This is a genomic window from Desulfobacterales bacterium, assembly GCA_030066985.1.
GTDB lineage: Bacteria > Desulfobacterota > Desulfobacteria > Desulfobacterales > JAHEIW01 > JAHEIW01.
The window spans coordinates 1-57671 of the sequence record JASJAN010000015.1 but is presented as its reverse complement, the minus strand read 5'-3'; the positions used below and the strand labels follow the sequence as shown (position 1 = coordinate 57671).

The 57671-nt window shown below is 48.1% G+C and carries 56 protein-coding genes (1 of these 56 running past the window's edge); 19 read left to right on the top strand and 37 right to left on the bottom strand.

Going from position 1 to position 57671, the window contains the following annotated elements; translation table 11 throughout:
• Positions 1-261 carry the 3' end of an IS110 family transposase gene (locus QNJ26_09005; GenBank protein MDJ0985670.1) on the top strand. The gene continues 852 nt to the left of window position 1, outside the view, so the window shows 261 of its 1113 coding nt (coding positions 853-1113); its start codon lies beyond the left edge, outside the window; its stop codon occupies positions 259-261.
• 352 nt (positions 262-613) lie between these two features.
• Here QNJ26_09005 and QNJ26_09000 read toward each other — a convergent pair whose 3' ends face one another.
• The 5 genes from QNJ26_09000 to QNJ26_08980 all read right to left on the bottom strand — a co-directional run bounded on the left by QNJ26_09000 (position 614) and on the right by QNJ26_08980 (position 11969).
• Positions 614-6136 carry a response regulator gene (locus tag QNJ26_09000; GenBank protein MDJ0985669.1) on the bottom strand — a complete coding sequence of 1841 codons (5523 nt, stop codon included), beginning with the start codon at positions 6134-6136 and terminating at the stop codon, positions 614-616.
• A gap of 730 nt (positions 6137-6866) precedes the next feature.
• Positions 6867-7439: a flavodoxin family protein gene (locus QNJ26_08995; protein MDJ0985668.1), complete on the bottom strand. Its 573-nt coding sequence runs from the start codon at positions 7437-7439 to the stop codon at positions 6867-6869.
• Positions 7440-7942: 503 nt separating this feature from the next.
• Positions 7943-9514 carry a methylenetetrahydrofolate reductase C-terminal domain-containing protein gene (locus QNJ26_08990; protein MDJ0985667.1) on the bottom strand — a complete coding sequence of 524 codons (1572 nt, stop codon included), beginning with the start codon at positions 9512-9514 and terminating at the stop codon, positions 7943-7945.
• Between the two features lie 27 nt (positions 9515-9541).
• On the bottom strand, positions 9542-10360 hold the full coding sequence (locus QNJ26_08985) for an epoxyqueuosine reductase (protein MDJ0985666.1): 819 nt from the start codon (positions 10358-10360) through the stop codon (positions 9542-9544).
• Positions 10361-10388: 28 nt separating this feature from the next.
• Entirely contained in the window at positions 10389-11969 is a 1581-nt protein-coding gene (locus tag QNJ26_08980) for a BCCT family transporter (protein ID MDJ0985665.1), read from the bottom strand.
• Positions 11970-12706: 737 nt separating this feature from the next.
• On the opposite strand from QNJ26_08980, the gene QNJ26_08975 reads away from it, so the two are divergent.
• From QNJ26_08975 to QNJ26_08965, 3 genes are all read left to right on the top strand, one after another.
• On the top strand, positions 12707-13090 hold the full coding sequence (locus QNJ26_08975; GenBank protein ID MDJ0985664.1) for a hypothetical protein: 384 nt from the start codon (positions 12707-12709) through the stop codon (positions 13088-13090).
• Positions 13091-13589: 499 nt separating this feature from the next.
• Entirely contained in the window at positions 13590-14687 is a 1098-nt protein-coding gene (locus QNJ26_08970) for a radical SAM protein (GenBank protein ID MDJ0985663.1), read from the top strand.
• A 205-nt stretch (positions 14688-14892) separates the two neighbouring features.
• Positions 14893-15417: a nucleoside-triphosphatase gene (locus QNJ26_08965; GenBank protein MDJ0985662.1), complete on the top strand. Its 525-nt coding sequence runs from the start codon at positions 14893-14895 to the stop codon at positions 15415-15417.
• 128 nt (positions 15418-15545) lie between these two features.
• On the opposite strand, the gene QNJ26_08960 is transcribed toward QNJ26_08965, so the two are convergent.
• From QNJ26_08960 to QNJ26_08935, 6 genes are all read right to left on the bottom strand, one after another.
• Positions 15546-16049 carry a PaaI family thioesterase gene (locus tag QNJ26_08960; protein ID MDJ0985661.1) on the bottom strand — a complete coding sequence of 168 codons (504 nt, stop codon included), beginning with the start codon at positions 16047-16049 and terminating at the stop codon, positions 15546-15548.
• Between the two features lie 10 nt (positions 16050-16059).
• A complete protein-coding gene (locus QNJ26_08955; protein ID MDJ0985660.1) occupies positions 16060-17502 on the bottom strand; it encodes a tetratricopeptide repeat-containing serine protease family protein in 1443 nt (480 codons plus the stop codon).
• Between the two features lie 691 nt (positions 17503-18193).
• Positions 18194-18466: a hypothetical protein gene (locus tag QNJ26_08950; GenBank protein MDJ0985659.1), complete on the bottom strand. Its 273-nt coding sequence runs from the start codon at positions 18464-18466 to the stop codon at positions 18194-18196.
• 530 nt (positions 18467-18996) lie between these two features.
• Complete coding sequence (locus tag QNJ26_08945) at positions 18997-19197, bottom strand: hypothetical protein (GenBank protein MDJ0985658.1); 201 nt, start codon at positions 19195-19197, stop codon at positions 18997-18999.
• Between the two features lie 231 nt (positions 19198-19428).
• Complete coding sequence (locus QNJ26_08940; protein ID MDJ0985657.1) at positions 19429-19719, bottom strand: hypothetical protein; 291 nt, start codon at positions 19717-19719, stop codon at positions 19429-19431.
• Between the two features lie 351 nt (positions 19720-20070).
• The gene (locus tag QNJ26_08935) at positions 20071-20262 is read right to left on the bottom strand and encodes a hypothetical protein (GenBank protein MDJ0985656.1); all 192 of its coding nucleotides are present in this window, start codon (positions 20260-20262) and stop codon (positions 20071-20073) included.
• Positions 20263-20647: 385 nt separating this feature from the next.
• Here QNJ26_08935 and QNJ26_08930 point away from each other — a divergent pair, with 385 nt between their 5' ends.
• Together QNJ26_08930 and QNJ26_08925 are read left to right on the top strand one after the other, a co-directional pair.
• Positions 20648-20923 carry a hypothetical protein gene (locus tag QNJ26_08930; protein MDJ0985655.1) on the top strand — a complete coding sequence of 92 codons (276 nt, stop codon included), beginning with the start codon at positions 20648-20650 and terminating at the stop codon, positions 20921-20923.
• A gap of 507 nt (positions 20924-21430) precedes the next feature.
• Complete coding sequence (locus QNJ26_08925) at positions 21431-21784, top strand: flagellar basal body rod C-terminal domain-containing protein (GenBank protein ID MDJ0985654.1); 354 nt, start codon at positions 21431-21433, stop codon at positions 21782-21784.
• A 190-nt stretch (positions 21785-21974) separates the two neighbouring features.
• Here QNJ26_08925 and QNJ26_08920 read toward each other — a convergent pair whose 3' ends face one another.
• The gene (locus QNJ26_08920) at positions 21975-22466 is read right to left on the bottom strand and encodes a ferritin family protein (GenBank protein ID MDJ0985653.1); all 492 of its coding nucleotides are present in this window, start codon (positions 22464-22466) and stop codon (positions 21975-21977) included.
• 286 nt (positions 22467-22752) lie between these two features.
• On the opposite strand from QNJ26_08920, the gene QNJ26_08915 reads away from it, so the two are divergent.
• Entirely contained in the window at positions 22753-23637 is an 885-nt protein-coding gene (locus QNJ26_08915; protein ID MDJ0985652.1) for a TIGR00730 family Rossman fold protein, read from the top strand.
• A 53-nt stretch (positions 23638-23690) separates the two neighbouring features.
• Here QNJ26_08915 and QNJ26_08910 read toward each other — a convergent pair whose 3' ends face one another.
• The gene (locus QNJ26_08910) at positions 23691-24296 is read right to left on the bottom strand and encodes an MBL fold metallo-hydrolase (protein ID MDJ0985651.1); all 606 of its coding nucleotides are present in this window, start codon (positions 24294-24296) and stop codon (positions 23691-23693) included.
• Positions 24297-24557: 261 nt separating this feature from the next.
• Here QNJ26_08910 and QNJ26_08905 point away from each other — a divergent pair, with 261 nt between their 5' ends.
• Together QNJ26_08905 and QNJ26_08900 are read left to right on the top strand one after the other, a co-directional pair.
• Entirely contained in the window at positions 24558-26285 is a 1728-nt protein-coding gene (locus QNJ26_08905) for an acyl-CoA dehydrogenase family protein (protein ID MDJ0985650.1), read from the top strand.
• 261 nt (positions 26286-26546) lie between these two features.
• Complete coding sequence (locus QNJ26_08900; protein ID MDJ0985649.1) at positions 26547-27350, top strand: DUF4124 domain-containing protein; 804 nt, start codon at positions 26547-26549, stop codon at positions 27348-27350.
• Between the two features lie 65 nt (positions 27351-27415).
• On the opposite strand, the gene QNJ26_08895 is transcribed toward QNJ26_08900, so the two are convergent.
• Positions 27416-28282, bottom strand: coding sequence for a PAC2 family protein (locus tag QNJ26_08895; protein ID MDJ0985648.1), 867 nt, complete (start codon positions 28280-28282; stop codon positions 27416-27418).
• Positions 28283-28461: 179 nt separating this feature from the next.
• Between QNJ26_08895 and QNJ26_08890 the strand changes: the two genes are divergently transcribed.
• On the top strand, positions 28462-29136 hold the full coding sequence (locus QNJ26_08890) for an alpha/beta hydrolase (GenBank protein MDJ0985647.1): 675 nt from the start codon (positions 28462-28464) through the stop codon (positions 29134-29136).
• 82 nt (positions 29137-29218) lie between these two features.
• The gene (locus tag QNJ26_08885) at positions 29219-29674 is read left to right on the top strand and encodes an acyltransferase (protein MDJ0985646.1); all 456 of its coding nucleotides are present in this window, start codon (positions 29219-29221) and stop codon (positions 29672-29674) included.
• A 53-nt stretch (positions 29675-29727) separates the two neighbouring features.
• Here QNJ26_08885 and QNJ26_08880 read toward each other — a convergent pair whose 3' ends face one another.
• From QNJ26_08880 to QNJ26_08860, 5 genes are all read right to left on the bottom strand, one after another.
• A complete protein-coding gene (locus tag QNJ26_08880) occupies positions 29728-30897 on the bottom strand; it encodes a glycosyltransferase (protein MDJ0985645.1) in 1170 nt (389 codons plus the stop codon).
• A gap of 44 nt (positions 30898-30941) precedes the next feature.
• On the bottom strand, positions 30942-31394 hold the full coding sequence (locus QNJ26_08875; protein MDJ0985644.1) for an acyltransferase: 453 nt from the start codon (positions 31392-31394) through the stop codon (positions 30942-30944).
• A 153-nt stretch (positions 31395-31547) separates the two neighbouring features.
• A complete protein-coding gene (locus tag QNJ26_08870; protein ID MDJ0985643.1) occupies positions 31548-32162 on the bottom strand; it encodes an O-methyltransferase in 615 nt (204 codons plus the stop codon).
• Positions 32163-32231: 69 nt separating this feature from the next.
• Positions 32232-33200 (bottom strand): hypothetical protein, encoded by a 969-nt coding sequence (locus QNJ26_08865; protein ID MDJ0985642.1) that lies wholly within the window; start codon positions 33198-33200, stop codon positions 32232-32234.
• 194 nt (positions 33201-33394) lie between these two features.
• On the bottom strand, positions 33395-33886 hold the full coding sequence (locus tag QNJ26_08860; GenBank protein ID MDJ0985641.1) for a hypothetical protein: 492 nt from the start codon (positions 33884-33886) through the stop codon (positions 33395-33397).
• Positions 33887-34100: 214 nt separating this feature from the next.
• Here QNJ26_08860 and QNJ26_08855 point away from each other — a divergent pair, with 214 nt between their 5' ends.
• Entirely contained in the window at positions 34101-34688 is a 588-nt protein-coding gene (locus QNJ26_08855; GenBank protein MDJ0985640.1) for an ACP phosphodiesterase, read from the top strand.
• Positions 34689-34810: 122 nt separating this feature from the next.
• Here QNJ26_08855 and QNJ26_08850 read toward each other — a convergent pair whose 3' ends face one another.
• From QNJ26_08850 to QNJ26_08830, 5 genes are all read right to left on the bottom strand, one after another.
• Complete coding sequence (locus QNJ26_08850) at positions 34811-35401, bottom strand: GDSL-type esterase/lipase family protein (GenBank protein ID MDJ0985639.1); 591 nt, start codon at positions 35399-35401, stop codon at positions 34811-34813.
• On the bottom strand, positions 35398-36201 hold the full coding sequence (locus QNJ26_08845; GenBank protein MDJ0985638.1) for a DnaJ domain-containing protein: 804 nt from the start codon (positions 36199-36201) through the stop codon (positions 35398-35400). The genes QNJ26_08850 and QNJ26_08845 overlap by 4 nt, the downstream gene beginning before the upstream one ends.
• A gap of 58 nt (positions 36202-36259) precedes the next feature.
• Positions 36260-37171 carry a tetratricopeptide repeat protein gene (locus QNJ26_08840; protein MDJ0985637.1) on the bottom strand — a complete coding sequence of 304 codons (912 nt, stop codon included), beginning with the start codon at positions 37169-37171 and terminating at the stop codon, positions 36260-36262.
• A 332-nt stretch (positions 37172-37503) separates the two neighbouring features.
• On the bottom strand, positions 37504-38151 hold the full coding sequence (locus QNJ26_08835) for a queuosine precursor transporter (GenBank protein MDJ0985636.1): 648 nt from the start codon (positions 38149-38151) through the stop codon (positions 37504-37506).
• A gap of 31 nt (positions 38152-38182) precedes the next feature.
• A complete protein-coding gene (locus tag QNJ26_08830; protein MDJ0985635.1) occupies positions 38183-38767 on the bottom strand; it encodes an NUDIX hydrolase in 585 nt (194 codons plus the stop codon).
• 697 nt (positions 38768-39464) lie between these two features.
• On the opposite strand from QNJ26_08830, the gene QNJ26_08825 reads away from it, so the two are divergent.
• From QNJ26_08825 to QNJ26_08810, 4 genes are all read left to right on the top strand, one after another.
• Positions 39465-39965, top strand: coding sequence for a DUF5658 family protein (locus tag QNJ26_08825; GenBank protein ID MDJ0985634.1), 501 nt, complete (start codon positions 39465-39467; stop codon positions 39963-39965).
• Between the two features lie 208 nt (positions 39966-40173).
• The gene (locus QNJ26_08820; protein ID MDJ0985633.1) at positions 40174-40377 is read left to right on the top strand and encodes a zinc ribbon domain-containing protein; all 204 of its coding nucleotides are present in this window, start codon (positions 40174-40176) and stop codon (positions 40375-40377) included.
• Positions 40378-40549: 172 nt separating this feature from the next.
• Positions 40550-41089 (top strand): hypothetical protein, encoded by a 540-nt coding sequence (locus QNJ26_08815; GenBank protein MDJ0985632.1) that lies wholly within the window; start codon positions 40550-40552, stop codon positions 41087-41089.
• A 28-nt stretch (positions 41090-41117) separates the two neighbouring features.
• A complete protein-coding gene (locus QNJ26_08810) occupies positions 41118-43025 on the top strand; it encodes a radical SAM protein (GenBank protein MDJ0985631.1) in 1908 nt (635 codons plus the stop codon).
• Between the two features lie 83 nt (positions 43026-43108).
• Here QNJ26_08810 and QNJ26_08805 read toward each other — a convergent pair whose 3' ends face one another.
• A complete protein-coding gene (locus QNJ26_08805) occupies positions 43109-43480 on the bottom strand; it encodes a cupin domain-containing protein (GenBank protein ID MDJ0985630.1) in 372 nt (123 codons plus the stop codon).
• A gap of 50 nt (positions 43481-43530) precedes the next feature.
• Complete coding sequence (locus QNJ26_08800) at positions 43531-43824, bottom strand: hypothetical protein (protein ID MDJ0985629.1); 294 nt, start codon at positions 43822-43824, stop codon at positions 43531-43533.
• A 266-nt stretch (positions 43825-44090) separates the two neighbouring features.
• Here QNJ26_08800 and QNJ26_08795 point away from each other — a divergent pair, with 266 nt between their 5' ends.
• Entirely contained in the window at positions 44091-44645 is a 555-nt protein-coding gene (locus QNJ26_08795) for a TrmH family RNA methyltransferase (GenBank protein MDJ0985628.1), read from the top strand.
• A 209-nt stretch (positions 44646-44854) separates the two neighbouring features.
• On the opposite strand, the gene QNJ26_08790 is transcribed toward QNJ26_08795, so the two are convergent.
• The 3 genes from QNJ26_08790 to QNJ26_08780 all read right to left on the bottom strand — a co-directional run bounded on the left by QNJ26_08790 (position 44855) and on the right by QNJ26_08780 (position 47338).
• A complete protein-coding gene (locus tag QNJ26_08790) occupies positions 44855-45538 on the bottom strand; it encodes a metal-dependent hydrolase (protein MDJ0985627.1) in 684 nt (227 codons plus the stop codon).
• Between the two features lie 30 nt (positions 45539-45568).
• Complete coding sequence (locus tag QNJ26_08785; GenBank protein MDJ0985626.1) at positions 45569-46552, bottom strand: peptidylprolyl isomerase; 984 nt, start codon at positions 46550-46552, stop codon at positions 45569-45571.
• Positions 46553-46774: 222 nt separating this feature from the next.
• The gene (locus QNJ26_08780) at positions 46775-47338 is read right to left on the bottom strand and encodes a DUF2284 domain-containing protein (protein MDJ0985625.1); all 564 of its coding nucleotides are present in this window, start codon (positions 47336-47338) and stop codon (positions 46775-46777) included.
• Positions 47339-48205: 867 nt separating this feature from the next.
• Here QNJ26_08780 and rocD point away from each other — a divergent pair.
• Positions 48206-49411, top strand: a complete 1206-nt coding sequence (gene rocD / locus QNJ26_08775) for an ornithine--oxo-acid transaminase (protein ID MDJ0985624.1) — start codon at positions 48206-48208, stop codon at positions 49409-49411.
• Positions 49412-49757: 346 nt separating this feature from the next.
• Here rocD and QNJ26_08770 read toward each other — a convergent pair whose 3' ends face one another.
• From QNJ26_08770 to QNJ26_08745, 6 genes are all read right to left on the bottom strand, one after another.
• On the bottom strand, positions 49758-51020 hold the full coding sequence (locus QNJ26_08770; GenBank protein MDJ0985623.1) for a DUF1015 domain-containing protein: 1263 nt from the start codon (positions 51018-51020) through the stop codon (positions 49758-49760).
• A gap of 312 nt (positions 51021-51332) precedes the next feature.
• A complete protein-coding gene (locus tag QNJ26_08765) occupies positions 51333-51563 on the bottom strand; it encodes a hypothetical protein (GenBank protein ID MDJ0985622.1) in 231 nt (76 codons plus the stop codon).
• 338 nt (positions 51564-51901) lie between these two features.
• Positions 51902-52588, bottom strand: coding sequence for a lysophospholipid acyltransferase family protein (locus QNJ26_08760; protein MDJ0985621.1), 687 nt, complete (start codon positions 52586-52588; stop codon positions 51902-51904).
• Complete coding sequence (locus QNJ26_08755; protein MDJ0985620.1) at positions 52588-52758, bottom strand: hypothetical protein; 171 nt, start codon at positions 52756-52758, stop codon at positions 52588-52590. The genes QNJ26_08760 and QNJ26_08755 overlap by 1 nt, the downstream gene beginning before the upstream one ends.
• Positions 52755-53318: a DinB family protein gene (locus QNJ26_08750; GenBank protein ID MDJ0985619.1), complete on the bottom strand. Its 564-nt coding sequence runs from the start codon at positions 53316-53318 to the stop codon at positions 52755-52757. Before QNJ26_08750 ends, QNJ26_08755 begins: the two co-directional genes overlap by 4 nt.
• A gap of 138 nt (positions 53319-53456) precedes the next feature.
• Positions 53457-54749 carry an MFS transporter gene (locus QNJ26_08745; protein MDJ0985618.1) on the bottom strand — a complete coding sequence of 431 codons (1293 nt, stop codon included), beginning with the start codon at positions 54747-54749 and terminating at the stop codon, positions 53457-53459.
• A gap of 330 nt (positions 54750-55079) precedes the next feature.
• Between QNJ26_08745 and QNJ26_08740 the strand changes: the two genes are divergently transcribed.
• Positions 55080-55466, top strand: coding sequence for a hypothetical protein (locus QNJ26_08740; GenBank protein ID MDJ0985617.1), 387 nt, complete (start codon positions 55080-55082; stop codon positions 55464-55466).
• Positions 55467-55659: 193 nt separating this feature from the next.
• Here QNJ26_08740 and QNJ26_08735 read toward each other — a convergent pair whose 3' ends face one another.
• Together QNJ26_08735 and QNJ26_08730 are read right to left on the bottom strand one after the other, a co-directional pair.
• On the bottom strand, positions 55660-56079 hold the full coding sequence (locus tag QNJ26_08735) for a hypothetical protein (protein MDJ0985616.1): 420 nt from the start codon (positions 56077-56079) through the stop codon (positions 55660-55662).
• A gap of 322 nt (positions 56080-56401) precedes the next feature.
• Positions 56402-57331, bottom strand: coding sequence for a glyoxylate/hydroxypyruvate reductase A (locus tag QNJ26_08730; protein ID MDJ0985615.1), 930 nt, complete (start codon positions 57329-57331; stop codon positions 56402-56404).
• Positions 57332-57671: the final 340 nt, after the last annotated feature.

The following is a 57671-nucleotide window of genomic DNA, read 5'->3' as shown; positions in this document are numbered from 1 at the left end:
CATGTTCGCCGGGCGCTTATCGAAGCTGCCTGGACCTATAACTTGAGGGCGCGAAAAACAAAACCGATCCTGAAACGGCAACAAGGTCTTGATGATCGAATTTGTGAAATATCTTGGAAGGCTCAACTGCGCTTGTGCGGTAAGTATCGCCGCCTTTTTGCTCGGGGAAAATCAAAGCAAGCCATTACCACCGCGATTGCAAGAGAATTAAGTGCCTTTATCTGGGCCATCGATAAACAGGTGCAGCAAATAACTGCTTGAGGCAATAAAATTATTTTAAAAAATTATGGTTCTCCAGATTCCTTGTAGGGGCGCGACCACGGCAAGGAGAATCCTCGCTTCGGCTAAGGGAATGCAAAACTCCCGCACATAGACAGAGGCAGCTCCGCGACGAATACAAGTCTTGCGGTAACCAACCCGCGTATATCAGCATGATCCACCGTCGCTAATAGTCGTGCCTCTTTTAGGAATCTGGAGACCAACATCGTAAATCGCTAACCTTGATAAAAGGGGTGGATAAGTAGTTTTTTATTGACACTTTCAAACATATCAGCCGAAATCCAAAATCCGGCATAATTGTAAACTTCGGTAGGCAATCCAAAAACTCTGATATTCAACCTGCATCTAATGCATCCGCTAATTTTTGGATACCATCCAGGTCAAAGTCTTCGGCCATCTGTATAATTTTTTTGCTGAGTAGCGCGCAGGAATCTGATTGGTCCTTAATTTCCTCTGCGATGGTGTTTAACGTGGTGACATCTCCCATTTCAGCCGCATCACGGATACGTTTGGCAAAGTCTTCAGATAATTCGGTGGCGATTTCTATAAGATCATCAGCGGAAAGTTGTTCGGCGTTTTCTTCAGCGGATGCACCAAGGCTTTGGGCTGACCCCAAGGCTTGATTGAGGGCACCTTCAAGCTTTGAGAATTCTATATTTAGCTCTTTTGATGATGGGGTTATCTTTTCAACTCCTTTGACAAGTTTCTCTAAATTCACCGCGGATGCCTGAAGCTCCGTAGCCGCCAGATTACCGGCCAACCCTTTGAGATTGTGCACCAGGCTGTGGGCTTGATCAAAATCTTCGGCATCAAGCGCCCGGCGGATTTTATTTGCTACCTCGTTATAGTCTGTAGCAAAACTTAATAGCAGCTTCCGATAAAGTTTTTTGTTTCCCTGCAATCGCTTTAATCCATCTGCCAGATCAAATCCCGACAAAAATTCCGGAAGTTCATCTTCTGCAAGGGCCGCCTTGCCCGATTCAGCTTGCTTAACAGGAGCTTCCGATGCCTCGACCTGGGTTCGTTTCTCACACGGTTTTATCCATTTCTGCAGAGTTGAAAACAGCTGTTCAGGGTCAATGGGTTTGGTGACATGACCGTTCATGCCAGCCTCCAGACTTTTATTTTCATCACCGGCCATGGCATGAGCCGTCATCGCAATAATCGGTAAATCTATGAATTTTTGTTCTTTTCGGATTTCACGCGTGGCGGTTAAACCATCCATTACCGGCATTTGAATGTCCATTAAGACGACATCATATGGATTTTTTTTCGCTGCGTCGACGCCTTCCTGGCCATTATTTGCTATTGTAACGTCGAGCCCCACACCCTGCAGAATCTCCATTGCTACTTGCTGGTTAATCTGATTATCTTCTACTAACAGCACGCGAGCCCCTCGCAAATTTTCCAAAGCCTCGGCTTCCTGTTCAGGTCTTTGCGCAATCTGCGAAGTGTCAGCCACTGCTTTGCCAAATGCCTGCATTATGGTGTCAAAAAGCATAGATGGATTAATCGGTTTAAGGAGAAAGCCCTCGAGTCCAACCTTCTCGGCCTGTTGCATGACCTCTTCCCGGCCATAGGCGGTCACCAAAACGATAGCTGGAATTGTTTTCAAATCCTTATGATCTTTGATCCGTTTAGCTGCTTCGATACCGTCCATACCTGGCATTTTCCAATCCATAACAACCAACTCGAAAAGCTTATCTCCCGCAGCATTCTCGAGCTCTGTGATTCCCTCCGGTCCGGATGCAGCCACGGTGACATCGAAAGTAAAAGATTCCAGCATCTCCTGTAAAATGTCCCTTGAGGTTGCATTGTCGTCCACTACCAAAACTCTCATGCCGCGCAATTCGGATGCGGGTTTATATTGCTTTTTGGCTTTTTCTTTTCCCAGTCCGAAGGTGGCAGTAAAGCTAAAGGTACTGCCCTGGCCTTTAGCGCTCTCGACCCAAATTTGGCCACCCATCATCTCTGCCAGCCGCTTGCTGATTGTTAACCCCAGTCCGGTGCCACCATATTTGCGGGTAGTAGATGTGTCTGCCTGCATAAAAGGTTGAAACAGTTTGGCTGCCTGTTCTGCGGTCATGCCAACACCGGTGTCTTGAACCGAAAATTTCAAGGTGACCTGTGAGTTGTCTTTTTTGACCAATTCGGAGGAGACAACGATCTCCCCCGCTTCGGTAAATTTTACGGCATTATTGGATAAATTAATCAGAATTTGCCCGAGGCGAAGCGGATCACCTACAAGTGCTGCCGGCACGGCTGGGTCTATCTTAAAAAGAAGTTCCAGCCCTTTTTCCTGGGTTTTAACGCCCACCAGGGTCGATACGTTGTCAAGGGTATCCTCAAGTTGAAAGTCCACAGACTCCATGTCCAGCTTGCCGGCTTCGATCTTTGAAAAATCCAGGATGTCATTGATAATCCCAAGCAGGGACTTGGCGGAGCTATCTACTTTCTTGATATAGTCGTATTGCTTGGCAGTGAGATTGGTTTTCAGGGCCAGATGCGCCATTCCGATAATGGCGTTCATGGGGGTGCGGATTTCATGGCTCATGTTCGCCAGAAATTCACTCTTGGCTTTTGTCGCTTCAACGGCAGTTTCTTTGGCGATTCTTAGTTCATCTTCTGCCATTTTTTGTTTCGTAATGTCGTTGATCACGAATACAAAGCCACCATCTTCCGTTGGCGCACGATATACTTCCGTGGTTCGATTGCCGGGTATCTTATCTTCATATATCGTCATTTTGGGGGCCTGGGTTGCATCTTCGTACATTTCAACACGCTTTGCCAGCAAGGCTTCATGGTCCCCCGGACCATAGTCACCGCGTTCGGCACGAATGCGTAAAAAGTTAATAAACGGCATCCCTTTATTTCCCAATTCAATGGGAAAATCATACAATTCGTGAAATTGTTTGTTAGTGACCAGAAAATTAAGGTCTTTATCGATCATGAAAATCCCGTTGATCATACTATTTACGGCGGTACTCAATTGGGTTTCCTTTTCTTTTATGACCTCTTCAGCACGCTTTTGTTCGGTGATGTCCATAAATGTAACGACGACACCAACGATCTGTTCGTCTTTTTTTATCGGTGTGCTGGAGTATGCAACTGGAAAGGACGTGCCGTCCTTTCGCCAGAGTACCTCGTCGGCGATATAATGGTTGGTGCCGTCAACACGCGTTAAATACATGGGGCATTCGCTTTTCGGATAGGGCGATCCGTCTGCATATGAATGGTGAATTTTCTCGTGGATTTCCTCGCTGATAAGTTCCTCAGGCCCGTAGCCCAGCAACCGATTAGCAGCCGGATTAATAAAGGTCACTTTACCATCCAGGTCAACGCCAAAAATACCCTCGCCGACTGATTCTAAAAGCAGGCGGGATTTTTCCTCTGAAGAACTAAGTTCAGCGGTGCGGGCATCTACTTCATCCTGGAGCAAAACGCGTTGACGTTCGGAAGCCGATAGGCGCCAGCGAATAACCCCGTAAAAGAGCAAAACGCCGGCCAGCACATACAACACCAGCGCCCACAATCTCAGCCAGGGAGGTGACTTGACGCTGACCTTCAATTTTACCTCCTGCTCGGGTCTGTTCCATATGCCGTCGTTATTAGTACCATTGATCCTCAGGGTATAGGTTCCGCCCTGCAGGCCGGAGTATCGCCCGGAGCGCTTTTTGCCTGCCTCAACCCAATCTCGATCGAGACCCTCGAGTTTATAGCGGTACCGATTCTTGCTTGCGGCAGTGTAGTTGAGTGCGACGTACTCAAACTCGAAGAAGTTTTCCCGCCATCCCAGGTTAATCTCGCGCAAAAGCTCAAAGGCAGTCGGAGACTTGATCGGCTGACCACTCTGTTTGATTTCGGTGAGGTATATCTGTGGTGGATTGGGGTTTTCTTTTAAGTTTCCCGGATCGAAACGGTTTAGCCCGTTAAAGCCTCCGAACCATAGCTGCCCATCGCGAGTCTTGCCCCTTGCAGTGGGAAAGAAGTCGTGACTGTGTAGGCCGTCTTCAACGGTGTAGACTCTAATAACCTGCTGGTCGGCGATGTCGAATTCCACCAGTCCGATATTGGTCCCCATCCACAGGCGGCCCCTGCGGTCCTCCAGTATGTTATGGACAATTTTGGCATTAAATCCAACGCTCCTGTCGAACCGCTTGAAGGTTCCGGCGTGTTTGTCGAATTTGTTCAACCCTTTGTCGGTGCTAACCCAGATGTTGCCTCTGGAATCTTCCATCACATCGTAGACGGTGTTGGAGCTGATGCTCCGGGGATCATCGGGTTCGTGCTGGTGGTGTGTAAAGGTTTCCCGCCGACGATCAAACTTTTCCAGTCCACCACCCCATGTAGCAATCCAGAAAATATCGGGATCATTGCTATCACGGATGAAGCGCACTGATGTGACGGCTGAGAAACTGTCCGGATTCTGTGGATCATGACGATAGACCTTGCGCTCCCGGGTGCGAAGATTGAAGCGGTTTAGACTCTGTTCCCAGCCCACGGCCCAGATGACATCGGGGTCCTCTTTGTCTTGGATCATGGTGTAGAACCAGGTATCATCTGTGATCCTCTCTGTTACTTTGCCATTGACGGGATCAAAATACACCATGCCGGCGGCCGTTGAGACGATAAACTTACCATCGTGGGTCTCGAAGAAACCAGCAGGATAGCCATGCGGCAAACTTGCAGGGTCTTTGGAATCAGGCTTGTGGTGGGCGAAATCGTCGGTTTCGGGATTATACCGGTCCAGACCCGAGCCGAAGTGGCCCACCCAAACATGACCATGGCGGTCCTGATACACGGGTACAGCCGCATCACTGGCCAAACTACGCTCATCAAGCGGGTTGTGGCGGTAGAGGGTGAATTTCTGTCCGCGGGGATCGGCCTTATCCACCTTGCCGTTATTATGCATAATCCACAGCGTGCCGTCTCGATCCTCGAATACGCCGTGCACCGTGTTAGTGGAAAGGCTGAATGGATCGCCCGGTTTTTTCTGGTACTGGCGGTGTCTATACGTGCCAGGATCAAACAGCACCAGGCCGACGGCGGATGAATCGCTTATCAGCGCGATCTCGCCGCTTTTCAACAACACCAGATCCCAGATGCTCATTCGGGGCAGACTGGCGGGATTATTGGGGTGGTGTCTAAAATGACTGAAAAATCCACTGTTACGGTCGCGGCGAATCAGGCCGTTCTCTCGGGTGGCGAGCCAGAGGTGACCGTCCCGGTCCTGAACGATGGACTGGATTGCGTTGTCAGGCAAACTGGCGGGATCGTTTGGATCATGGCTAAATCGGGTGATTTGCCCTGTCTTCGGGTCGAGGCGATTCGCACCGTGGTTTTTGGTCGCCACCCAGATGAAGCCCTCGCTATCCTCAAACAGGCCGAATATATCGTTATCTGAGAGCGAATGCGCGTCTGCTGGATCATGTTGATAATTGTTGAAGTGGTCGGTTTTCGGGTCGTAACGGGAAAGTCCGGCCTGTGTGCCAAACCACAGATAGCCCTGACGATCTTGAATGATGGTGCGCGATGAAAGGTTGAAGACATTGCCCGCCAGGCTGGATTCCGGCTGAGCGGGGTCCTTAAAAAACCGGGTGATGGTATTGGTACGTTTGTCGTAGCGATTGAGGCCGTGATTGGTGCCCGCCCAGATATGACCGTCTCGATCTTCGAATAATTGGGTTACGAAGTCACTGGAAATGCCATCCTCGCCTTCTCGAATCATCCATTTGCTGGAGCCGTCAAAGCGTAGCATTCCATTATAAAAAGAGGTGAACCATAGAAAACCTTCGCGATCCTGAATAATAGCAAATCCGGGCTCGCCACCGATATCGAATACATACTCGAATTTCATCTGTGTTGCCGATGTTTTTGCAAAAGAAACTACAGGCAACCCGACTATTATTGCAAGCAGTGCTACTCCAAGCCGACGGTAGTATCGGCTGAAGCAGTGCTCAAGTGTAATGAGTAATTTCTTTGGGAAACTGCACGTTTTATCGCAGGATAGTATGCTCATGGATTTCTTCTTTCTTATTCCACCTAATTCTAAAAAGTATTTTATTCATTATTCCTCGTTTGAATGCGCACAGATTAACTTTTTTTTCAGTACATTTCAACTGGCTTTCAGTTCGAGATTTATGCAGACGGGATTATGAAAAAAACAATGAAGTGGACCTTTATCCGTGATAAGGGTTTCATGTTAGATACATTTCAATTGAATCAAATACCATGGTGTTTTTGCCTTACTATTCCCAATCTAAGCTACTTGGAAGGATATCAGATTGTAGATTCCGTTCCTGATGCGAATCTTTGGAACACTACAAAAATTTTTGTACATTTCATTTGCCAATCCTAAAATTTCCAGGCTGGATCTTGGATTTATAATATTTGAAAAACCGGCATCGGACAATCGAATCTAATGCTGGCCTCAACTGATATGATGGAAGTGTGGTAATATAGAAAATAAAAGAAGGAGCGAATTTCTATTTCTCTCCGCCCCTTTTTCACGAAATTGATAATGATGTGTTGTTTTTACCAGAATAATCCAATTTATATACCTGAAAATATCTGGCCCACAGACACAATTATTGAATCTGCTTTAGAAGCCAAGCCATGTTCTGTCCCAGTGTTCGCATAGTGCCCTGGGCCTCTTTGTCCTTTTCGACATCACCTTTATCGCGACCAAAGCCCATATTCCAATAATTCGAACCGGGCACGATCATCTGGCTAATGAAGAAAAAGTTGTTCAATGAGGCGAAGGTGTGGCTGGCACCACCTCGGCGTGCAACAACGACTGAGGCCCCCAGTTTGCGACGAAACATGGCATTATTAGCGATAGCTGTCATCCCGGCTCGATCGATTAAAGCTTTGATTTGAGACGTTACATTCGAAAAGTAAACCGGGGAGGCGAGAATGATCGAGTCCGCAGCAAGCATCTTTTCAATGCATTCGTTTAAATCATCTTTTTTCACTGCGCATCGCTGATCTTTATTTTCAAAACATTTGTAACAGGCGATGCAGCCGTTGATCTGCTTGCCTTTCAATTGGTAGAGCTCAGTTTCGATGCCTTCCTTTTCCAATTCATCAAAAACCCAGCGAGTCATAATGGCTGTATTGCCGTCTTTGCGAGCGCTGCCGTTGAATGCGATAGCTTTCATCTTTTTCCTTTCCTGATATATTCATATTTCCAACATTATTTTTGCCAGCTGTTCTACATAAAAACTAAATGGTTGGGCAAGAACTTTCTTTTATGTTCTCTGCATTATTCCCCGGGCATATCGTGTCCGTTTAGATTTTGAATGAAACTATGACCATAGACAAAATTTATAGTCTCAAGAAGCCTAACCGGGCGAGAAACGGGGTGATGACCTACATTGAAGCAATGAGGTGGATCGAAAATCTGTATGCCTAATAAGCACGGGGCAATGCAATTTTAACATTGCCCCACTTATCCATAATTTTCTGATTTATTATATTTCTTTTGCTAACCTGGAAAATTTCGGCTTTTTGAGATTGCACCAGCATAGCCGAAGTCCACAATTTGGCCAACGTGAGTATTGCAGCCTAATATAGAATGTAAAAATGATTCGGAATGGTGGTAAATTTTTAAGGTGTTTCTGCCCATAATCACCTCTTTAATTCAGGTAGTGAGCGCCCGGCATCAATGTTTATTGTGTGCATTATGACTGTCGGTTTCCAAACGACAGGTGACTGGGCCGTAATAAGGAGCGATCTTGCTTGAGGCTGTCTGGTGGTCTCGGCCAAGGTGAAAATTGAGCCAGGAAGAGGAATGGTTCAGTTCCCACATACGGGGCGGCACAAAATCACTGAACATTTCCTGGGTTTGTCCCGTGTTTGACCAGCGCCGATAGGCTCTTACCCACACGCATAGTTGCTCGGGGCGTACCTCGCATTTACCGTTGAGACTGCCGCCGCAGGCACCGTTGCGGGTATGTTTGGGGCAACCGGACTCGGGGCACTGGAAGGCCAGGTGCTGCAGCCCGCAGTCTCCACACCTTTGGCAGGAAAAAAGCAATATTTTAACAGGGTGTTCCATCACATGCATCAATGCTCGGCCGAAACGGTTTTTATCCAGCCCACGAGCCAACGGCCTGAGCAAGAATCTACATGCAGAATCAAAACTGAAGAATAGATCGTGCATTTTTTGCATCACACCAAACAGAAATCTTTCCGCTATTGAAATTGGTTGTTTCGTTTGAAGCGGGTTTGCCGGTTGGTCATGCTCTGTCGATTGGCGGGGATAGGCATAGTAGCCGTAGGGATTGGCATAGTTGAATTCCGGCAAAAATTCACGCCAACGATCTTCAATGGCCTCCATTCGATCTAGTATCCAGGCGACGCGGTCAAAGCTTTGGTCAAGCCCACCAATATGAACGCCGCGGTAACCAAGGCCCTTAAGGACAACCCCCAGCCGCGCTGCTCTCTCCAGGGCAGCCTGGCGGCCCTCTTCTTTGTTTTGCCATTCCGAGGTTACCTTTTGGAGAAGCTCATCCGATACCACACAGCCGGGGATCTTTCCCTGATTCATCATGCGGGCAGCCCCGGGTGTCAGCACATATAAGGATGCCAGGGTCGGCACCGAACAGCCCATCTGTTTTTGAACACGGATGAGTTCCTCAAATTTGCGCACATCAAATCCAAGCTGGGTGATGACGTAATCTGCGCCAGCAGCTAATTTTTTGCTCATTTTGGCATACTGGGCCCACACCTCAGCCTCAGTGTATTTGAACGGCGAAACAGCACAGCCGATAATCAGGTCTTTCGGATCCTTTAATTCCTGGGTTTGCTTGAGCATATTCAGCATGCAGATCAGACTCACCGAATCCAGATCAAACACTGGCGTGCCCTGTTCCCCGCCTGAGCTGGTATAGTCTCCACTGAGTGCTAAAATGTTGTGCATCCCCACCATGGCCAGTTGCAGGGCGCGGCTTTGCATACCGCCCCGATTGATGTCACGACAGGTAAAATGAACGATGGCATCCATCCCCATACCAATGATTTCAACGCCCAATGCATCCGGTGCCAAGGCCGGATTGCCGCCGGGATTGTCCGTGATGGAAAGGGCGGACACCCGTCCGTCTTTAAGGGCGTCGGCGGCAATTTTAAGAACTGTATCCAGCTTGCGGCGTGTCGGTTGAGTCCCGGGGACCAGTTCCAGGGTCACCATGAATTTTGATGGATTCTGCATATCGTCCTTGAATGTGTGCAGCATGGTCGCTTCCCGATCAAATTTTAAAGGTTAACGCTTGCCTACCGGACAGGTTAGTTCGCACTTCCGGCAATATTTTATGACTTTGACGGGCTCTTCAAAGCTCTCGACGTCCTGCTCGACGGCCTCGTCGTTATCGATGTCCATCTGAACACCACAAACGGGCCGGCTGAAATTCCCATCCCGACCCGGCAGGATATCCTGATTATAATCTTCTGCTTGATAGATCATTTCCCCAAAAGCGTTTTGGGGGCATGCTTTTCGGCATAGCCCGTCACATATGGCGCAGGGATTGAACGGACTCGGTCCCGTGGATGGAAAAGACTCGGAGAGCGTCAGCGCCCTGAGCCGTATCCGGGGGCCGTACTCGGGTGTGACAAGGATGTTGCTCTTGCCGATACACCCTAATCCGGCCATTACCGCTGCATCCTTCAAGTAGATGCCGCCTTTTTCGACATGATAGGGCAAATGAAACGTATCGATACCATATGTCTCTGTTATCCAGGGGCAAAGTGCCTTGACCGTTTTTGCCAGCACGCGGTTGCCGGGCGGATCAACCCTTCCAAACCACCAGTCCATTTCGGGTTTGTCTGCCGGATGTTCCACCGCGATGACGAGCACTGTTTCAGCATTCGACGGCCATTCAACTTCTCCCGGTTTAAGCCCCGACTTACCTTCCCGGGTGCGGGTGCCGATACCTTTGCCGGCATCAGGCATCTGGGGTGCAAAGGTAGAGGACGGGGCACGCTTAAGCTCCTCAACATTGGCAAAGCCGGCCAATGTCGCCCCGAATTCCTTGGCTTTTTTCAGGATGGCCGATGAGGCCTTCAATGTTTTGGCGTAATTCATATTTTTCTCCTTAAAATTTTTGTCTGTATCATTCTACAGGTTTTATTTTTTCATATGGTAACGCGTCGACACGCACTTTTAAAATGTCCCCGTAATCCTCTTTGATCCATTTCATCATTGAAAACATCATGAGAATAAGGACCGGGATCAAGGGCAATGCCACAGCGAGTGAACAAAGGGCAACTGCCTTTAATGCGCCGATCGAAAGAAGCCCCAGCGCAAGCAGGGCCAGTAGCAGCCCCCAGAGCGTCCTGTTCCATCTGGGCGGTTCCTGGTCACCGGCCAGCTCTGTAGTTACCTGGGAAGATAATGTATAGGCAGCAGAGTTTATCGTGGTTGCCAGAAAAATGGAGCATAAAATCGTAAATGCCGGAATAAATATATATGATGCGCCCGGCAGAGTGTCGAGAATGGCCACAATGGTCACATGATTGGACCAGTTGGATTCTTTCAGGATGGCATAGACATCGAGGCCCCCGGAAGTTTGCAGGTGGATGGAATATCCGCCCCAAACGGCAAAAAAGACCCAGCACCCCAGACTTCCCCAGATCAACTCGCCCAACACGACCTGACGGATGGTTCGGCCCCTCGATATGCGCGCAACGAAAAGTCCCATCAAGGGGGCATAGGCGACCCACCAGGCCCAGTAGATGACTGTCCAGGTTTCAGGAAAACCACCGTTTGAAATAGGATCTGTCCAGAGGCTCAGTCTAAAATACTCGCTGAGCATCAGCCCAAGGCTGTTGCACCATGTATTCAGGATAAACGTTGTCGGCCCGATGACAAATACATAAAGCAGCAAGAAAAAAGCGATATAGGTATTGATGTCGGCAAGCTTTGAGATGCCTTTTTTAAGCCCGGCCCAAACTGTAATGGTGAACAGCGTCGTCCAGATGATCAAAACCGTCACCTGCAAGGCGAAGGTTTCAGCCAGCCCTGTCATTTTGGAAACCAGTGCCGTTCCAAGCGGCACTGCAAGGCCAAGACTTGTGGCGACACCGCCGATCATGGCGAAAATAACGATTATATCGATTAATTTTCCAAACAATCCATCAGCATGCTTGCCGATGATGCCACGACAGGCTGCGCTCAGGCGCAGGGCCGGCACCTTTTTAACATGGATGGCATAGGCAATTGGAAATGTTGGAAGGGCATAAATGGCCCACGGTGTTATCCCCCAGTGGAACTGCCCATACATGCCCGCCAGCTCACCTATGAGTCCCTTTTGTTTGTCCGGGTCCGCATGGAGCATGCTGGCATTCAGGTAGTAAACTGGCTCGATAAATGCCCAGTAGACAATGGCAATCCCGATACCGGCACAAAATATCATGGCCACCCAGGAATAGGTTGAAAATTCAGGCTCGTCGTCGGGATCACCGAGTTTGATAGTGCCCCACCTCGAGGATGCAAGCCAGATAAGCACGATAACGCAAAAAATGCCGAAAAGCAGAAACAGCCATTTGAAATTGTGTGTTATGCCGGCGAATAACACATCAACAACCGCTTTCCCCGATTCGGGGAAAATGGACAGCAACAGCCCGAGTACGCCTGTGATAACAATACCGGGCCACATCAGGACATGATCTACGCGTGCAGGCTTTTCTTCCATATTAAACTCCCTTCAGTCATGATTAACAATTTTAGATCGGTTAAATTTGGAATAGACCCGTTGCATATGGCCATAATTAATTTTGTTACTTAGCTGACTGTTAATAAGTGCCTGTGAAATAATGGTTTTCTAAAAGAAACCGGTATTATTGGGTTTGACGGATTCGCAGCGCTCAAAATAGTAACACTATATTCCATGCTAACAAAAGTCAGAAAATATTTGGCCTATTTTGACATCTATCTTTAAATGATATCTTGAGGACCGTGTACTAAATTTAGGATAAACAAATGGTATTAAGGGGAAATGATTCTCACGAAATAACAGGACAAAAGCGTTTTATCCCTATACGCCATATCCATGACTTGAAATTTAATTTGAAAAACCTATAATATATCTCTTATTTAGTTAGAAATAGACATAATATATCTAATGAATATTTTCCGAAGCTCATAGTGGAGCGTTCATTAATTTGTTTTTTAAAACAGGCGTTTGCACAATCGGATTTCATGATTCAGTAAGATTGATGGAGATCATTCAGAAAGTTATATTAGCAAACATCGGGATTCCTGACACCTTCCAGACCTGCGCAGCCTTAATGGCGAAGAGGGGAACACTGATACCTGTAATGCTTAAAAGACGCATCTTCTAATATTTTAATTTAATAGTATGACCATTTTAATTTTTGCACTTTTGTGAGCTATTCAGCAGGGTGCAAGGCTCCTTCTGGAAATTTATTTATGGCGAAACAGGGCCGAGAGCTGCCCCCACCCACTAAAAACGACATCATTAGCCAGCTCGAGCACATGCTGGCCAGTCCGGATTTTCACGCCACGCCGCAGCAAACAGCCATATTAAAATATATTGTGAACCAGAACCTGGCCGGTAAAGCCCGTGAAATAAAAGATGAAGCCGTTGCGGCGAAGGTATTCGGCCGAGACGCGGACTACGACCGCAATATCGACCCTATCGTAAGCATACAGGCCGACATACTGCGGCGGGTATTGGAGCGTTATTACCGGGACGCCGGTAAAAACGACTCGGTTCGCATCGACATCCCCCCTGGCACCTACGTGCCAGTGTTCAAAAAGCGGAAGCTGAAGGGCCCTGAATCTGGGACTTGACACCCTCTTAATAATAAATTGGTATTATCGAAGACGATCGCGAGTCCGCTGCAAACTGCTTAAACTCAAACCTGATCTTGCGAACTCAAATAAATGCTGATCCGGTACTAAATCAAGTTCGAAGATATCCTTGAACGGGCCATCAAAGGACTTGATGCGATAGGTGTCGCGGGTTGGATAGATTTCGTAATCACATCTCAAAATTATACAGTTGATTCTCTTTTTAGATTTCGTGCCTGAACCACCAATTCCCTTTTATTGTGGATTTGTTACGCCTGTCTGCAAGATATTCCGTCCAAAAAAATTACAGATAATATAAACGGATCTAAACTCTGGTAGACTCCTATTAAGCTGTGATATCATTGCGCCAAACGAAGTCTTGACTCACTTTCCGATTCTGTCAATTTAAGTATAATTCAGGACAGATGATAAAAGCGCTGACATACGACTTCTGCCTTCTGTCATCTGCCTTCTGACCTCTGATTATTTGGAAAGAATGATGGCCTACTGCACCTTATGCCAACGGAAGTCGCCGGAGATATCCAAAGCCCTGGGACTCTGTCTTAACTGCATTCGCCGACGGCCAAAGGAGGCGCTGGAAATTGCCGCCGAAGTTCACCGCCAGAGCCGGCTGGAATTCGGACTGCCGCCTGCTCCCCCGGACGATCCGGAGGGTGTGCTCTGCCGGGTTTGCGCCAATTGCTGCCGCATACCTGAAAATGACATCGGATACTGCGGCTTGCGGCGCAATGAAAATGGCCATTTGGTGGGCGCCACTTCCACCAACGGCAAACTGTCCTGGTATCATGATCCCCTGCCGACCAATTGCGTGGCGGACCGGGTATGCGCCGGCGGTACCGGATGCGGCTTTCCCGACTATGCTTATCGACGCGGCCCCGAAACCGGCTATAAAAATCTGGCGGTTTTTTTCCAGGGCTGCTCATTAAACTGCCTGTTTTGCCAGAACTGGCATTTTCGCAACCAAACTTTGGCAGCGCCTTTTCAAACAGTTGAGGATTTGGTTGCAGATGTGGATGAACGGACCTCCTGTATTTGCTATTTCGGCGGCGATCCTGCTCCGCAGATGCCCTTTTCTTTGAAAGCGTCAAAGCTGGCGCGGCAAAAAGGCGCTGAGCGGATTTTGCGAATCTGCTGGGAAACCAATGGCTCCCTCAGTCCGAATCGGCTCGATCAGATGATGGAAATGGCACTGGAAACCGGCGGCTGTGTTAAGTTTGATCTTAAAGCCTGGGACCCGGTGCTGCACAGGGTGCTCACCGGTGTTTCCCAGCAGCCCACACTGGACAACTTTAGGCGCGCAGCTGAAAAAATCTCACAGCGGCCGGTTCCGCCGCTGCTGGTTGCCAGCACTCTGCTGATGCCGGGGTATATCGATCCGCAGGAGATTGCCGCAATTGCCGAGTTCATCACCGGGATCAACCCCGACATTCCCTTCAATCTGCTGGCCTTTCACCCTCAATTCCTAATGTCCGATTTGCCTATAACCTCAACAGCGCTGGCGACAGAATGTCTGCAGGCCGCCCGGGATGCCGGGTTAACCCGTGTGCGTCTTGGGAATGAGCATCTGCTGGTTTAGGCTTACAATATGAAATGCGAGAAATCCCTCTTAAGGGCTTGAAACTGATTGTCGGGTTTTATTTGCTGTTACGGGTTGCGGGTTTCGTGTTACGAGTTTAATAATTCTGAGCTGTCGACCCGAAACGCGGAACACGCAACTCGCAACGGTTTGAATATTTGCGGTGCACACATGGAGAATACGATATAAACAGGGAAAAATTAGTATGAGTAACCGACACATTCTGATAACCGGACTGCCGGGGTCGGGCAAGACAACCCTTTTTCGGCGGCTGGTGGATGAATTGCAGCACCTGAATCCGATCGGGTTCTACACAGCCGAAATCCGCAAGGGTAAATCCCGCCAGGGCTTTGGCCTTTGCAGTTTAGACGGCCGCACCGGCACACTGGCACATGTGGATTTGAACACCGGCTACCGGGTGGGAAAATATGGCGTGGATGTTAAGGGACTTGAGATTTTTCTGGATATGCTGCCATTTTCGACTTCGAAAACCAGTGTGGTGATGATCGATGAAATCGGTAAAATGGAATGTTTATCCGTGCGGTTTATCGACATCATTAAGGCCATATTAGCGTCAGACAAACACCTGGTGGCAACCATTGCACAGAAGGGCGGCGGCCTGATCGCGGAATTGAAGAGACGACCAGATGTACGGCTGTTTGAGCTGACGCGTCAGAATCAAGACCAAATTTTAACAGAAGTTTGTTCTTTTTTTCAGGGGCCAGATTAATCTCAACTAAATAAGGTTTTAGCCCTTTTTGCTCCTTGCTGCGCGCTACTTGTTTCTGGCTGACTTTCAGACAAAAGGCCAGCCGCCAGTAGCTGTGTCCGGAACCTGTGAACCCTGAACCCAGAACCTTACTTGAGCTTAAACACCTGCTCAAACCATTTCAGCGATTCGCTATCTGTAATTTGGAGTCGTTCGGCCACCGCCGGTGAAAAGATGGCAAAAGTTCCGGTGGCCCGGGCACAGCAAACATCGTCCGCGTTTAGAATGGTCCCCTCCATTAAGGCTTCGCGCCGGTCGATTTTTTTCAGTACACGACCCTCAACTTTCAGCGGGTTGCCGACAAACACCGGTTTGATAAAATCTATCGATATTGACTTGGTCATGGGGATCTGTTTGAGCAAATGGATCGTGGCCCAGCTCATGATTTCATCTAGAATCGTGCTCAGGACACCCCCATGGACCAGATTGTTCCAGCCGCACAGGTGTTGGGGAACGGTGACATTTGATGTGACGGTATTCTCATCAGCCCAAAAGGCCATTTGCAAACCGGAAGGATTGGTCTGGCTGCAACCAAAACAGTTATGATCACGATTGTTGGGCAGCTTTTTATAGGCGGTTTTTTGGGGATCCATTCAGATCAGGCTAATGGTAGATTTTTTTAAATAGTTTTTCCGCAAGTTCGTCATCCAAATTTTTTAGGATTTTATACTGATCCAGCGCAGCGGCTTTGTCTCCCTGCTGTAAATAGGCTTGCCCCATGGCAAAATGGGCGGGGGCAAAATCCGGATTAATCCGAATGACCTTTTGATAGGCCTGCATTTCGTCTCTGGCGTTGCCGAGTTCGCCATGTATAACACCCAGGTTGAATATGGCCTCCGGAAATTCAGGATGAATTTCAATGGCCTTTTGATAGGCCAGGACGGCCAACGCGTATTGGCCCTGTTTGGTATAGGTCACCCCTATATTATAATAAGCATTTTGTGCTTGTGGATTAATGATGACGACTCTCTCAAAGGCTTCGCGCCCTTCATTGTACCGGCCCATTTTGTTGTAAATAATGCCGAGATTAAAATAGGCAGCTTCGAATTTCGGATTTAATGTGACCACCTGCTGCAGGGATTCAATGGCCTCATTGTAGCGACCGATTTTGCTGTAGTAATTTCCCAGATGATAATGGGAAACCTCATTGGCCGGGTTTGTCTGAATGGCCTGCTTGTAGGCCGCGATGGCTTCTGTGTACGAATTTTTTCCGGCATAACAGTATCCGAGACCGTACCAGGCGGCGGTGCTGCCGGGATCATTTTCGGCGGCCAGTTTAAAATACTGCAAGGCCTGTTGTTCTTGCCCGTTTATCGAAAGGCTATACCCTTTGCGGCACAGTTCCGCCGCCAAGCGCGGTTTTTGTTTGCTGCGACCGAAAGTCCATTCTGACAGAGATTGCGCGGTTGTTTTAATTTTGAGGTCTTTGATCGATCTGCTCGACACAGCAAAATTAAGGTTCTGGCCCCTTAAAAATTGAAAACTGGCTACGCCCACCACCTTGCCTTGCATGTTGACCACCGGGCTGCCGCTTGAACCGGGGGATATGGGAGCCGACATCTGAAAGAAAGTTCCCAGACCGGGTATTTCACGCACCGAGGATATAATCCCGTCACTGACAGTTTGCTCCAGTCCCATCGGGCTGCCCACGACCACCACGCGCTGGGCCACGGGAGGCACCTCATCGCTCAGCTTTAACCAGCGAACTTTATCCTGGGGGATATCGACACTTACCTTAATCAAATCGGTGTCTTGGTTCTCGGCCACAATCGTTCTGATGCGATAGATGCCGCCATCAGCGGTTCTGATCTCCGCGCTGAATCTTCCGATAAGCACATGGTGGTTGGTTATTAAATGCCCGTATTTGTTTACAAAGAAACCAGTACCGATATTGGCGACATTGTTGTTCACATCATATGCGACTACCGTGGCCACTGCGGGCTGGATGGTCTTCACCAAATCGGTCAAATTGGCTGCTGCCACAGTGACCGTTGTCGTGGCTAGCAGCAAGACAGCGATCAAACATGTTTGTATTTTAGATCTCATTGGTTTTTCATTTATTTGGTGTATGCACAAAACTCAGCGGCAGGCAGCCATCGTTATCAGGTGTCACCCGATGGCCTGCAAGCCATCAGAAAGCCTTGATCTAGTGAAAACTTTTCCCTAAGTCGCAGCTGCCATACAAACCTTACGATTTCGTACTTCTGCGGGGATATCGATCGCCGCTAGTAAAATGCCCGTTTTCTTCGATAATTTTGCTCTTTAGACGAATTAAATGAGTTTAGAGAACAACAATAAGCATAAAATAATCAGATTAAAGCCCATATTGAATTATTTCTGCAAATTTCGCCAACAGTTTTGGTGAATCTTTACGGCTTGAACCTGGATTCAGTGCTATCGATTGCGACTGATAAATGTGCGAATATACCATATATGGTATTTTTTCTTGACATTTATCAATATATTGTGATAGAGTCATACCAGCATGTCAATGATTGTTGCTGGCCATTGGTAATAATCATTTGAGGGCAGGCAGGGCAAGATCCATTTTGGATCTTGCCCACATTGGTCATAGTGGATGGCGACTGGGCATCGTACATTTTATACGCGTTGAAATCAGGTTATACAATGTTTCACTATGGCCAAAATTAAAACTCCCCCGGGTAGTGTGAGGGCTGCTCGGGGGTTTTTTAATGCATCTCGATGGTGCCACAGCTCGCTGTTGAATCCTTTTGGTTTAGCCCCTCCCTTTATCGGCAATATTTTTCATTTCCCGCTGCGCATCAACACAATCGCAATGGCCGCCGATGGTTTCAATATAATACATACAACGATTTTGGACCGTCGATTTATCGGCAAATTTGCATCTCTTCTGGTCATGCCAGATTTCACCGGCACTGCAGCGCGACATGACCCCCGGCACGCAATAATTCGTCCTGACCAGTCGAAGATCGGGTTTATCCTCGTGCAGTAGACAATTCTTTTTTTCATGTGGTAAGCATTTTTTCATTATCTTTATCAACCCCGGCAGATTTCGTTTGAGCTATTGAACGGCATTCAATGCAACTGCTGCTTGCTTTTCGTATATCGTCACTAAATCGAATGGTTACGTTCGGACACCACCGTAGTCGGTAAGCGCCTTTTGCACCATATATCATCGATATCCCATCCAAATGATTGACCTGAATCAAAAGACGCTTTAAGACGCCAAACCGTTGACATCTGTGCATCGCATAAGATGCTGCGGTAGAATGATGCCGCACCCTAAACATTTGATATGAAATGATTAAAACGAATTCATTTGTCAGAAAATACAAATAGAGGGCAATCATAACCGGTTTTAGCATGCAGCAATATCATGACCGGCTATTGTGAAGAGACATTTGTGAAAGGGAAGTTACAGACGTTCAATCGATCCTTGCTTAGCTGCTCGGCAGCAGCCTGATCTATATCCCGGGCATGTTCATTCAGATATCTAAAATGGGGTGCAGCAGTTTAACTTTGGGTAATGTTAATGTGGATTGTATTTCAATCAAATCTTTAATCGTAAAACGTCGTCCGGCGCTCTTTTCCCATTTTCCTTTTTTTGTTGAGAATCCTTCTACGATCGGCGCCGCTTCTGCGATCGTACTGGATTCTTCTGTCGGGCAGATGCGCCGTTTTGGAAGCGTGTCGCCGTTCCGAACCGGAGCGGGTGCCGCCGTTATCGATATAAGCAATCAGGTTATCTACACCGCTCATGGGGCTATCTCTCAAACTCAATTTTTGATTAAGTTTATAATACCTTGAATTAACTATCATAAATACTAAAAAGGTATCTTGCAAGGCTAAAGTCTATTGGCGGTGCTATTTTTTTTGAATTGGATAGCCGGCCTTTTTCCAGGCGGCCCAGCCGCCTTTGAGGGCGTAAACCTTTGGGTAGCCATTTTCAATGAAATGACGCGCCGCCCGGGCACTGGTTCTTTCATTTTTTCAGGTACAATAAAATATGAGGGTCTTATCTTTGGTATATTTAGCTGTCCATTGGATCACAGCGTTGGGATCTTCACGCACCGCACGGGTTATTTTCGAGGTGCTCCGCCAATACGACTTTGCTGAGCGGACATCGATGAAAATTACAGCCGGGTCGTCAACCATCTGTTTGGCCGCGTGATTTGAAATTCGCGGCACCTCGATCGCAGCTGCCTGAACCGGCGACCCGTAAACGATGAAAAATGTCAATATGGAGGCTAAGATACTGATAATTTTGTTGAATTTATACATACTTTACCTATCTGCGCTGCTGTTAAGAGCCAAAAAAACAACTGGTTTCGCCAATCAATGTCGAACGGTATAAGTATAGGGCGCAAATTCAGGGGGGTCAACAGCAGCAAAGGAAAGATAATAAAGGCGGGTACCTCTACGCCAAATTAATGAGGTGACGTCCAACCGGTGTAGTCAAACAAACCACACGCCAAAAAAGTAGGGGCGGCTCACCATGAGCCGCCCCCTCCCTAAGGAATTATATCAAACAGCGTGCCCGCCTGCACACTGTTGTTTTAATTATCGGTATTATTTTATAAAACTTTACCTTGAATTTTTAGACAGCACCTCTTTTGAGATCCTGATCGGATGTCAATTCCGCATGGCTTCTATTTTGACATACTCTTTTTTTTCCTGGCAATACCACTGATGTGGCCCGATACTGCGGTATTCACCATCGGAAAGGGCAATTATTCGTTGGGCAAAAGCCAGGGCCTGCTGCTTGTCGGAAAACAGGTTTCGAAGGGTTCCGATGTGTTTGCCATACTCTACTACACAAATCATGATTGCTTCATCCTTTCGCCACTGGGGCTGTAACTTTCATCTCGCACATCCGATGCAGCCCCCGGGGTGAGCTAAGCCCCGGGGGCATATAAAGGAGGAGCGTCCCTCAGTATGTGACGCTTTGGGACGGATGCCGCAGGGTTTTATACTGCCTAAGCACCACTGCGAACTATCCAACGTATTATTCAACTTTCATGCCAATTAAATACGGCAATGCAATCTTCAAAAACCCCTGGCCTGCGGGCACCCAGGTCGGATACCAGATGGGTTGCAATGGAAACACCTTGTGTTCTGTCAAAATTTTGACCGCAAAGGCCGATGATTGTTTTCTTGACATTGAGACAGGACGAGGATATCAGGAAACGAAGCTGGAAAGATTGATACCATGGACCTTACCTTAAATTGGCTGGTAGAAGCATGGAAGGCATTTAGTATCTGGACCTCCGCCCAACCGACATTTGTGCAGGTAGCCCTCGGTATGGGCCTGTTTTATTTGGTATTACAGCTTTGGCGACTGTTTTACCGCGTTTCGTTTTACATCTTGTCCGGATTGTTCGCCGGTCGGGACCGGCCGCGTAAGAAAAAGGATCTCAAACCACCCAACCGGGCGAAAAAGCATGTCACCCTCGATGATGATACCCCTCCTTTTGTATTCAGATAAGGCCACCTGAAATAACCTGCTACAAGATCTCCTATCGCCGCCCTTTTCGATTAATGCGTCACCGCTGCCATTCGCATTTGGCTTGATTTTCCTAAGGCAAACATCCCCATCAAAGAAGACCCGCATGAACGTTAACCGGCAATTTCTGCCGCCAACCAGTGTCATTTAGCGTTCTGACTGCAGGCAGCAAGGCTGTAGCTGGCAGATTGACATTTTAGGGCAAAATAATTGACGATAATTGTCATTTTTAACCATTTTATTCTACCGGTATATATAATAAAATACTAATATAATTATATAATATGCAATAAGCAGTTTTGGCACAATTATTGTATTTATAATTGGAAAAATGAAAATAGTTTAAAACTTCCCAGATGTACGTGCATCTTCTTATTCGGGCTCTCACAACTATACTTGATGGAGTATGTTCCGGTTGGAATAACGGCATTTAGGGAAGTTTTAATTTTTTTACAGAACGGCAACCATTTCAGCGACCTTGGGGGGCAAATGATTTCAGCAGTGAACAGCACCATATCCGCTTTAAGAGCATTTGTTACGAAACTGGGGGTTACAGCCGACAACATTGCCAACGTCAACACAGATGGATTCAAGCGTAATCGCGCCTACTTGCATGAAGATGTCAATGGGGGCGTTCGGGTGAATATCAAAAAGGACGAAAGCCCGGGCCTGCGGTACGATGCTATTGAAAACGGGGAAAAAGTTGAAAAAGAGACCTCCAATGTCAACCTGGCGGAAGAGATTCCGGATTTAATGCTTACCAAACGCGCCTATCAGGCGAATTTAAAAACAATCGACACCCAGGAAGAGATGCTGGGCTCCTTGCTGGATATCGTCGGTTGAAAATGCCGCTTCTCAATAAACGGCATTTTGGGTTGAGTCCGTCCACCAATAACCCGTTTATGGGTAATCAAATACCAACAACTATAAGTTAATTTATAATTTTTATTTCCTTGCGCCTTTGCGACCCACGCCCGCCATCGCGAGCCGCTCAGGCGAGGCGGGCGGGATTGCGTGAGGCTTTTTTTTAGATTTATCTAGATTCGTTTCCAGATATTATCGTGCCATTTTCTGTATGACGATCCACCAATTTCTTTAATTCCTGAATGTGGTAATTTTCTTCACTAATAATTTTTTCAAGGAAATCAAGGGTTTCAGAATTGGAAATAAAAGGTTTTAACATTTTGTAGAATAAGACCTTGTCCTCTTCAAATTCAATCGCCAGCAAAAGTAAATCCGCCAGCCGCTCAATCTCACTGAAATCGGCTTCTTTGAGCGAAAAACTTTGTTTGCCCAGCACCTCACTGAGCAGGGATTTTCCCATCGCTTCGACCGCCGGGTCTTTGATCTGGGTACCGGTGCTATTCTTCAACTGCCGAAACCAGGCGGCATGGGCGACTTCCTCATCGATGAGCCAATCCAGTACCGAAACCAAAGCCGGGTTTGATATTTTAGACAGGGCATTTCGATAGATGCTTTCCGCATTTTTCTCAATTTGTATGGCCAAATCAATTATGTCGCTCATCAGAAACATCGTGGTGGACCATCTCCTCTGTTGTCTGCTTTTTAATTTGTGTGAAAAAACATTTGGTTAGGTCTGATGCACCCTGACGCCAAAAACTTAGTCGTCATCAGCAGCCCAAACCTTTCACCCATCGCTGCTTCTGCCTCACACGAACATTTTTTCAAATACCTGGGGTCATCTTATGCAGGGTTGCTTTTCCACTAATCGTATATTAAACAGCGGTGCATGACAACTTTCAAATCAACATCTGAGCATTCACTTAACAATCAGAAAAGGAGTGTCATCGATGTCTTTTAAAAAGCCGAAGCTTAAGTCACGATTTTTTATATCAGCGTTAGATGCTGCCAAATCAGCACTTCTACATGTAGAATCGCCTCAATCCCTTTCATCCTCCTATAAACTGGCATACCAGGATGATGACTTTATATTGCGAGATGAGTTACGTCCGGTGCGCTTACAGTTGGAATTGTTGAAGCCGGAGCTGATTTTGCAGGAAAACCATATCGAATCAACAGTGGTCATCTTCGGCAGTGCACGCACACTGGACCCGGAAACAGCTGAAGCCCAGTTGGTTTCCGCCGAAGCCGAGTACCGTAAAAATAAAAACGACGATGACCTCAAACAAAAACTTGAAAGCGCCCGGCGTGCTGCGGCCAACAGCAAATATTACGACGAGGCCCGCAAACTCGGCGGTCTGATCTCCAACAACACCGGCAAAGACAAGATGGTGGTCATCACCGGTGGCGGGCCTGGCATCATGGAGGCCGCCAACCGCGGCGCTCATGAGGCCGGTGTACCCAGCATCGGAATGAACATTGTGCTGCCTTTTGAACAGGCCCCCAACGCGTATATCACGCCTGAACTATGCTTTCAGTTTCATTATTTTGCGATCCGTAAAATGCATCTCCTTATGCGGGCCCGTGCCTTGGCGGTTTTTCCGGGAGGATTTGGAACCCTGGATGAGCTTTTTGAGACCATGACGTTGATCCAAACCCAAAAAGTCACCCCCATACCGGTTCTGCTTTTTGGCAGGGAATTTTGGGAGCGCGTCATCAATTTTGATGCCCTGGTGGAGGCCGGCACAATTTCTCCCAAGGATTTAGATCTTTTTCAATATGTTGAAACTGCAGAAGAAGCCTGGAAGATCATATCTCAGGTTAAACCGGCTTAGTTGAACCTGGAAGGGCGGGTTATGCCACCGGCGCAGTCCTCATTTTCCCTGAATTAGGCTGAGCGCATGCAGTGGATCCAGCCCTCATTGGCCATTCGGGTCAATTCGCCGCTGCCGGTATAAATAGTGGTTTTTGCCGGTATGGTGGAACCCAGGCGCTTCAAGCTGAAATGCATCAGTGACATGCTGCTGGGCCCCCAGATTTGTCCATAGCCTTTTTTTAGCAGGGTGCTGCCGCTAAACAGGGCATTGGCTTCTTTGATCCAATAGCAAACCGAGCCTTTCGTGTGGCCGGCTGTCAGCAAAACCCTTATCTTCGTCGCACCCAGCATGAGGGTATCGTTATCATTTAGAATCTGATCCGGCTCAATGTCGACATCTGTTTCTTTGAGATGCTGGTATTCAAATTCATGCAAACAAAAGGTTGAACCGAATTTTTGTTTGAGATCCGGCAGCGTCTGGACGTGCGATTGATGCGCATGGGTTACCAGCACGTATTTCAGTGGCAATGATCTGTCTGCCAGTATCTTAGCGACATCATCGATTGCTCCGGAAACATCAATGGTGGCCGCTTCGCTGCCGCTGATCAACAAATACTGATTTTGACCCGATGGTGATACAAATTGTTTAACTACCAGATCGCTTTTATTCTTAGCCATCAAACCTTTTCCCTTCGCCAGTTTATTTTGAGCATCTTTGCACCATTTTGACCACTTAACCCGAGCATCGGACCAAACCGAGAAGCATCAGTGTCGGCCAGGCTTAGTTGCCGTCGATCAGCGCAAAACCGATAGGCGGCTTAAATTGACCCCTAAATCGAAATGCTTACTGTATACCATATGAACGATTGAAGCAGCAATCAATTCTGGCTGCTGCTGAAACCGCATGACGCTGCTAATGTCCCCTATAAGGAGTTGCAAATGGATTATGAAAATTTTCTGATCAATACCTATTTCGGGCAACTGAACACTGAACCGTTTGATGGCTTCAAGGATTTTGAGGCCACTGAAACCACCCGTCATATCATTGATAAATTTCTTGAGGCGAGTTCGGAATACCCACCGTCGCTATTAGAAGAACAGGAAACAGTGCCGGCAGAATTGATGGAGAAATTAGGCCGCAATGATTTTTTCGGTCTTACCATTCCGCGGGAATTCGGCGGGGTCGGACTGAGTTTAAACCAGTATTTGCATGTTGTCGAGACACTGGCCAGTCATAACATGTCGCTGGGAATACTGGCGCTGGCACATCTCTCGATTGGGATCAAGGGCATCGTGCTGTTTGGCTCCGAAGAGCAAAAGCGTAAGTATTTAGCTCCGGCGGCCAGCGGGGATATGATCTTTTCTTATGCCTTGACCGAACCCCAGACAGGTTCGGACGCGGCAAACATCGAAACCGTCGCCACCCCATCAGAAGATGGCCGTCACTACATTCTAAACGGAACCAAGACCTACATTACCAATGCCAATTATGCAGGGGGATTAACCGTATTTGCACAGATGGATCCGGCTCGGCCCGGGTTCATGGGTGCCTTTATCGCCGAAACAACCTGGGATGGTGTCAAAATCGGTAAAGATATGCCCAAGATGGGACTCAAGGCCAGCTCCACCGCATCGATCCAATTTAAAGACGTAAAGGTTCCGCGTGAAAATCTATTGGGCCAGCCCGGTGATGGATTTAAAATTGCCATGGTCATCCTAAATTATGGACGAATGGCGCTGGGCGCTGCTTCGGCGGGTATGATGAAACAGTCGTTGCAGGATATGGCCGAGCGAGCCGCCAGTCGGACACAGTTTGGTGTTCCCATCAACCAGTTCGAGCTTATTCAGGAGAAAATGGTGAAAGCCAAAGTCCACGGACATGTCGCCTCTGCGATGACCGCCTTTACCGCCGGGATGCTGGAAGCCAACCCCACCGCCCTGGTGGCCATGGAAAGCTCACATTGTAAATTGTTTGGCACGACGCGCGCTTGGGACACAATATACGATGCTCTCCAGGTTGCTGGCGGCTCGGGATATCTGACCACACAGCCATATGAAAAACGTATGCGAGATTTTCGAGTGACCACCATTTTTGAAGGCACCACCGAGATTCATTCAATGTATCCGGCCATGTTTGTCTTGCGAACCTTAAGCAAACGCCTTCAAGGGGGAACTTCCGGAAGGCTGGCGCAATTGGGTACACTGCTTAAGGAGATGTTTCGCCGCAGCAACTGGCCGCTGGTCTTTTATGATAAACGCATGAATCGCGCTGCCCGTTTTGCCCGCTCTAGCGCCCGTCGTATTCGCTTGATGATCTTAACAGGATTCCTATTTTTCGGGCGCTCAATCATGCAAAAGCAATTTTTTTTGCGTCGGATGACCACTTTAAGCTTGTATCTTTATGGACTTATCACCCTTATGGCCAAAATCGAGACCGCTCGAAAATCCGGACAGGCGGTATCTGACGATCTTGATGTCCTGGCCTATTTTCTTGAAGAAGCCCGTCAGGCGCGTAAAGTGAATCGTCGATTGTTTTCCTCTCGCCAGGAACAGCTGCACCACAAAATTGCATCTGAGATTTTGCGTGATAGGGGGCAGGCGGATGAAACGCCGGATGAAATGGTTGGTGATTTTGAGGGTACGGGTGCTACCCAGGAAGCCCACTAAAAGGTTATTAGGTTGAGCCGGTTGGCCCATTTAGCCGGTCCAATAATCAAACGTCTTCGCTTTTTCACGGATTTAACGGGCAAAATCCGCCATTAAGAAAAATGTCGACGGGTTGGGCGTCTGATGCGTCAATAGAATCAGACAGAGACCGGAGCTTTTTAATTTACAGCAATCATTTGATGGTTATGTTAAATGTTATTGATTTGAATCCTATACCGAATGTGCATCAGCGAAGCTTGAAAAGGCTGAAGGGAGGCACTCATGGATCGGTTTAATCTGATAGCCTTAACCCTGGCAGCTCTGGGGCTTGCCGGGTTTATGATACCCAATGCCGGCGCCGACATTTATTCCTGGACGGATGAAAACGGTGTGCGGTATTTTACCAACCAGCAACCCCCTAAACATGCCGAACTCTTAATCAAATCCCCTGAAATTCCCTTTGATGAAGCGGCTCATGAAGAGCGTCTTGCAGAAGAGCGTTTAGCAGCAGCCAAGCAAGAACTGGCGGAAAGACAAGCGCAGTTATTGCAACAGCAGTTGGAGGCCGAGCGGCGAATTGCGGCTGCTGCAGCACGCGCTGAAGCGGCGGTGCGAGAAGCTGACGAGATTTTGCGGGAAGCTGAAGCCGCCGCCGATTATTACGATGATGATCGTTGGGGCAGTTACGGGTACGGGTATGGATACTATTATCCCTATTACCGCACTGGCCATAGAACCTATTCTTCAAGCTATAAGCGCCATAACCTGGGGCTGTATCGCAAGCATCACTACAAACACAGACGCCATCACAAATACGGGCACCATAAAAAACACAGCCGTCATGGCAGCAAATATGGGCACTATAAGAAGCATCGCCGGCATTCTTCCAAGTACGGGCACAGCAACAAACACCGGCGACATTACTCAAAACATAAGCATTATACCCGCCATCGATCAAAAGGACTCTACAACAATCGTCACTACCGCACCCATAGCGTCAGAAGACATCATTCCCTAACGCGCGGTCGATATACATCCCACCACTCGAGGGCGGCAGCCTTTCGAGGGCGGCATGGCCGCTTCTGATAGCATATATTTGATGATGTCGCTGGTACCGGGGGAGATGGAAGAGAGCAGCCTCGAAGCGGCTGTTACTTGGGTTGCAAAAAGTCCTCAATATTGATGATTTTATCGTCTGATTGCAGTGTGCCCTTCATTTGAGCCGCTGTCCCTCTGACCTTGGCTTTGCGTATTTGCTTGACGATGGACTGCAACTCGGCATTGTCTTCGATCAGCTGATCTATCTGAACATGCAATTTTTCCCAACTGGTTTCCAGATCTTCCGTGTCGAGTTCAAAGTCGCCCAAGGCACCAAGCAATTTGCCCAGATGAGCTAAAATGCCAAAGTGGGTGGTCCCCTGTAAATAATACGGGCAGTGGCACCACAAGCTCATACAGGCCAGATTTCTTTTCGTTCCCTCGGAATGGATGATGGAATGAATGGCGCTGGGCCCTTGGTAGGTTATTGATGTTACGCCCTTTTGCTGCAAGACCGAAGACAGGGTCTCGTTGGATGCAATTGCCGAAATGATTCTGTCTGTATGCAGCACATGGTCATACATGCTGCCCATGGTGATAACGGATTTAACCATGAGTTTTTCGCAAAGGCTGTAAAATTCCTCAACAAAGCCAAGCCACCGGAGGTTGGGCTCATCGGCCTGCAGAATCACCAGGTCGGGTTCATTTTGTGCTGTCTGTGCGGCATAAAAAACGCCTTCCGGCGGTGAGATACGCTTCATGACACCGTGCTCTATTTGCACCACCGGCCGCAATTCATCATAGCGATAAAAGGCATCGGGGTCCATGACGGCAAATGGTTTTGCTTTAAACGAACGAATGAGGTAAGCGGTCATGCCGCTCGAAATTTTGAGCGCATTACCCCAGCCGTCAAACCCGGCGATCAACAACGGGTTTTTCAAATCCGGCGTTTCCTGGATATGGATACCTTCTGATCGCATAGGTGCAATTTGACATTCGCCTTCGTAATTGTCAAGGTAATCACCAAATAAGAACAGAAGACAGAGGTCAGATGTCAGAGGTCAGAAAACTGACGAAAAACAGGAACATGAATCATCCATTCTGACTTCTGTTCTCTGTCCTCTGTCTTCTGGTGCGTAGCAAAGAAGGAGGCATCCAATTGAATTCAGAACTTCCCGAATGCATTGAGATTAATCCATCTGGCGATCCCGCAGCGGTGATTATCTGGCTGCACGGTCTGGGGGCCGACGGCCATGATTTTGAAGCCATTGTCCCTGAGCTGCGTCTACCCGACTCGCTTGCTGTGCGTTATGTCTTTCCGCATGCACCCTTGCGGGCAGTCACCATCAATGGCGGTTTGGTTATGCGGGCCTGGTTTGATCTCTTTGATGTGGAGCTGACTGCCGATTCCATCGACCGGGACCAATTCCGTCAATCGGCAGATATGGTCACCGCTTTAATTGAGAACGAACTGCGATCCGGAATGGCTGCTGAGCGAATCGTACTGGCCGGATTTTCACAGGGAGGCGCCATTGTGCTGCATACCGGCCTGCATTACCATAAACCGCTGGCGGGAATTCTGGCCATGTCCATGCACCTGCCCACAGTAGCACAGTCGGCCGCCGAATTCAGCTCAGCCGCAAAACAGGTGCCCATCATGATGGCCCATGGCCAGTCGGATCCGGTAATTCCGCTGGTAAAAGCCGTTGAAACCCGGCAGGCGCTTAACGACCTCGGATACACCGTCGACTGGCATGAATACCCCATACCCCACAGCGTGTGCGCCGAAGAAATCTCAGATATCCGCGCCTGGCTGATGAAGATACTTTCCTGAGCGTACCCTATTAAGTAATCTATCCGGATTCGATTCTTCGGCACTTCCGTTACTTGATTTAATAACTGAAAATGGAGGACTTATGAAATTCACTGAATTTAATAAAAGTATTATCCCTTTCCGGCAAAGGGATGCCAAGAAGGTTGGAAAAGAATGTTACTATGTTGACATGATCGTGTGGCTTAACGGAGACCAGATTGAGCTGGGAGATAATATCGGGTTTAATTATGGGTGCTACGTCAATGGTTTTGGGGGATTGATTATCGAAGAAGGCAGCCGATTCGGCCCAATGACCATGATACACACCGCTAACCACATGATCGATAATGTTGACGCGGGTATCGACGGTCAGGGCTGGATCAAAAAACCCGTTCATATTGAAAAGGATGTGGGGGTGACCATGGGCGTAATCATTCTCCCAGGAGTGCGCATTGGAGAAGGGAGTTTAATCGGTGCCGGCAGCGTCGTTACCAAAGACATACCGCCATACAGCATTGCGGTAGGCAATCCGTGTAAAGTCATTAAATCAAGGAAGTAAACCATTCCAGCTGAGAGGATCCGGCTTTGATTTCACAGCCGTCGAGCTTTCATTTAAATGTATCTTTGCTCATTGCAGAATGAAACGGTTTCTTCGCACAACTCTAAATACATGTCTACTATAACTCCAATATTGGCCTCAACTGTGAAATTTAAACGGTGAGCACCGACATTTTCCCGTATGACTGCCATTCCTGGATTCCGCAACCGTTCTGTCAATCCTGATACGGTATTAATAACAAGACCTAAGTTATGTGTCTCCAAAAAGCGCTTAAGTGCCTCATGGGGGAAACTGATGACTGGCAAGCCACAGGCTATGTACTCAAATAGCTTGTTCGGTAAAGCCGTATTCATATGCACCCTGTTGAGCGTATCGTTGAACCCAGCCCAGCCGAAATCATACTGCGCGATCTCATTTAAAAGCTTATCCGGTGGGAGACTTGGATGATAGAAGATGTTTGGTACGGTATCTGATAGCGTCTGATAGTCTAAATTTTCGCGTGATGGATATATATGCACTTCAAGCCCCTCTGCTGCGAGTGCTTGAAAGATGGAGCGCATATCATAGTGGCCTCCATTGCTGCTAATAAAGCCTTCGTAAACAATACGAATCGGCCGGTCAGAAAAGTTTTGTTTTATCTGTGGCAGAATTTTAGGAATGAAACGTTCTGGGATAAAATTTTCATAGACGTGTGCAATCTTAGGAAGACGATAGCCCTTCTGCCTCGCTATATGAAGGATAAAATCCGAAACGGCAATTATGGCATCACTGCGTTCGATGGCCCGCCGTTCCTCTTTGCGCCAATTCAAAACGTCGATCTTTTTATTCAGACCATCCTCATAGGCTGTATTACGAGCGCTCATTAGATCGTGGATGTCGTGCACAATCGGTATTTTTCCACCAAACAGATCGATACACAAATTCGTTAACGTATCAGGTGCATTGTGAGAATGGATAAGATTGACATCATGTGTATCGACAAGTTTGCGCAGCTCGGCTGCCGGATTGTCACCGAGTGGAAACCAGGCTCCAAAACATTCGTCACCATGTCCGTAAAGCTCGGTAAGCGTTTTACCCGAATATGCGAACGAAAGGCGAATATCCGAATGGATCTTGCAAAGTCCTTCGGCATATTTAAGAGCACGAACGCATGGTTGAGGTTGAACAAAGAGTATGTGCATGGTCTCAAATGGATGTGTTTTTTTTTGAATGTGAGATGGCACAAGGACGCTCTGCATATCTCTGAAATTGCAGATGCCCCAGCCTTTTATTTCCGCTTTTTGATCACTTTACAGGGATTGCCTACTGCTACTGTCCACGGCGGTATATCCTTGGCAACCACGCTTCCTGCACCGACGATAGCCCCGTCTCCGATTGTAACGCCCGGTAAAATCATCACTGCCGCTCCAACCCAGACCCATTTTCCAATCGTAACAGGTTGCTTGGTCCATCCTTGTTGCTGCAGAGGTTTGCTTGGGTCGGTCTCATGATTGGCGGTGTGAATCATCGAATAAGGGCCGATCATCGAATAGTCATCAATGAAGAATCCGCCATAGGCGTTGACGTAGACGCCATAGTTGAAACCCACGAAGTCACCTAATTCTGCGAACTCACCATTTAACCAAATTATTAAATCAAGATAATAGCATTCTTTGCCAACCCGTTTGGCATCATTGGGACGAAAAGGAATAACGCTTTTGCTTTGGGCAGTGATCATCATGGCAATCTCCTACTTGTAGACGTGTTACTGTATAAAGATGACTTGATATCTATGATCTATGATTTTGCAAATTGTCGATATGCAAATTTGAAAAGATAGCACGTCAACCGGTAAAATGGCAGATGGGAAACGGGCTCAACCCTTTTGATTTAGTCATTTGCGGATTGCCAGACATATTCCATCATATTCGGGCGAATGGTGAGGTAAATACGAAAAGAGCGAGACCGAGCGCCAATCCGCCTGCTCGACAATTGCGCGATTAAACCCGTCGGCACCTTTGAATGCCACATTATCGACGACCAGCAAGCCGCCTTTTCGAATACAATTGCGGAAATGCGGCAGCGCACGCAGATAATCTTCCTTTTCAATATCCATAAATATCAGATCGAAAAAGGTGTCCAGGGTCGCCAGCTCCTGCAGCGCATCGCAAACGCGCAGCTCGATACGATGCTGCAACCCGGCTTTTTTGAAATTATTGAGCGCTTTTTCAGCCATGGCCTCATCCTGCTCCAGGGTGACCACCCGACCGGCGACATCATCGCAGGCATTGGCCAGAAAAATGGTCGAATACCCGGTGGCCGTGCCCAATTCCAGGATACGTTTGGCCCCGCACACATGGGCCAAAATGAATAGCAATTCCCCAACCACAGGGCCGACGATGGGTATGGCATCACGCTGGGCTTCCGCTTCGAGCTCCAGCAATAACTTATCTCTTTTTGGAACAAACTGCGAAAAATACGCATCGGGATTATCAACAATGGCGGACATGGTACCTCCTCGGTATTCGACTTGGGCCGTCGCTAACTTGGCAGTGGGTTTCTGATCAGCGCAGGGCACCTAGAACAAGCTTCTTTGGTCGCGCTGAACCTCATCCAAATGATCGATATACAGTTCAACCTGTCTTTTAAGCCCAGTAATACGATCTGTGTTGGCCAGTTTCCAGCGATAAAGATCATTTTTCAGCTGACGACTTTCCTGCGCCAGCGCTTCCATCACTTGAACCTTGGCCGGGTCCCATAGCAGATGCGCTTCATTGGCGGCCAGATCGATTTTGTTAAATTGCCAGTTGCAGTAAAGATCCCACCATTTTGAAGAATTGGCGCCGTTGGTTTTCGCACCTTCGAAATAAAAATACGTCCATTCCAGTTGAAGCAGGGGAATATGAAGGTCTCGGGCGATATCCCGTAGCACCTGTCGGCCGACAACCGTGTGGTTATCAAAGACGATCCAGTAAGGGAATTTTGGATCCGGCGCTTGACCCTCGGTGAGGTCTGGCAATTGACCGGTTGCCGTTAAATAGGCAGCGGCTTGCATAACGGCTTTGTCATGCGGTAGACCGGCGTTTTTAAAGCGCGTGGCATTGTCGAGTAGTGTTTTTTCAGTGTCGGTTGTTTGCTGCCAGCCGATCCATTGCCAGAAATCGTCGGGGCGCTGAATTGCCGAAGCTACGATCTTGATGGCTTTGTCGTCGTCGGTTAGGGTGTATACCGTATCGTCACCCTGTGAAAGGGCAAAAGCCAGGTATCCCAGACCGGTGGCATCACGCGCTTTGGCGGCGCGGGTTACCTGGATCAAGGCTGCCACTTTGCTGTGAAATTTTTTATTGAAGATAAGCTCGGTCCCCAGCGGCCAACACTCTTCAAAAGTAATAATCGCCGCTTGGGAGCGATACCAATTCCGATCCTGCGATCCAAGGGATTCAAGAAAGGCGCTGGTGGTAAAGACCAGTTCGACATTGCCCCGTCTGACGGCTTTTTGCAATAATGAACGATATCGTTTTTCGGTTCTTGATCGGCTGGCTTTCATTGCGACAGCGGTATGGGTTGGGTTCAACCATGGCTATCACAATCTGAAAGATATATCAAAGAGATGTTTGCGATCGGGGCATCAAATGTGCAGATTTAAATGATCAGTTTGGGATGAGCAGTTTTTTTTGCTAAGTCACCAACAAGTTCACGGTTTACGTTCTTTTCGGATGATTGCACGATTCGATCGTTTGGCTAATTTCCGCCACGAAAACCAGGCGCTTCAGGTGCAAAGACGGCAATTTCATTTTCCTCTTCGATGATAATGGTGGTCCATTGTTTGCTGGAATACCACACGCCCAGTTGCTGGCCTTTGTGGTCTAATATCCTGGAACCAGAAGGCGGATACCCGTAGATGATGTCCATTTCACGAACCCAGTTTCTGAGAATAGGCACGGTCGCTTCAACAGGACTCCACAAACCCTTGCGCAATTTGAACTGGCTGTCAATGGCAATGATGGCGTAAGGAACAGAGCCCCAGCCGCTGACATAGTACTTATGATTCGGTAAAATCTGGGGTGTTTGAAATACCTTGGTAATTTCTTTGCTGCGCTCCAATTTGCCGTATTTTAATTTAATTCCTCCCGGCAATTCCAAATCGATCGCCGCGCAAAGCATGGGCAAAAGAACGCCGATGGCGATGAGGATAATGGTCTTTGTGCGAAATGTTAAGGTAGCTGCAAGCATTGTTCAGTTCCTTTTCGTTAGTACAGTCAAATCGAGTGCGATCCACTTTGATCGGACAGTCTGAGATTCTGTAGCCGGCTTCCGTCTGGACGTCTAAAAGCAGCGCATAATTTATTTGAACCCATATCGATTTTTGTGTAATCCCTATACTAACACGCTATATCTGCATGTCAATTTATTGGGTCAGTTAAAAAACCATAAGGATTTTTAACACATGAATTACCTGGCGCATCTTTATCTGGCAAAAGATTCTGTCGAGTTGATGATCGGAAGCATCCTGGGAGACTTTGTCAAAGGAACTCTAAAAGATCAATACCCAAATAAGATCAAACAGGGCATTGAGCTTCATCGTAAAATAGACACCTATACCGATGCTCATGCGATGACACGGGCCTGCCGGCAGCTTTACAGCCCGAAGCGGCGTCGCTTCGCCGGTATCATCGTCGACCTGTGTTACGATCATTTTTTATACCGGCACTGGTCAACATATGCGGATACGGCTCTGGACTCCTTTATTCTAAACGCATATGATATTTTGAAAAAAAATCAATCGATGCTGCCCGAACGCCTGCAGGCCATGATCCCTTTTATGATACGCGATGATTGGCTGGGTTCCTATCGAGATTTAAAAGGTGTTGAACAAGCGTTGGGGCGGCTGTCCAAGCGAGTGACCAACGGTGATAGACTACCGGGGGCAATTGATGAAATAAAAGTTCATTACCGTCAGTTGGAGGCCAATTTTCTAATCTTTTTCCCCGACCTCATCAGTTTTGTTAATGATATCAAAAGCACCAACGACTAACCCACCGATAAAACGATTCCCGTTTGCCATAACATGTAGGCGTTTGGATCTGCCGCAGGCGAACTGAGCGTTCATGCAGCGACTCAATCAAGAAGGCGCTGCCATTCATCATGCACTTAATCTCAGAGTCCGCTCAGCTTTCCAATGGCAATGTCGGCCATGAGCCTGTGACCGGCCTCATTGGGGTGCAGGCCGTCATCCAAAAAGTATTTTTCGAAGGGACTGCCGGCGCTATCAAGAAAGGGGTGGTAGAAATCCAGGCAGGTGACATCGTTTTGTTCGGCTGCCAGCGCCAGGGCGCTGACGAGTGTTTCTAAATGTGCCGTAAATTGCTGGTAGCCGCCTTCAGGCCCGGCGAAATCCTGACCCTGCGCCTTTTCAGCGATGATAGGAAGTGGCAGGCCCACCAGTGGAGTGATGTCATGGTGTTCGGCCTGGCATGTCATCGTAAATATATGGGCCCGAACCAATTTGAGGTCCAGGTCCCACCACAGGTCATTGGTGCCGCCCATGATAAGAACCGCATCCGGGTGATGTCGAACCACATCAGGGTAAAAGCGGCTCAAAAGTCCACCGGTGGTATCACCGCCGACACCGCTGTTGATAACTTTTATATTCAAGCGGTTCGCAACCTGTGACGGCCAGGTTGCCGCGCGGTCCAGGTCAGACCCTTCTGTCAGGCTGTCGCCGTGGCATATCAATATATTAATCATTTGTGCAATTTTGAAATAAAATCTTTAATCTGCTGCAGCAGCGGTTTTCGGATTCGAACTCTCAAATACAGGTTCCCTGTCTGGCCACCGCCTTTGCCGTCCTCTCCCATGCCTGTCAATCGGATTTGCTGATTGGATTTGGTGCCCGGTGGTATTTTGACCACCAGCTTCTTGTCTTTCTTGCGTAAATGGTAGGCATATGGTCCGCCGTGCTGGGCCAGTTCAGGATCCAGCCATATCGTATCGTGGATATCGGTGCCGTTTTCCGGAAATTCAATCCCGCTAAACTGCTTTAATAAAAACCGGGCGAGCTTGCCAAGACCGACTTGAGAGCGAAGTCCGGAGGGGTCCGATTTGCCGCTCTGACGGGGCCCTGTAAATATAAAGCTGTTTGCAAAGAAGCCGGGTTTGCGAAATTCATATTTCCGGTAGCCTTGGCCATAAAATTCTTTGAAAATTTCATCGAACCCTCTTAATCCGAAAGCCCGGGCCATTTGTTCCAATACCTGGTTGATGTCTGAGCCGCTGAAGATATCCTGTTCGGAGTAATTCTGTCTGAACTGGCTGTACGCCGATGAGCCGAATTGTTGCCGCAGGGTATCATATTTGCGCCGCTTGGCGGCGTCCGACAAAACGGCATAAGCCTCATTGACACTTTTCATTTTTTCGGCGGCCTCTGGATTTTTTTCGTTTCGATCCGGATGGTATTGAAAAGCAAGCTTGCGGTAGGCATCTTTGATCTGTTTGGCGCTGGCGTTCTGATTTATGCCCAAAATCTGATAATAGTCGTGTTGTGACATGCGTCCTTTTCGTCTTTCAATCTGAAAAACTGCAAAACCAGTTGCTTTAAAGACCGTATCAACCGTTTTGAGTTAACTTCGATTCATAGCGCCTGGCATCGCGGCAGCCGTCTTTATATCCCAACTTACAGGCTGTCGTGGCATTTTGGTGGGCTTTTTGCAGATCGCCTTTATTGAAAAAAACCCGGCCGCGCATATAGTGCGCCCAGCCGTTATCGGGCTTTAACTCAATGGATTTATCGAGGTAGGAAAGGCTTTCATCAAATTTATTGCGGCGCATAAACAGCCAGCCAAGGTTATCATATGCAGGGCTGTAGCGCGGGTTGATATCCACCACTCGATTCAAATCCGTTATGGCGTTTTCATACTGCTCCATTCGAATGTAGGTTCGGGCCCGCCAGAAATAGGCTTCATAAATATCAGGGTTGCTCTTTATGGCCAGGCTTAGTTTCTCCAGCGCTTCTTTGAGCCGATTGGCTTTATAGTAATCATAGCCCTTGCGCAGGTGTTTGCGCGCCTGGCGCGCTTCTGTGCTTTGGGATTGCCGTTCTTTTTGAATCTGGCCCCATATGGACTTGCCGTATTCGGTAACATCGTCTACCAGTTCGGAGACCATCTCCAGTGGTTGATTCAAAGCCCCCCGATTGATGTTCAGCGAAAAATAAATACCGGTGGCAATCAATACACACAACACCAGCACAAAAACACCAATGGCCAGATAATCTTTGCGCCCCTTTTCCTGCGGCCTTGAAGACAGTACCGGCGACATTTCATATTTTGGTCGCTGCCTGGGGGGCTTCCTACCGGCCGGCTTGCTGGACGCTTTACTGATCGCTTCAACCCGCCCGGTCTCGTGCTCAATGGTCAAGATCGATCCGCACTGGTGGCATGTTGTCTGTGTTTCTGGCGGGGTGGTATCGTTTTCCGGAATATTGCCGGCGGTTTCACAAACCGGACATACGTACTTCATTTGCATCTCCCTTTTAGGTTGGCCGGTTGCCTGTTTAGCCGGTTGAGCCGGTTATACGATAAAGCAAAGGCTTTTGGCCAGGAGACTGGGACGTTAGGAAATTTGAAAGCTGGCAGGCGTGGAGGCCAGAAAGCTCGGAAGCTTTGCAGCCCTGCGGCATCCCGGCTTCGCAGTTTTCCAACTGGACTTCTTCAAATGAAATAATGCGTCAACCTGTTAACGGGCAAACGGGTTAATCGGCCAACTGACTTAACTTATATCTCAATTTAATATAATACCTATCGGATCTCCTGTCTTTATTCAACCTTCTCTGTGGTTCTTGAGTGTAGAAATCATGAAGCGTTATGCTTTTCTTTTACCAAATAAATGGCGGGGAGGCTGATAAGCGTCACCAGGCCTTTGACGATAATATTGGCAGAAAAAATAGACCAGACCACCGCATGCGGTAGTGTAAACCCAAATGCCAACCAGCAAAAAATGAGCGTGTCAATGGGGATGCTAATTGCATTGCTGGTTAACACCCGCGCCCACTGGTATTTTCGTGTGATACGGGTGACCCAGAAATGGTACACTTCGGTGTCAATCAATTCGGCAATGACTTCTGCTGTAATACTGGCGATGACGATTCGCCACACCGGTCCCAGAATGATCCCGAACTCTTTGCCCAATCCCCAGGCAGGGTCCTGCGGTAACCAGGCAGCAAACTGAAAGAAGGCCACCATAAACAGATTTATGCCTGCCGCCAAAACAATAACGGTGCGGGCAATTTTTTTGCCAAGCTGTTTATGGACCAGGTCGCGAATGGTAAATGTCAGGGGGTAGATGAATGTCCCGGCATCGATACTAAAGCCCGCCAACCGGGCAATTTTTAGACTGCCGATATCTGACAGCAGCTGAGCGGCGATATATACAGAAATGATCACCACCGCCGATGTGGCGACGGGGTTATCAGAACCTGATTTTGATATTTTGCTATCCATATAAATTTTATGCCAATTTCAGCTAGTCGCCTCAGGTGGAATAGTTGCCTTCAGCAAACTGGGAGATTACCAGCCAGGCTTTAGCGTCGAATTTAAGGCTTTTATCCTTAAGCAAAATCATGGCCTCATCGGGTGAGACAAGCAGGATGTCAATCAATTCCGAAGCGGTATTGGCCGCAGTTGACGGCGCGCCATCGCATTCCACATACACCATCGCCACGGATTCATCAGTCATTCCGGCGGAAGAATAAATCGGCGGGCTGGCCTTGATGAATCGACTGACGGTTAGGCCGGTTTCCTCTTTTAGTTCGCGGCGTGTGGCCTGCTCAATGGATTCACCCTGATCAACCAGACCGGCCGGAAAGCCGTATTCAACATCATTTAACGGCACCCGATACTCCCGCAGGACGACCATTTTTTTTTCGCTCACGTGATAGGGCACTATGACGACTGCATCCGGTTGTCCGAAACTGCCGCTGATGCATTTGGGCTCTTTTTGGCGGGTCACAATTTGCCAAAATTTTTCAAGCCCGGTTTTAGCGACATAATTGACATCAAACAAATTTAACCAACGTCCGGCGGTCAGTTTGCGTGAGCCTTTAATTTTCAATTTCATTTGTCAAAAGCCCTTCAATGGTAAACAGGCTGGTTGCAGCCTACCGGTGCCCTGTTTTTAAATTTTTGGCTTCAAAGCGGCTTCATAATACCTGAATTTTGCACGAGTCCTCCAGAGGCGGACAAGTCTGCGGCTTTTATCTGCAAGGCATTTAAGGGTGAAGTTGTAGTATACTACTTCGAGCCCTTAATAATCCGCCTGAGGCGGACCGATGTAAGTCTCCGGCTTGCCGCGTTGTCTCCAGGGTGAAAACTAATGAGATAAAATGATTTTCATCCTTAGTACCAGATTGGTATTTAGGATGGCTTCTATAGTTTGGCTAGCAACCTTTCATTTAACATATTCTTAACCTCTCATTAATTTTCATGCAAGGTTTAGGTATTAACTTAAATGCATACCTCTGTCAAAGTTCGGTATCGGTGTTGTCCATAGCCTGAATGATTGTCCAACGTACTGATTAAATATCAATTATGGGTGTATCCGAGACTAAAGTTATGGAAAAAAATGCCGATATTAAAGGTAGTGTATTTTTGTGCAAAATAGCATGAAAATAGATGATACAGATCAGGCCGGTGGCAGGGGGGGCGGATGATTTTAAAATAGTTACCATTGGTCACGCGATTTTTTTCATTAATCCCAAAAAATGATAGGGTATAGGTAATTGTGCAATTGCGGATCTATATTATAGAGGGGAAAAATGACCAGCTCAGATGATTCCAATAATATTGGTGGTATAAAATCAGATGCTTTTGAAAAGCGTTCCGGTCAAGACCGGCGCACCCATCAGTTCCCAAAACTTAAATATCTGCTATTTGCCGGCAAACGGGCCAACGTCCGCCGCAAGGAAGATCTGCACCATACCTTCTATTTTGATCGCTACAGTTCAAGCCTTTTTGCGGCCATTGTGGCCATCCTGCTGTTGAGCGTCCTCGACGCCCTACTGACGTTGCATTTGATCAGCAAAGGATCAACCGAACTCAATCCGGTCATGTCCTATTTCCTCCAATACGGCCCTTTTGTATTCATGGGGGCTAAGTATTTTCTGACCTGTTTCGGTGTTGTGATTCTACTGTTATTTCGGAATGTTCTGCGGAAAAGATCGATTACCCACGCCCAGAACCTTTTCTCATATATCATCGCGACCTTCACCACTGTGATTGTGTGGGAATTGTATTTGATATTTTTTGTGGTGTCGTAGTAGCCTCACCCAAACCCGCCCGCCTCGCCTTGCGGTCTCGCATGGCGGGCGTGGGACGCAAAGTCGCAAAGATTATTAAAAAAATGTAAATAAATGAATCCATGTTAAGGTGAGATTTTATATAATAGTTACCTTTTCAGGTTTGCTGTATTGACTTTTGGGCGATAGCGACTATTATATTCCGAAATTAAGCTATGAGGAGCATTGAATGCCAATCTACGAATATCAATGTAAGGCCTGCTGTCATTGTTTTGAAGCACTGATGATGTCTTCCAAAGATCCTGACCCTGAATGTCCTGAATGTCAATGCGGCGATGTTGAGAAGCTAATGTCAGCAGGGTGTATCAGAGCCCAGGGCATCGCCTCCGGCTCGGGCGGGTTCAATGCGCCGGCCTGCAAGCCTTCCGGCTGAGGAATTTAATTCGTCTTTCCTCAGTTTGAGGAAACTATATTGTTCAAACGCCCTTCGCCAGTTATTGTCTTTAGACGCAAAGGCCTTCTGCCTATCAAACAGTGTTCGATCCAATCAAAATCAAGCCCTAAACGTTTGTTGTCAGACTCCAGCGAAGATGTATGATATCGATATGGATATCCGATTAAACAACTGCCTGAGGTCATACCGTGAATTAGTGGCCCAAGTGGACCGCATGTTGGACGGTGTGCGCAGTCGATATCCCACAGATATCTTCTGCCGTAAGGGGTGTGACTGCGGTTGCCGTAATTTATCGATTTTTCCCGTCGAAGCCCTATCGGTTTTCATCGCCCTCCAGGAGCTGCCCGCAAATACCGCTGCTGCCATCCGACAACGGGCGCAAGCGGATACTTTTTGGAATTGCCCTTTGCTCAAAGAGAGGGCCTGCGGGTTGTACCCATTTCGGCCGATCATCTGCCGAACCCATGGATTTCCATTGCAGACAATTTACAACGGGCAGCCGTCAATCGGGTATTGCCGTCACAATTTTAAAGATAAGTCAGGCGTTCCGCAGGACGCCATCACCGATCTGGACCGAATCAACTGCTCGCTAAGAGCCATCAACACGGCTTTTATAAGGCGGGTGAATGTGCAGTTGCCTGTGCGTTTGTCCATTGCCGCAGCGGTTTTATTAGACCGCCTGCCATCTTAATGTTTTAAAAACCGAAAGAGCCACCTCCATGGTCCATGCTCTGCTGGTGCAGCTCCCGGTGCCGCGTTTAAACTACGGTGTCCATACCGGCAATATTCCTTTGGGTGCCGCCTGTCTCAAACAGGCCGCCCGGCGTGTGCCCGGGGCACAGGTTGATATCTTGCCTGAAAGTATCGCCGCCTATGTCGGCGATGCGGCTTTGCTGGAAATTCTGCTTGAACGCAAGCCGGATGTCATTGGTTTTACGGTATACTGCTGGAATCTGGAGCGGTCTCTGTATTTCGCCCAGAAACTAAAGCAATTAACTGCGTCAAGAATTGTCTTTGGTGGTCCTGAAATCACCCCGGACAACCCGGCAGTCATTTCAGATGCAGTTGATTTCTATGTTTATGGTGAAGGCGAAACCATCTTCGCTAAACTTCTTGAGGATCCGTCAACCTGGAAAGCCGGCAGCGCGCAGGAGCCGGCCGGAGCGCTTTTTGAGGCAAGCCCGAGCCCTTATTTGCTGAATCTTTTAGAGCCGGAAATTGAGAATGTGATGCTGCTGGAAACCCAACGGGGATGCCCGTACCGCTGCGGCTACTGTTACTATAACAAATCACATAAAGGGGTGTCTTTTGCCGATGAGACCCATTTGCTGCAAGGGGTCCAATGGGCGCTTGATCATGGGGTTAAAGAGCTATATCTGCTGGACCCTTCCCTGAACGTCCACCCCGGACTTAAAGAGCTCTTAGCCAAAATCAGTCGAATAAACCGCAAACGGGATCTTGAAATCATCAGCGAAATTCGCGCTGAAAGCATTGATGCCGAGTTGGCGGATTTGTTTGCCGCCGCAGGCTTTTCCTGGTTTGAAATCGGCTTGCAAAGCACCAACCCCCGGGCGCTGAAGATCATGAACCGGCCCACTCGCCTGGAACAATTTGCTAATGGTGCCCAGATGTTAAAACAGCGCGGTATCGTGCCGGCCATTGATCTGATTGTAGGGCTGCCAGGTGACGATTTGCAGGGCGTTAGCCGTTCGATTGAGTTTGTGGCTGAACATCATCTGGCTGATGATATTCAGGTCTTTCCGCTGTCGGTTTTACCGGGAACTGATTTTCGACGCAACAGCACCGTGCTGGGGCTGCGCTATAATCCTAAACCACCGTATACCTTGATGGAAAGTAACTCATTTCCTGCTGAAGATCTTTTACTGGCCATCGATCATGCCGAGGTGCGTTTTGATGTCGTTTTGTACCCTATGCCAGATTTGGATGTTTCCTGGAAGTCCGGGGCGGAAGGGTCGCAAACGCATCCAAATGATATTGCCGTTAAGATTGCAAATGAGCCGTTTATCAACAAGCTTCAGCTGCACTCTAAGCGACCGCTTTCTGAATTGACCGCACTGGCAAAACGACTAACCCAGCCCTATCAGGTTTTCATCCAGCCGACGCTGTCGTCATTAGCGTATATCAAATCAGCTGTGGGTGTTCTAACCGAAATCAATCCGTTCACGCCTTTTGAGATGATCTTCATGGAGCCCCCGAGCATGCCCCAGAGCCTATCGATCCTGTCAGCTGTTAAATTGCAGCGGCCGCATTTTCTGGATCAGGATTTGCGCTACCTTTTTCCGGCGGCCGGTAACCGAGCGGTCCTATTTACCCTGGTGACGCAGGACGCGAACATCAGATTTAACCGTGATATGGAGCGCCAGGTTTTCTGGTGGCAGAAAAAGCGCTTTCCGGAACTAACGGACTTATCTGAGTTGTCTGATTTGGATGGCATTTTGGTCGATGTTTCCGCTGGGGATGAAGAAATTAAGGCCTGGCAGGATCGAATGGCCGGGCACGCTGAAGATCTTCCGTTTATCAGCTTTGCAAATGTGCGGCTTCAAAGACGCTGGTTGATGCTGACGATGCCGGATGATTACACGGTCAAAGCCCTCAACTGGATCTAATATGACTGAAAGCTATCTCAAAAATGCATCTAATCCGCCGGAGGCGGATCCTTGGACGTGATCTGCTGTTTTTGGGACAGCTTTTATTCAAATATACCCTGGGCAAGCTTTGCATGCACCTCATTATGATCTTCGGCCGCCGGTGGTGGTTGGACCACATGCAATATGGACAACTCGCTGGTTGCCTTGATTCCTCTTTTTAAACCCTTTGGGATGATGAGTAAATCACCTTCAGCGGCCGTCACACGGTCATCCCCAGCCACAACCTCGGCCTGCCCATCGAGGATATATAGTATCAGATCAACCTGGGGCGTATGCACGGGTATAAACTGATCTTTTTTGAAATACGCCAGCACAACCTTGATGTCGCTGCCGTGGTAGACAACGTTGGGCGCAAAATTTTGCTCACCAAAAGATTTTAGATCATTTGCATTTACCTTGACGATATCTGCCATTTGCCGCTCCTTTCAATCGGGGACGCTCAATGAATTACCAGCTTGACCAATTAGATGATCGCCACAAACCCGCATAAAATCAATATTAAGCCTAAGATACCGAAGGTAATCAGCATTTGTCTCTTAATGGAAAAGAAATCATCGTGCGAAACGTGAACAGATCGCTTTGCAGCATCGGCTATCAATTCCAATTCATTTCGATGCAGCCCCGTTACCTCCTGTAATGCAGCAAGTGTGTGTTGCGTTTTTGCGATGAATTGTTTTTCTTGCCGTAATGCATCGGCATGTTGCAGAGTGCGTCTGCGGATTTCTTTTAGAATCTTTGCTTCATATGGTCCACTCATTGTGCCTCCTTTCCCCAAATTTTAGCAATCCCAATTGGAGCATTCAATTGTGTGAGCCTGTTTTTGCCCTTGCTCCGCAGCCTCAGCTAGATTATACCAAAGTATATTGCTGGAAGTCGTTAATCTACTGTTAAACATAAGTGCTTATCTCTGATTAACAACCACCCCTTAAATCCGCTGGCAACGTTACATGCGCTCGGGTTTGAAAAGGAGAGATCTTTAGATCGGGTCGGCTATTATCTTATTGTTATTTGAAAGTTAACTTGATGGGATTGAGGCGTATCCGTAGACATCTTCAAAAAGAGCGGCAGTCTGCCATTCGGCGGTTCAGAAAACAGAAACGTTTAAATCTACTGGCACCCTCCGGCAGACACCAATTTATTATTGTGCTCGATCATTTAAAACCGTTTTTTAACATTGGTAAAATTTTTCGCAGTGCCGATGCTTTTGGAGCGGCCGAAGTGCATTTAATCGCAACCGATTTTTTCGATCCGGCACCGGCCAAAGGCTCCTTTAAATGGGTGCCGGCAAAATTCCATGCCGATTTTGCCAGTTGCTACGCTGAATTAGTGGCGTGTCAATATACGCTGTATGTCATGGAGGCCTCCCACGGCGAAGATCTTGCCGCGGCAAACCTGCCTAAAAAAAGTGCATTTATCTTCGGCAACGAAGAATTCGGGCCCCAAATTAACAAAGAGCTTTATCCTAACATCAAATCATTAAAGATTCATCAGGTGGGCAAGGTGGAAAGTTTGAATGTGAGCGTAGCGGCGTCTATTGTTATGTATGAATATAATCGTCAGCACGGAAGTGGCTTTTAAACCCTCATCTCTTGGCCGATGGCTGCGTTACAATTCGATCCAAAATACTCGCGTACTACCGTGTACGCTCCGTTTTTGAATCGAATCAAGCCTTGCCCTCGATCAATATCTAAAGGTTTAAAAGCCATTTCAACGTAACTAAAAAAACGGGCTGTTTCCGGCAGATGAACGACCGGAAAGGCCCGTTTAACTTTTTGATGTGAGCTGAATTACAGCTCGATCGATTCGCCGGGGTTCAGCACGGTTGCTTGGGCTGAGGTTTCTTCTTTTACCCGTGCGGCCCAGGCGTGGGGGTCTTGTTCGATGACATCAAAAGTGTCGTAATGAATCGGAACCACCTGCCGCGGTTCGATCAGCTTGACAGCACGAAGCGCATCATCAGGGCCCATGGTAAAGTTATCGCCGATCGGCAAAATCGCCAGATCGATGCCCTCTTCACCGATCAGCTTCATGTCATAAAATAGCCCGGTATCACAAGCGTGATAGATTTTTTTGTCGGCGATATACAGCAGAAAACCACAGGGGTTGCCGCCGTAGGATCCATCCGGCAGCGCAGATCCGTGCTGGGCAATCGTCAGCTTGACCCTGCCCCAGGGGTAATCGAAGCCGCCGCCAATGTGCTGCGGGTGCGTATTCTCGACTCCCTGTCCGATCAGCCAGTTTTGGATCTCATAATTGGAGATGACGGTGGCCTGGGTTCGTTTGGCAATGCTAATGGTGTCGCCCAGATGATCACCATGTCCATGAGATACCAGAATATAGTCGGTTTGAATCTCATCGGCCGTATTGGATGCTAATGGGTTGTCACTCAGAAATGGATCGATCAGCAGACGGGTTTGGTCGGTTTCGATGAGAAAGCAGGCATGACTGTACCAGGTAACTTTAATTGTCATTTCAGCCCTCCTTTCAATCAACGGTAATGCCTATAAGAATTTTTCGATTTTTGCCCCACTTCTAAGGCCTTGAATGTAAGTTACGGTCTCTGAATCCATTTTTTGCTGTTTGAGGTGCTCGGAAAGCCGCTCCTTGACCTCGGCATAGGCGACCTTTTGGGCAGGTTTTTTATCAACGACTTTGATCAGATGATACCCGAATCGGGTTTCAACAATGTCACTGGTCTCATTGGTTTTCAGGCTAAAGGCAGCCTCTTCAAAGGGTTTGACCATCTGACCACGCCTGAAATAGCCCAGATCACCGCCACTTGGTCCGCTGGGGCCTTCGGAATAGGTTTTGGCCAGGGTAGCAAAATCTTCGCCCTTTTTGGCTTTTTCACGCACCGATTCAATTTTTTTGCGGGCTTCATCCTTTTTCGTCTGAGGTGCATCGGCATCCACTTTGATGAGGATATGGCTGGCTTTGACTTGCTCGGGCTGTTGAAAGAGTTTTGGATTGTCATCGTAGTAGGATTTAACCTCTTCATCACCAATTTTTATCTTTGCCGCTACTTCCTTGTCGATCAGCTCTTGAATAGCCATGCCGCGTTCAATCTGTTTCTGTACGTCTGATTCAGTGAGTTCCATATCGGCCAGCAGTTTTTTAAATTCGTCTCCGCTGGGATAGCGTTGCTTGATTTTTTGTAATTGATCGGAAACTTCTTTGGGATCAACTTTGATGCCTTTTTTCTGGCTTTCCTGATAAAGCAATTCACGGTCGATAAGACTATTTAGCACTTCGTTTTTCATCGCTCCCATTTGAGCTTCAGGTACCTGTTGCCCGCTCCGGTTTGCGCGTTTGATGAAAAACCCCAATTCGCGATCAAAATCGTTTTTGCTGATGGCGACCCCGTTGACAGACGCCGCTTTATCTGCGGGTGCTTTTTTCTCGGCGGCCAAAGCTATCGCTGACACCAGAACAAACGCCAACAGCGTCAGGATATAAATAGCCGGCCGGATCTGGGAAGACTTCATTTAGTTATCTCCTTTGAAGGTGCCTAAGAAAAGGGACCCCGAAGAGCCCCTTCTTTTAAGAAAAATGTGATATTTTGCTAAAAAAATAAACTCTGAGATTTACAGGGCACAGTCTTTGTTATGTCCCTGCATTATGAATTAATCCTGGTATTATAAAACACTGCCTATAAATTTTCAACCATTGCGCACAGCTGAAGCCCAAAAGGGTGGAAATTTTTGCATTTATCGAATCATCAAAAGCGCATAACGGTTCATTTCCTGCGTAACATCCGTGCGCACCGCAATCGGAAATCCGAATTGCTTTACCGTTGAATACACATCAACGGCCATGGCCTCCGGAGAAGGGCGGGCGGCCCGGGGCTGCTTGCATTCCTCGCGGGTTGCTCTGCATTCTTTGCAGATTCCGCAGCTGTCCATAAACAGCATAAAAGCCCTTTCGAAACCGCCTAAAAACACTTCCCGTTCAAGCTTGGCCAATTGGTTGTTTACTTTCTTAGACCATGCATGGCGATCTTCCGGCTTATCGACTGTTTTTTCAAACCGAAAAATGATCGCATCGCTGTATTCATGAAAAAACCGCTCGCATTCGGAAACAGAAGGCACATTCGGTGGGCAACACGCATTATGGCCGTATTCGCCACAGCCATACATGCATTTCATACGAACCCATTGCGAAACAATTATTTTTTGCGGATCTATCCATTTATAATCGCTGTACCCCTTGGCACGAATTAGGTTGTCTAATTTTTTGCGGGCTGTTGCACTGCTTTTTGACTTGTCTGTCATGGTTGCTCCTCCTGAAATAGATTCTGATCGGCGAATGTGATCCTTTAACTGTTTCTGTTGCAACGGGCAAGACATAATTAAAGCCGTCCGGATCAGTTAGGCTGCATTCAACCAAACATCAAACCCAATCGAAAGATATTTATTACAATTTTGTTGGGCAAACACCTTATTTATTGCACTTCTGTCACATTTAATCCCTCTCCATCAACGGCGCATCGTTAGCTAACATTATAAAATCATATTAGATCATAACGAAAAGGCATCATTCTTCGATCTGGCATTGAATTTGCCATATTAACTTCAGACAGACCCATACGCGCTTACCAGAACTCACCCGGAACTAGAACTGAGGCTTGATGATGAATCCAAGACTAAAAAAAGATAAAGATCGTACAGTGCAACCCGGTACGGTTGACGCAACACGGTGCGATTATTGTCAACGACACCTGACTTCTGAATCAGAATGGATTCGCGGTGATCGGCACCTTATTTGCGAAGACTGCTACCGCAATTTTTTAAATCCCGGTCGGAACAGCCCCCAGTGGGAAATAGACTAGCCTAAAACCAGGATTTGCTTCCTCCTTTGATCTGATAATTGCCGTCTGGGCGTTTCTTTGCTAAATCCGTGTGCCCATTGATGTGACCGGTTAAACAGCAGCCGGTATGCCTTTCCTGTTACCTGCCTTGCTGATTTGATGTATCTCGGCAACATGACCATGTCCGACAATTCCGGAGTCCTGAAAACCCTGACAACAGAGATGACCGCCAAAAACTCATTGTATTGACCCGCCCCGTCATGTGTGAAATAATGGGCGCAAACGGGGTTAACATTTTGTTTTATCAACGCCTTAACCAGGAGGACGTGGCATGAAACCTCAGGACTACATTAATCTGGAGGATGAGCACGGCGCCCATAACTACAAGCCGTTGGATGTGGTCTTACAGCGCGGTGAAGGCATATGGGTCTGGGATGTTGAGGGCAATAAATATATGGATTGCCTGTCAGCTTATTCGGCGGTTAATCAGGGCCATTGCCATCCGAAAATCATGGGCACCATGATCGAACAATCACAGAACCTGACGCTTACCTCCAGGGCCTTTCGCAATGATCAACTGGGTCTGCTGTACAAAGAGCTTTGTGATTTAACCAATTCACACAAAGTATTACCGATGAACAGTGGTGCCGAGGCAGTGGAAACGGTTATTAAAGCGGTTCGCAAGTGGGGTTATCAGGTCAAAGGGGTTCCTGAGAATCAGGCAGAAATCATTGTGTGTGAAAATAATTTTCACGGGCGCACCATAACCATCGTGGGGTTTAGCACCGATCAGCCGTCTCGTGAAAATTTCGGCCCCTTTACGCCCGGTTTTAAAATTATTCCCTTTGGCGACAGCGGTGCTCTAGAAGCGGCCATAACGCCAAATACAGTGGCGTTTCTGACCGAGCCCATTCAAGGTGAAGCCGGGGTGATTATTCCGCCCGATGGTTTCCTACGCAAAGCCAGATCGATCTGCTCGCAACACAATGTTGTTCTGATCCTCGATGAAATCCAGACGGGCCTGGGGCGCACCGGAAAACTGTTGGCTGAAGAACATGAAGGCATTGAAGCCGATCTGACGCTGATCGGCAAAGCCCTCTCGGGTGGATTTTATCCCATATCGGCGGTGCTTTCCAACAAAGAGGTTATGGATGTATTGCGTCCCGGCGAGCACGGCAGCACTTTTGGCGGCAACCCATTGGCCTGCGCCATTGCGCGGATAGCGCTCAAGGTGTTGGTCGAAGAGGGGATGATCGAAAATGCTGCCAAGATGGGGGATTATTTTTTATCGAATCTTGCCGGCATTCAGGCACCCCACATCAAGACGGTACGCGGCAGGGGGCTTATGCTGGCTGTTGAAATGACCGACGATGCCGGTGGTGCCCGCCAGTATTGCGAGCAATTGATGGCCAAGGGCCTGTTGTGCAAAGAGACCCATGAAAACACGATTCGATTTGCCCCGCCGCTGGTGATCACGCAAGAAGAAATCGACTGGGCATTAGAACGCATCGAGGCTGTCCTGACCCAACCGAATTAAAAAAGGGAAACGGTTTCTGACACCAAGCGATTGAAGCGGCCATATCATTTTCCGCTAGGCGATATGATTTTCGTGGTGCCGGTGTCCCACTGGAAAATCCAACTAAAAAGTGACTAAAGTGAACTAAAGTTTGAAGTGCCTAAAGTTAAGGAATTCTGTCTTTTTCAGAAGATGGAGCTAAGCGACACCATAACTTTAGTCACTTTAGATCATTTTAGGCACTTGTTTATGTGAGCATTTTGAACCGAATTGACGAACACCTTAATATTCATAAAAACCGAGGTGAGATGCCGCATTAGCGGGGAAACACGGGCCTCGAGAAAAATATGAGGGTTAGGAAACCGGTTCATAGACTACAATAGAGGAATCCGCAAATAGCCTTCGGGTAAAAAAAGGTGGATTTGGGGGGCATTGTGCAGCCGCAGCCGCAGACGCGTTTTACATCTTCGATGCCGACATCATTGGTTAAAATAGCCATCTGTGCTTCGGCCTTCATAACCGCCGTCATACACTTTGTGAAATTTCTCTCATATTCGATGTTGCCGGATGTATTTTGTATTCGGCCTGGAATACCCAGGATCTCCTCAATGATAAAATAATGTGCCACTGTCAGATCCAGCTTCTTGATTTGTTCCGGGAAATTCCATTTCAATTCTGCTAAGGCTGCCGGTTTCAAGCTTACCGCATAGGCATTTTCCGCAAAAATAATCCCGAATGTCCATGGCTTGCCCACAATGACCTCGTTAATTTCGCCCGCATCTACCACCGGTTTAATCTTAAAATGATTTTCAAATTTTTTCATAATGGTGGTTTCATCAAAATTCTCCAGCCCCTTGATCAGTCGGTGGGTAGGCAATATGCGCAGATCATTTCCTTCGGTATTGGTTAACCACATCAGGTGATAATTATAGCCCTCATTGCCCGTATGGTCCGGGTTGGCCCTCATTTGCTGCTGCATATAAGCCAGAGAACCGGCATAGCGGTGGTGACCGTCAGCTAAAATGATGCGCTCGTTTTTTATGCGTTCCACAAATTTGGCGATAATGCGTTCATCCTGGATAATACCCATGGCATCGATGACGCCCTGGTAATCCTCGGCTTTACAAATCGGTTCCTGGATGCAGGCATCCATATACGACTCCAGTTCAAATGATTCATCGGTATACAGCCCATGTGTCGGACTGGCGTTCAATCGGGTTTCAGCCAGCAGCTCGAGTTGACCGTCCACGGCATCATTCATGGTATTTTCGTGTCTTAAAATGACGTTGTCCTGCCAGTCATGGATTCTGATCTTGCAGATAAATCCCTTGCGGCAATACGGTACCGGATCCGACGGTAATGAAAAATATTGGTAATAGACATAGATCCCCGGCACCCCATCCCGCATGATAATATTGTTGCGCTTCCATTCAGCTAAAGCAGCGGCCGCGTTTTTAGCCGGCTGTTCCCCCCGGGGAATCGACAAGTGAATGCTGTTTAACGGATTGTTGTAAAGCGCCATGCGTTGTTTTTCAGAAGCAACGTCAAACAGCGGTGAGGTGAGCTCACCGATATGTTTTAACAATGATGGGCGGTAACGCCACGCTCTGAATGGTTTAATTTCGGCCATGAGTTGACCAACTCCTGCTTGACGGTCTTTGTGATCGGTATCTGACGGTCAGCCATTATACGGTTGTCTGGCGCTACATTCAAGCAACAAAATCATCGGGTGTCAAGCAGCATGCGGTTTGAAAGGATATTAACCCGTTGGGCGACAGCGTTGCGGATTATGGGATTTGAATTCGATCAGGGGTAAATACTGAATAATAGAGTAAAGTGAAGTAAAATAGAGTAAAGATAAGTCAAATAGAGTAAAGTAAAGTCAAAAAGAAAGAAGCTATTCGGCCCCCTGCCTTTTAGCACGAAAAATGTTAAGGCGGTATTATGCGAGGTCTCGAAAGGCTTCTCTTAAGTCCATTACTGCTCTTCTTTGGACAAAAGAAAGTCTGCGGCGGTCAAATCCACTGCGGCGTTCGGTGCGTACCCTTCTTTCCGGACCCAAGTATATCCCACTGTTTTGTCGACGATCCAGACCGGATCGTGTCCCCCAATTGTCGTGAATATACTTGATTGCCGGGACAGCTTCACGCAACGGTTTCAGTATCGCGTCCATTTTCTCACCATCTGGCTAAGGTTCAGCCGATAAATTTTGACTTCCTTGCTTCTCTTGACTAGCCTAATAACTTGGAGGGAGTAATGCGTAATTGGGGTAGAACTGGCCTTTGTCCGCTGACTTTCCATATAGGACTATTTCGTGCGAATCAACCTTTTTTTGATTTATTTACTAAATTTAAATGCAGTTATTTAAATTATTCCTAAATAACTAAAATGTTCCTCTAAAACATAATTACAATTCATTGTTGGGTAGGGACGATTACCAATTTGCAAGTGGTGGATGGTAGGGCGTGAAGGGAAAAAACAATAGGGTCTATGCCTAATGCCGGGTGTTTTTTAATGGATTGGTAATTTTGAAAGTGCTGCAATTTCGGCCATCATGCGCTCAAGCAGCGCATTTGCGGCCTGAGTCGGCCCCGCATGGACCGCTTTGCCGAAATTGATGCGTACACGGGTTCGCCTGCTGTCGCGGATATACCGAATGCCAACCGGAATGAATGGCAGGTTCAGACGCGACTGCACAAATTTGATCATACCCGCCTGACCGGGCCCCATTCTTTCAGGGTAATAGGTGCCTTCCGGAAAGATGACGATACCTTCTCCTTTTTTAAGCAGGGCAATAGCGGATTGTAAAAAACGCCGGCTTTCGAGGGGGCGCTGACGGTTGAGGGGGATACCGCCCAAAGCGGTAAAAAACCAGCTGCCAAGTCTGTTTTGAAAAAGCTCATACTTGGCAATGTAGTAAAGCGGCAGGGGCGTTGCGATGGCCACCAGCGGAATATCTTCCCAGCGCTGATGTTTCACCAGCAAGATAAAGGCACTATTCCGCGGCAGGTGCTGAACGCCGTTAACCTCGAGGCGAAAAAAGGGCCACAGCAGGATCCAGGCGATGAACCGTATGAGCCGGTAAAACCCTTGTTTTTGTGCCGGCAGGTGAGGTGCCGAGGCGCGTTTTTGCTCCCCCGGCGACGGGCCCACGGCATCCGCCCCTTTCTTGCTGGTGGGTTTTTGACTGCTTTGCATCAATCCAGCACTTTGGCCAGCGCCTGGGCGCATTTAACCTTGGCAGCCTCCGGGCCTTCCAGGTGGAGGATCTTGTTTTCCAGGTCAATTTCAACCAATTGGCAACCGTGCTGTTCAACCGTGTTTTTGACAATTGTCAGCAGTTGGGCTTCATTTAATTCTGCGCTCATTCACGTTTTCCTCTATTTGCGTCAACGTTCGTCGGTTGGTCAAATGTTTCCCGAAGGCGCTGAATCTGCCGCATATGATAACCCAGATGCACGTTGGCCAGATCCAACATATCCACTACGCTCAGAGGTCCCGCTACCGGGTGGCTGAATAGCAGCGCTTCATAACGGTCAACTGGCACCTGTCTGAGAAAACGCTGGAGCTGCCGGCGTGTCTCAGCCCATTGATCAAGGAGTGTAGCTAAAGAGATCCGGCCATCGGGCGCCATGCTGGCGGCCGGTACATCGACCGCCACATCTGTTTCCAAAATTTCCAGAACCATTTCCAGCCTTTCGCGGGAGTAAGGCTGGGGCTCGGTGCCAGCTGGTGTTGGTGTTGATTCGGCCTGTTTCATGATCAGCTGCTCCACGATCACCAGGTGCTGAATCACCTCCACCACTGACCACCTGTCAGGGCCGGCCTTGTGTGTTAGATGGGCTGTGGGTATGGCATCCAGCTGCAGGAAAATCATTTGGCGTTGGTTTTCCAGGTCAGCAATCTTTTTTTCAATAACGCTATTCATGGCCTTTTCACCTCACCAACGCAACCCTCGGGCTGTTGCAGAAGGTAACATATAAATCCATTTTTGAATGTCAATTATTTTTACGCCGCTGACTGTCTGTGACCGCCAATCGATACCGCCACGATCAGACGCGGTCCCTCAGTTAAGGCGTTGTCTTTTTTCATTAATGGCCAGAGTGCTGATTATAGCGATTACCGACAGTGCGGCCGATAGCAGAAACACCACCTGATAACTGCCGGTTTTGTCAAACAGCACCCCTCCAACATAAGCCCAGAAACCGCCGCCCAGATGGTGGATCGTGGTAATAAACCCGGAAATCAGGCCCACATGCGTGAACCCGTAAAGCCGTCCTGTCAGGGTTGTGGTCAGCGGCGCGGTGATCAATAGGGTGAATCCGAAACCGGCGGCAAATATGAATAACACGGTGGGGCTGTGATATTTTAAAACCATCAGAAACAACACCAGCCGCAAAGCAAAGGTGAGGGCAATGGGAATTTTGTTGCCGATCAGATCCGAGGCCGGCCCGGCGATCAGAATACCCCCCATGCTCATGAGGCCAAACCAGGCCATCATGTTGGCAGCCGCGGTGGGGGAAACGCCATAATCGGTGACAAAAGGGATCAGGTGAGCGGCGACCAGAAAATCTCCACTGCCGCACACAAACATCATCGTCAAGAAAAGCCAGAATGAACGCGTTTTAGCCGCTTGGGGCAGGTTTAAGTCATCGGGCTGTGACGGCCGATCTTCCGGTTGTCGCGATGAACCACCCTCATCCGGCGCGTCAACCCCATAGGGTTTGAGGCCCATATCTTCCGGATCGCCTTTGATGACCGCAAAGGCCAGCAGGGTATTTCCGGCCAGAATAACAACACCCATCATGATGTATGACAGCCGCCAGCCATATGTTAAAACAAACCAATTGATCACCGGCACCAGCGCAAACTGGCCCAGACAATTGCCCGAAAGGGCCAGGCTGATCACCAGGCCTCGGCGCCGGGCAAACCACCTGCTCATCAAGGCCGCAATCAAAGGAACCGAGGCACCACCGGTGCCCACTGCCGTTAAAAGGCCGTAGAAAAGATAAAAATGCCACAGGCGATCAACCCAGGCGGTACTGATATAGCCTGCTGCCAGCAGAATGGTTGATATAAAGATGACCCAGCGGGGTCCATAGCGGTCATAAAGCTTGCCGGCCACACTCATGCTTAGGGCGAAAAACACCATATACAGAAAAAATGCCGATGAGATCGATGCGCGGTTCCAACCCAGCTCGGCAATCATGGGCTTGAACATGATTCCGAAGGAAAAACGGGCACCGGCCTGAAAAAAAAGGAGGAAAAAACCGGCGGCCAGCACATACCAGCCATAAAAGATACGCGAAGAGGCGCTATTTTTTTTAGATGGGGTCATGCGATTCGGTTCTGCTTTCATTCGCACTGCAGGCGGTGATCAGCATTCATATCCGGTAATCGGCAAATGCATATCAGATGCCGGCATAGAATAGCAAGCGCCGCACTTTTATCCGCCGGCATGATGATGGGCAGTAGATCGGAATTCCCGACCGGGTCTAAAACCTGCTGAAGGTCCATAATAAATGGATTGGCTTGCAACTGAATTGATCCATTCTTATATAATTATGGGTAGCTTTTAAAGGGGCTCAACGGGCTTAACGGGAAACGGGCAAACATAATGACTTGAACTTTATAGCAAATGATAAACGGGAGCGAAAAGAAATCCCACCAGACACGGAAAGTAAGTGATATGGAAAACTGGATTCCGTTTGCCGAAGGTGAATATATCGTCGATCAGGCCCTGATCATCACACCCGATGAGCGTGCGGTTGCCATTGAAAATGCGGTCATCGAAATTTTCACCACCGCCGGCGGCCAGCGCCATCTGAAAGGCAGCGGCCGGGTTCAAAATATCTTGCTGGTGGAGCTGCTCGAAGACACCGACGACCTGGACCTGATCCTTGATCTGGGAGACGCGTTTCAATACCGGCTCAAAAAACCCGAGCTCCAATCCGGCAAATTCTTTGCCCCGGATGCCAGATCATCGATTCAATTCAGACCCTCCCAGCCCTGGGAGCAAATTCCCCCCGCTGACTTTGAAAAACTAATGACGCGCATTGAGCTCATTAGCACCTAAAACAGCTGATTTTGATTAGTATCCGAGGATGAGCAAAGAACTGATTGGGAATATACGAAACCGGGGATCTTATGACATGATGCAGCTGCCGGCACATATACCATCTCCAAATATCTAAAACAGTGATTGAAATTGAAAACAAAAAAGGCCGGGAGTTTCCCCGGCCCTTTTTTTGTTGATGTTCTGCTGGGTCTTACAATTTGCGGCCTTCAAACAGGTGCAGCATCCGCTGGTCTCGGTTCCACAGAACCTGGCCTTTAAACATCCACCCGTTGCCGGTTTTATAAAAATAAATCCAGATGCGAGCGTCCGTGCTGCCGGCCGGCATCGAGCCGGGAGCAAATGTGATTGGTGAATTCATCTGATTTTGCTCGATCGTCCATGCGCCGCCGCCAAAGGTCCCGGTTCCGATCCGCGGATCAAAAATTTGCCCGGCGGTAATACCGTCAAATCGGATCTGGCCCTTGGTCGTACCATGGGTGGTATATTGCCATTTGCCGGTGATGATGCCTGGAATTTCGGGGTTGATGCTGGCAGTTGATGAGGTCATAAATGCGATGGACAAACATAGTGCCAGCCCCAAGATCGCGAGCGCTGCTTTTTTTCTCATCATTCCTCCGTTCTATTCTATTTTTCCGTTGCAGTTCAAATTCTGTCTGGTCAAATGCCGTTGCAGAGAGCAATTGCGATATCGGGTAGAGGATTAGACCTTATTTAGCAAAATCCAGTCCATTATTTGAATTTGCTATTAAATCATTTATTTTCAAACAGTTATGTTGTATGGCATTATTTTTTAAATGAGTTGGCCAGGCAGGACATGCCCATTTTTCCCTTTGAGAGGCAATTTAGACCCCTGGTAACACGAACACCGGCTGAGCATGCTTGGATTTCGCGACGGTGCCAAAAGAATAGATGCCTAAAGATGTGCGGAAGCACTAATATCCGCGTTCTGTGTCCACGATATTTACCAGGGGCTGGCCGTTTTGGCTGCGCCGATAGTTATCAATGATTTGCGGCGCCACTTCCCTGGAAAAGGTGATGCTGGAGATGTGGGGGGTCACCGCTATTTTCGGGTGATCCCAGAAAGGGTGGTCGGGCGGCAGAGGTTCGGTTGAAAAGACGTCCAGACAGGCTCCGGACAGCTGCCCGTCGTCCAGGGCGGCCAGCAGATCTTTTTCGACCAGGTGCGCCCCGCGGGCCACGTTGATTACATAGGCGCCGCCGGGCAGACGATCAAATGTGTTACGATTTAAAATGCCTTTTGTTGACGGTGTTAACGGCAACATGCAGATCAGGATGCGGGCCTGAGATAAAAATTCATCGAAGGCGTCCTCTCCGGCCAGACACGCGACCCCTGCAATGTTTTTGGGTGTCCGACTCCAGCCGCAGACTGGAAAACCCAGCGCGCTCAGTTTGTCGGCAGCATCTTGACCGAGCTGGCCCAGACCCATGATGCCGATGCGCGTCTGAGCCGCCAGCAGCGGTATGCGGGGCTGCCATTTTTTTTGGGATTGATCGGTCCGGTAGATATCAAACTGACGACAGTGATTGAGAACCGCTAAAACCGCATATTCGCTCATCGACTGGGCCATGGAATGGTCCACCACCCGGGTAATGGGCACCCCGGCGGGCAATTCTGGATCGGCCATGAGGTGGTCAACCCCGGCACCCAAAGAGGCAATGCACTTGAGATTCCTGTACTTTTTGAGCTCGCCGGGCGGGTGATTCCAGCTGAGGGCAAATTCAATTTCATCTGCGTTGCCCGTATCGGGCCAGATGCGAATGTCGATTTCCGGCGCCAACTGGCCGAGATGTTTCACCCAGGAGGTGACTTTGGTGTCCGGTGCGATGATCATTAGGGCCATATTTTGCACTCTCTTTTCTGCTATTCATGAACAGGGTTCAGCTGACAGCTTTCTAATTAATAGGGTTTCGGGTGTCAGTCTGTGGCCCGGAGGGTCGCCCTTCGTTCTTCAAGTCCCTGGGCTGAATAGGGCCCTATGAAAATTTTAGTTTTCGAGTTGACACATAGCGGCCTGACACCTGATCCGCCTTCGGCGGAAACAATGATACCATGTTTCTGTTCTTTAACGATCTGCCTCAGCTGTTTTTTAGCATCTCATCAAACCGATCCCTGCTTTGAACCAGCGCCTGGCGGTCTTCTGAAAATATTTCCAGCGTGGCCGTATCATCGTAGCCGCATTT

Coding starts and splice junctions, on each gene's coding strand:
- QNJ26_09000 (MDJ0985669.1), bottom strand. CDS start 6,136: ATGAAATTCGAGTATGTATTCGATATCGGTGGCGAGCCCGGATTTGCT.
- QNJ26_08995 (MDJ0985668.1), bottom strand. CDS start 7,439: ATGAAAGCTATCGCATTCAACGGCAGCGCTCGCAAAGACGGCAATACA.
- QNJ26_08990 (MDJ0985667.1), bottom strand. CDS start 9,514: ATGCTGCACACATTCAAGGACGATATGCAGAATCCATCAAAATTCATG.
- QNJ26_08985 (MDJ0985666.1), bottom strand. CDS start 10,360: ATGAATTACGCCAAAACATTGAAGGCCTCATCGGCCATCCTGAAAAAA.
- QNJ26_08980 (MDJ0985665.1), bottom strand. CDS start 11,969: ATGGAAGAAAAGCCTGCACGCGTAGATCATGTCCTGATGTGGCCCGGT.
- QNJ26_08975 (MDJ0985664.1), top strand. CDS start 12,707: ATGGCGAAACAGGGCCGAGAGCTGCCCCCACCCACTAAAAACGACATC.
- QNJ26_08970 (MDJ0985663.1), top strand. CDS start 13,590: ATGGCCTACTGCACCTTATGCCAACGGAAGTCGCCGGAGATATCCAAA.
- QNJ26_08965 (MDJ0985662.1), top strand. CDS start 14,893: ATGAGTAACCGACACATTCTGATAACCGGACTGCCGGGGTCGGGCAAG.
- QNJ26_08960 (MDJ0985661.1), bottom strand. CDS start 16,049: ATGGATCCCCAAAAAACCGCCTATAAAAAGCTGCCCAACAATCGTGAT.
- QNJ26_08955 (MDJ0985660.1), bottom strand. CDS start 17,502: ATGAGATCTAAAATACAAACATGTTTGATCGCTGTCTTGCTGCTAGCC.
- QNJ26_08950 (MDJ0985659.1), bottom strand. CDS start 18,466: ATGAAAAAATGCTTACCACATGAAAAAAAGAATTGTCTACTGCACGAG.
- QNJ26_08945 (MDJ0985658.1), bottom strand. CDS start 19,197: ATGAGCGGTGTAGATAACCTGATTGCTTATATCGATAACGGCGGCACC.
- QNJ26_08940 (MDJ0985657.1), bottom strand. CDS start 19,719: ATGTATAAATTCAACAAAATTATCAGTATCTTAGCCTCCATATTGACA.
- QNJ26_08935 (MDJ0985656.1), bottom strand. CDS start 20,262: ATGATTTGTGTAGTAGAGTATGGCAAACACATCGGAACCCTTCGAAAC.
- QNJ26_08930 (MDJ0985655.1), top strand. CDS start 20,648: ATGGACCTTACCTTAAATTGGCTGGTAGAAGCATGGAAGGCATTTAGT.
- QNJ26_08925 (MDJ0985654.1), top strand. CDS start 21,431: ATGATTTCAGCAGTGAACAGCACCATATCCGCTTTAAGAGCATTTGTT.
- QNJ26_08920 (MDJ0985653.1), bottom strand. CDS start 22,466: ATGAGCGACATAATTGATTTGGCCATACAAATTGAGAAAAATGCGGAA.
- QNJ26_08915 (MDJ0985652.1), top strand. CDS start 22,753: ATGTCTTTTAAAAAGCCGAAGCTTAAGTCACGATTTTTTATATCAGCG.
- QNJ26_08910 (MDJ0985651.1), bottom strand. CDS start 24,296: ATGGCTAAGAATAAAAGCGATCTGGTAGTTAAACAATTTGTATCACCA.
- QNJ26_08905 (MDJ0985650.1), top strand. CDS start 24,558: ATGGATTATGAAAATTTTCTGATCAATACCTATTTCGGGCAACTGAAC.
- QNJ26_08900 (MDJ0985649.1), top strand. CDS start 26,547: ATGGATCGGTTTAATCTGATAGCCTTAACCCTGGCAGCTCTGGGGCTT.
- QNJ26_08895 (MDJ0985648.1), bottom strand. CDS start 28,282: ATGCGATCAGAAGGTATCCATATCCAGGAAACGCCGGATTTGAAAAAC.
- QNJ26_08885 (MDJ0985646.1), top strand. CDS start 29,219: ATGAAATTCACTGAATTTAATAAAAGTATTATCCCTTTCCGGCAAAGG.
- QNJ26_08875 (MDJ0985644.1), bottom strand. CDS start 31,394: ATGATGATCACTGCCCAAAGCAAAAGCGTTATTCCTTTTCGTCCCAAT.
- QNJ26_08870 (MDJ0985643.1), bottom strand. CDS start 32,162: ATGTCCGCCATTGTTGATAATCCCGATGCGTATTTTTCGCAGTTTGTT.
- QNJ26_08865 (MDJ0985642.1), bottom strand. CDS start 33,200: ATGAAAGCCAGCCGATCAAGAACCGAAAAACGATATCGTTCATTATTG.
- QNJ26_08860 (MDJ0985641.1), bottom strand. CDS start 33,886: ATGCTTGCAGCTACCTTAACATTTCGCACAAAGACCATTATCCTCATC.
- QNJ26_08855 (MDJ0985640.1), top strand. CDS start 34,101: ATGAATTACCTGGCGCATCTTTATCTGGCAAAAGATTCTGTCGAGTTG.
- QNJ26_08850 (MDJ0985639.1), bottom strand. CDS start 35,401: ATGATTAATATATTGATATGCCACGGCGACAGCCTGACAGAAGGGTCT.
- QNJ26_08845 (MDJ0985638.1), bottom strand. CDS start 36,201: ATGTCACAACACGACTATTATCAGATTTTGGGCATAAATCAGAACGCC.
- QNJ26_08840 (MDJ0985637.1), bottom strand. CDS start 37,171: ATGAAGTACGTATGTCCGGTTTGTGAAACCGCCGGCAATATTCCGGAA.
- QNJ26_08835 (MDJ0985636.1), bottom strand. CDS start 38,151: ATGGATAGCAAAATATCAAAATCAGGTTCTGATAACCCCGTCGCCACA.
- QNJ26_08830 (MDJ0985635.1), bottom strand. CDS start 38,767: ATGAAATTGAAAATTAAAGGCTCACGCAAACTGACCGCCGGACGTTGG.
- QNJ26_08825 (MDJ0985634.1), top strand. CDS start 39,465: ATGACCAGCTCAGATGATTCCAATAATATTGGTGGTATAAAATCAGAT.
- QNJ26_08820 (MDJ0985633.1), top strand. CDS start 40,174: ATGCCAATCTACGAATATCAATGTAAGGCCTGCTGTCATTGTTTTGAA.
- QNJ26_08815 (MDJ0985632.1), top strand. CDS start 40,550: ATGGATATCCGATTAAACAACTGCCTGAGGTCATACCGTGAATTAGTG.
- QNJ26_08810 (MDJ0985631.1), top strand. CDS start 41,118: ATGGTCCATGCTCTGCTGGTGCAGCTCCCGGTGCCGCGTTTAAACTAC.
- QNJ26_08805 (MDJ0985630.1), bottom strand. CDS start 43,480: ATGGCAGATATCGTCAAGGTAAATGCAAATGATCTAAAATCTTTTGGT.
- QNJ26_08800 (MDJ0985629.1), bottom strand. CDS start 43,824: ATGAGTGGACCATATGAAGCAAAGATTCTAAAAGAAATCCGCAGACGC.
- QNJ26_08795 (MDJ0985628.1), top strand. CDS start 44,091: ATGGGATTGAGGCGTATCCGTAGACATCTTCAAAAAGAGCGGCAGTCT.
- QNJ26_08790 (MDJ0985627.1), bottom strand. CDS start 45,538: ATGACAATTAAAGTTACCTGGTACAGTCATGCCTGCTTTCTCATCGAA.
- QNJ26_08785 (MDJ0985626.1), bottom strand. CDS start 46,552: ATGAAGTCTTCCCAGATCCGGCCGGCTATTTATATCCTGACGCTGTTG.
- QNJ26_08780 (MDJ0985625.1), bottom strand. CDS start 47,338: ATGACAGACAAGTCAAAAAGCAGTGCAACAGCCCGCAAAAAATTAGAC.
- rocD (MDJ0985624.1), top strand. CDS start 48,206: ATGAAACCTCAGGACTACATTAATCTGGAGGATGAGCACGGCGCCCAT.
- QNJ26_08770 (MDJ0985623.1), bottom strand. CDS start 51,020: ATGGCCGAAATTAAACCATTCAGAGCGTGGCGTTACCGCCCATCATTG.
- QNJ26_08765 (MDJ0985622.1), bottom strand. CDS start 51,563: ATGGACGCGATACTGAAACCGTTGCGTGAAGCTGTCCCGGCAATCAAG.
- QNJ26_08760 (MDJ0985621.1), bottom strand. CDS start 52,588: ATGCAAAGCAGTCAAAAACCCACCAGCAAGAAAGGGGCGGATGCCGTG.
- QNJ26_08755 (MDJ0985620.1), bottom strand. CDS start 52,758: ATGAGCGCAGAATTAAATGAAGCCCAACTGCTGACAATTGTCAAAAAC.
- QNJ26_08750 (MDJ0985619.1), bottom strand. CDS start 53,318: ATGAATAGCGTTATTGAAAAAAAGATTGCTGACCTGGAAAACCAACGC.
- QNJ26_08745 (MDJ0985618.1), bottom strand. CDS start 54,749: ATGAAAGCAGAACCGAATCGCATGACCCCATCTAAAAAAAATAGCGCC.
- QNJ26_08740 (MDJ0985617.1), top strand. CDS start 55,080: ATGGAAAACTGGATTCCGTTTGCCGAAGGTGAATATATCGTCGATCAG.
- QNJ26_08735 (MDJ0985616.1), bottom strand. CDS start 56,079: ATGATGAGAAAAAAAGCAGCGCTCGCGATCTTGGGGCTGGCACTATGT.
- QNJ26_08730 (MDJ0985615.1), bottom strand. CDS start 57,331: ATGGCCCTAATGATCATCGCACCGGACACCAAAGTCACCTCCTGGGTG.